The following is a 49,197-nucleotide window of genomic DNA, read 5'->3' as shown; positions in this document are numbered from 1 at the left end:
GTCGTGACGACCGTCCGTCCGGTGGTTTCCGCTCCGGCGGCGACCGCCCGACCGGCGACCGTCCCACCGGCGACCGTCCCACCGGCGGCCGTTCCTTCGAGCGCCGCGACGACCGTCCGTCCACCGGTGGCGGCTTCCGCTCCGGCGGCGCCGACCGTCCGGCCTTCAACCGTGACCGCCGCGAAGAGCGTCCGGCCACCGGCGGCGGCTTCCGCACCGGCGACCGCCCCGTGAACCGCGACCGCCGCGACGAGCGTCCGGCCGGCCGCACCTTCGAGCGCCGTGACAGCCGCCCGGGTCAGACCGGCACCGGCTCGATCGACCGCAAGCCGCGCTGGAAGGCCAACTGACCAGGCCTGAACCTGCCTGACCGAACGGGCCCGCCCGATGCCATTGGCATCGGGCGGGCCCGTTTTTCGCGCATGGTGTGCCCCCAGCAAGGGAATTGCTGGGGGCATGACAACTGTGCAGAAGGATCAGCAGGACCAGCCGGATCCCCCCGAGGGATCCGATGAGGAGCGCCTCGCCCAGCTCGGCTACACGCAGGTGCTGGCGCGGCGGATGTCGGCGTTCTCGAACTTCGCGGTGTCGTTCACGATCATCTCGGTGCTGTCCGGGTGTCTGACGCTGTACATGTTCGGCATGAACACCGGTGGCCCCGCGGTCATCATGTGGGGCTGGGTGGGCGTCGGGCTGATGACGCTCGTGGTCGGGCTGGCCATGGCGGAGGTCTGTTCGGCGTATCCGACCTCGGCCGGGCTGTACTACTGGGCACGGGCGTTGGCGCCCGAGCGCAGTGCCGCCGCCTGGGCGTGGTTCACCGGTTGGTTCAATGTGCTGGGGCAGGTCGCGGTGACCGCGGGCATCGACTTCGGGGCGGCGAGCTTCCTCAACGCCTATCTGACGCTGCAGTTCGACTGGCCGGCCACCCCCGGGCACACGATGCTCCTGTTCGCCGGGATCCTCGTCCTGCACGGCGTCCTCAACACCTTCGGGGTGCGGATAGTCGCCCTGCTGAACGACATCAGCGTGTGGTGGCACGTGATCGGCGTGGTCGTCATCGTCGGGGCGCTCGCGATCGTCCCCGACAGCCACCAGTCGGCGTCCTTCGTCTTCACCGAGTTCGTCAACAACACGGGCTGGAACAGCAGCCTCTACGTGGTGCTGATCGGCCTGCTGATGGCGCAGTACACCTTCACCGGCTACGACGCCTCCGCCCATATGACCGAGGAGACCCATGACGCGTCCGTCGCCGGACCGCGCGGCATCGTCCGGTCCATCTGGACGTCCTGGGTCGCCGGCTTCGTACTGCTGCTCGGCTTCACCTTCTCCATCCACAGCTACAGCGGCGCCCTGGACAGCGACACGGGCGTCCCGCCCGCGCAGATCCTCATCGACGGGCTCGGCGCGGCCGGCGGCAAGGCCCTGCTGCTCGTCGTGATCGTCGCGCAGCTCTTCTGCGGTATGGCGTCCGTCACGGCCAACAGCCGCATGATCTACGCGTTCTCGCGTGACGGCGCCCTGCCGTACTCCCGGGTCTGGCACCGCATCAACGAGCGCACCCGGACGCCCACCAACGCCGTCTGGCTCGCCGCCTTCGGCGCGATGCTGCTCGGCCTGCCGTATCTGATCAACCCCACCGCCTACGCGGCCGTGACGTCGATCGCCGTGATCGGTCTCTACATCGCCTACGTCATCCCGACGTTCCTGCGGTTGCGCAAGGGCGACGCCTTCGAGCGCGGGCCGTGGCACCTGGGGCGCTGGAGCCGGCCGATCGGGATCTTCGCGCTGGGGTGGGTCGCGCTGATCACCGTGCTGTTCATGCTGCCGCAGGTGAGTCCCGTCACGGCGAAGAGCTTCAACTACGCACCGGTGGCGGTCCTCGTCGTCCTCGGTTTCGCCGCCGCCTGGTGGCTGGTCTCCGCCCGTCACTGGTTCCTCAAACCGGCCACCACGGGGGACACGGCCGGGCCCGGCACGGGTGGCGGTCCCGGGGCCGACACGCCGACCGGCTGATCCGGGGCGCGGTCCGGGCGCAGATCATCCGCAGCCGATAAGACTCGGACCTGCGCCCCTCGCCGGGCTATGCTGCGGGTTGCGGGCCATTAGCTCAATTGGCAGAGCAGTGGACTTTTAATCCATTGGTTGTCGGTTCGAGTCCGACATGGCCCACTGTGAGAGCCGCAGGTCGTCCCCGGATGACCTGCGGTTTCTCTGTGTCGGGGTGGCTGGATCCGGTCCTGCGGGCGCCGGCGGCCCGGCCGTGCGGGGCCGCACCTCCGCCGCCGGCCCTTCCTGCGGCTGACCGGCAGCGATGCGGCGCGGACCCCGGTCCGCGCCCGGCTATGCTGGGAGGAACAACGGGCCGTTAGCTCAATGGTTAGAGCAGTGGACTTTTAATCCATTGGTTGTGGGTTCGAGTCCCACATGGCCTACCCGCAGGCGTACCGGTCTCGCCACCGGCGTCCTGCGAGAGCGCCCCGGTCGGGTTTCCCGACCGGGGCGCGCCTCTGTCCCCGTCCGGTAGGGGCTCCGACGGGGGTCCGGTGGGGCCTCGGGTGGGGCCTTTGCCCACTTCGGTAGGGTCTTGTGGCGTGACCTACATAGTGGTGTTGTTCGCGCTCGTCGGCGCCGGCATGTTGTTTTCCGCGATCGAGCGGAAGGTCGACCGGGTCGAGCGGAGGATCCGGCTCATGGAGCGCCGTCAGGAGTTGATCCTGCGTCACCTCGGTATCGAGGAGGTGGACGCCCCCGACCTGCGGGAGATCAACGAGCTGGTGCGGCAGGGGAAGAAGATCCAGGCGATCAAGGCCTACCGCGAGCTCACGGGCGCCGGGCTGAAGGAAGCCAAGGAAGCGGTCGAGCGGCTGCCCGGGAACGTCTGACCTGCGGGGGAGCGCCCCCGCTGCGTCCTGCGGTGGAGATTGTCAGGGATGCCGCTAGGGGGCGGGGTAGGGATAACCCCCAGGTGCAATGGGGCATGAGCCGGATGGGTCGGGGTCCCCCGGTGCGGCAAAGTCAGTGACACCCGCCACTGACAAGGAGTTCGACATGGCCGCCACCTCGGTACCAGCCCCGGTCACCACCGGACCGTTGGCGGCCTTCGTGCGCTTCGTCGTCTGCGGCGGGGGAGTTGGGCTGCTGTCCAGCGGGGCGCTGCTGCTGGTCTCCGGTCATGCGCCGATCGCGCTGGCGAACGCGGTGGTGACCGTCGTGTCCACCCTGCTCGCCACCGAGCTGCACGGCCGCTTCACCTTCCGGGCGGGACACGCGCGGCCGGCCGACCACCTGAAGTCCGGCCTCACCGCCACCATTTGCTACCTGTTCACCACCGGCGCCCTGCTCGCCCTGCACGCGGTCCACCCGAACCCCGGGCCGCTGCTGGAGCAGAGCGTCTATCTGTCGGCGTCCGGCCTGGCGGGCATCGGCCGCTTCGTGGTCCTGAAGGTCATGGTCTTCGCGACCGGCTCCAAGGCCGCGGCCGGCACCCGCCCGGTCGGCAGGAAGGTCCTGCTGACCCGCCGGGCGGTCACCGTCGCCGCGTAGTCGCCTCAGGCCCGGCGGCGCCGGGCCGGGAGGGTCGTCACGGCGAGGACCAGGGCCACCGCGATCAGCCCGGCGCCGACCGTGAAGGCGAGGTGGTAGCCACCGGTCAGCGCCGCGGGGGCGGACCGTCCGGCGCTCAGCAGGTGGGCGGTCCGGGAGGTGGCGAGGGTGTTGAGGAGCGCGAGGCCGAGCGCACCGCCGATCTGCTGGGTGGTGTTGAACAGGCCGGAGGCGACACCGGCGTCCCGTTCGGTGGCACCGGACATGCCGAGCCCGGTCAGGGCCGGGATGGCCAGCCCGAAGCCGGCGAGCGACAGCATCACGGGCAGCAGGTCGACGAGGTAACTTCCGTGCACGGGGACCCGGCTGAGCAGCAGGAGACCCGCGAGCAGCAGCGCCAGACCGGACACGACCATCGTGCGTTCGCCGAACCGGCCGGTCAGCCGGGCCGAGAAGCCGAGCGAGACGATCCCGATCACGACGGCGGACGGGAGCATGGCCAGCCCGCTCTTCGCGGCACCGTAGCCGAGCACGTGCTGCATGTAGAGGACGACGAGCACCTGGAAGCCGAACAGCGCGGCGATCATCAGGACCTGGATCGCGTTGGCCCCGGACACCTGGCGGGAGCGGAACACCCGCAGCGGCAGCAGCGGGGCGGCGGCCTTCGCCTGGCGGAGGACGAACCCGGCGAGCAGCGCGGCGGCCAGGGCGCCGAGACCGAGGGTGCGGGCCGAGGCCCAGCCGTTCTCACCGGCCTGGACGATCGTGTAGACACCGAGCATCAGACCGGCGGTGACGAGGGCGGCGCCCGTCGCGTCGGCCCCGGAGCGCAGGCCGAGGCCGCGGTCGGGGACGAGGGTGCGGGCGGCCAGCACACCGGCGGCGACGCCGATCGGCAGATTGATGAAGAAGATCCAGTGCCAGCTCGCGGACTGGGTGAGAACGCCGCCCAGCACCAGGCCGATCGAGGCCCCGGCGGCACCGACGAAGCTGAACGCGCCGATCGCCTTGGCCCGTTCGCGCGGCTCGGGGAAGAGCGTCACGATCATCCCGAGGCTCACCGCGGACGCCATCGCGCCGCCGACACCCTGGACGAACCGGCCGGCGATCAGCAGCTCGGGCGAGCCGGCCACCCCGCACAGCAGCGAGGCGGCGGTGAAGAGGGTGATGCCCGCCAGGAACATCCGCTTGCGCCCGATCAGGTCGCCGAACCGTCCGGCCAGGAGCAGCAGACCGCCGAACGCGATCAGGTAGGCGTTGACGACCCAGGCGAGGTCCGGCTGCGAGAAGCCGAGGTCGCTCTGGATGGCGGGCAGCGCCACGGTCACGATGCTGCCGTCCAGGATGACCATCAGCATCCCCGCGCAGAGGATCGCGAGGGCCAGCCAGCGGGACCGGTCGTGGGGCGGGGTCCGCGGATCCGGATGCTGCTGGGTCGGGCGCTGGGTCCGGGTCCCGGTCCGGGTCTGCGGTGTGGATCTCGTCAGCGGCATGAGGGCGTCTCCCTGCTCGGGTTGGTCGAGGCATGCGCGGCGTTCGCGGGCGTTCGAAGCCACAAGAGAGACGCTAGCAGATAGTTTTGTAATAGACGATATCTTTCAGAACTAGATCCGGGCCTCCCGGGCCCGCCGGACCGGACGTGGTGATTCCACGGGGGTGGCCAGCCGGCCCTCGGTCAGCCGCTGCAGGGCGGCGGCGAACACCTTCCGCTCGCCCTCCGGAAGCGTGCCGAGCACCTCGCTGTGGATGCGGTCGATGATCGCCAGGCCGTCGGTGATGTGCTGGACGCCGGCTTCGGTGACCGAGATGATCCGCGCCCGGCGGTCCGTGCTCGAAGGGCGGCGCTCCGCGAGCCCGGCCTTCTCCAGCTCGTCCATCGTCACGACCATCGTGGTCTTGTCGAGGTCCGCGAGCTCCGCCACCTGCGCCTGGGTCAGCTCACCCGGCAGCGCGTGGGCCAGTACGCAGTGCAGCCGCGGCGAGCTGTCGATCTCGGCGAGCGCCGCCGTCAGTTCGGTGGTGAGCACATGCGCGATGTGCTTCAGCTGGAACGTGAGGTCCGGGACGCTGCGGACCGGCGGGGTGGGCCGGTGCGCGTCCGGAGTCGCTGTGGGTGCCATGACGCGAGGGTAACAAAACTCGTCCTGTACGGGATCGTCCCGTAGGGGACGACATGGCATGGGTGGGGTCTCGAGGGCCCCGAGCCAACAGGGCCCCGGGCTAGCAGGGCTGCCGCCACGCGTCGAGGTTCAGGTGCTTGAGCATCGAGCTGAGGCGGAGCCGCCGGGCGGTCGGACAGAACTCCGTCGTCGCCAGGGAGTACTCGGTGTGGAACACCGCCTTGCCCGCCGTGATGAACGGGGTCAGCTCGTCGCACTCGTCGTTCTGCGCGCACTCCTCGTTGACGGCGAAGTCGAAGTCGCCGACCAGCTCCGGGATCTGCTCCAGGTCGTTCTTGAGGCCGACCGACATACCGCGCTCATGGGCGAGCCCGGCGAGCATGCGGTTGTACGCGAGCTGGTCGGCGGCGGTCAGCGGGAAGCCGGTCCGGTTGGTGTAGGCGTCCATGAGATCGGGCTCGACCCCGTCGAAGCCCTTGGTGCGGCACATGTCGAAACGTTGCGCCATCAAGGGGCGCAGCAGGTCGAGGCGGCGGATGTCCAGCCACCGCTCGCCGCTCCAGCCGTTGCCGAGGCCGAGGAGGGCGGTGGGGAACGCCACCCGGTCGGGGCGGAAGTTCTCCCAGGCGCCCGCGTTGACGTAGCAGATCACCTTGCGGCCGGCGGCGTGCAGCCGGGCGACGGTGGCGGCGTCGTTCTCGAAACCGTCGATGTCGTAGACGGGTACGTCGACGCTGGTGTCGACCTTGCCGCTGAGCTGCCACTGCCAGGCGGTGCCGGGAGGCGGCCGCCAGCGGTCGGACGGCGGGGCGGGGATGGGTGAGGGGATGGAGGAGGGGATGGGGGAGGGGCGGTGGTGGTCCGGGCCGGGATCCGGGCCCGGATCGGGATCGGAACCGCAGGCGGCGAGCAGCAGAACGAGGAGCGGGAGAAGAAGCGAAGGGAGGAACGAGGGGAGGAACGCCGACGGCCGGGAGCCGGTGCCAGACCTGCGGATCAACGGTTCTCCTCCTGCTGGTGCCGATGCCGCCCCCGGAGCCCGGCGACATCGGTGAGGTCCGGGGGCGTGAGGTCCGAGGACATGACGTCCGGGGACGTGAGGTCCGGAGACACACCCTGCCAGGGGTTGGCGCCGCTTCCCGGGACCGCGCAGTGCACGGCCGCGCCGCGCAGCCGGGCGGTACGGGAGGCGAGGCCGCAGAGCCTGGCCGGGACGTCGTACACGAGATGGCAGAAGCGGTCCGCCGGATAGGTACTCGTCCAGGCCGGTACGGCCGCCGCCGCGCGGTACGTCGCCCAGCTGCCCTCGAACGTCACCAGCAGATCGGCGAACTCGGCGTACCCGGGCGCGGGGTGCACGCCCGGGTTGAGGACGACCGTCCGGGAACCGCCGGCCCGCGCGGTCCGCGCGGTCCGCGCGAGCCAGCGGTAGTAACTCAACAGCCCGGCGTCGGGCGCGGCCTGGTCGAAGAAGACGCCGTCCGTGCCGTACCACTTGCGGTGGTGGCGCAGGTCGGCGACGACCGCGTGGGTGGGGCGGCGGCCGTACGCGGTGTCCACGTATCCGAGGACGCGCACGCCCGCCGCCCGCAACTCCTCGGCCACCGCCACGAAGGCGGGGTCCCGGACCGTGCCCGGCCCGTCGGCGACGTTGAGCACGACGCCGTAGAGCAGGTCGGCGGCCCCCACCAGCGTCCGCCAGGCGCCGGGGTCGACGGCCGGGTGGACGTAGAGCGGGACGAGGAGCTTTCCGTCGCTCATGGCGCGGCCGTGACGCCGGCCGTGACACCGGACGGTGCCCTGGGCGGAACGGCTACCGGTGCGCCCTCGTTCCACAGGTCCGCGAGCGACTGCGCGAAGCTGAACTGGGGCCGCCAGCCCAGGGCCGCGGCCGCCGCGGAGATGTCCGCGCGCTGCCAGGACACCGCAGCCGAACGGTGCGACCCGGCCCCGCTCTCCTCGACCCGGCCCCGGAAACCGGACGCGGCGACCAGCCCGTCCGCGATGGCGCGCACCGGGGTGGCGCCGCCGCCCGCGATGTTCAGGATCCGCGGCAGCGGCCCCGGGGCCATGGCCGCGAGGACGGCGGCCCGCGCCACGTCCCGTACGTCGACGTAGTCGCGGTACGCGGAGAGATCACCGACGCGGATCACGCCCTCCGCACCCTCCGGGAGCACCCGGCGCAGTTCGGCGACGAACCGGCCCGGCAGGCTCGCCCCCGGCGATCCCGGGCCGATCGGGTTGAAGACCCGCAACACCGTGGCGTCCAGGGCGGATTGGGCGACGATGAGCGTGCCGGCCAGTTTCGTGGCCCCGTACGCCCCCGGCGGCCGGGTCGGTGCGGACTCGTCGATGGACCGGCCGGGGGCCGTGGCCCCGTACTCCCCGGCAGAACCGAGGTGGACGAGACGGGCGGTGGGCGCGGCCCGCCGCAGCGCCTCGCAGAGGACGGCGGGTCCACGGGTGTTCACCTCCGCGAGCCGCAGCGGGCTGTTGCCCACCGAGCCCACGCAGTTGACGACGGCGTGTGGACCCAGCGCCCGCAGCGCCTCGGTGAGCGCGTCGACGGAGATGGTGGTGAGGTCGATCGGCAGGCCGTCCACCAGGGCAGGTGGGGAATCGGACGGGAGGGCGGGCGGGGAGACCGGGGTGGACCGGCCGGCGCCGAGCACCCGCACACCCGGGAGGGCGCGCAGCTGCCCGGCGACGTGGGCGCCGAGGAATCCGGTGGAACCCAGACAGAGAATGCGTCGCATGGCGTCGGGTCACGCCCCCTTGAGCAGCAGTCCGCGGTGGGTGGTGAACTCGGCGTTGGCCCGGTCGTAGTCGTCGGGACGTCCGATGTCGAGCCAGTAGCCGTCGAACTCGTAGGCGCTCGGCGGGGTCTTCGCGTTGAGCAGGTCGAGCACCACCTCGTCGAAGCCGAGCGGCAGCCCGGGTGTGTAGTCCAGGAGCGTGGAACGGGACAGGCCGTACACGCCCATCGAGACCCGGTAGTCGATGCTCGGCTTCTCGGTGAAGGCCACGACGTTGCCCGAGTCCGTGGTCAGCACCCCGAAGTCGATCTTCACCTTCCGGGCGTAGGTGGCGATGGTGAGCGGGCTGTCGGCGGTCTCGTGGTGCCGCAGCACGTCCCCGAAGTCCAGGTCGGTGAGGATGTCGCCGTTCATCACGAGGAACTTCTCGGGCAGCCGGTCGAGCATGGTGAGCAGCGGCCCCATCGTGCCGAGCGGGCTGTCCTCGGTGGAGTAGCCGACGCGCATCCCCCACTGCGAACCGTTGCCGACGTAGGCGCGGATGATGTGGCCCAGGTGGCCGATGGCGATGGTGCAGGTGGTGAAGCCGGCGTTCGCCAGCTGCCGCATCACGATCTCCAGGATCGCGTGCTGGTCGCCGATCGGGACGAGCGGTTTCGGCAGGGCGGTCGTGTAGGGCAGCAGCCGGACGCCCTTGCCTCCGGCCAGAATGACTGCGTGCATGTGGTTGGTCCCCCCTCTGGCCTGGCGGCCAGACGTCGCGTCCGGTTCCGGGGTTCGATCCGGGACCGGGAGATCCGGAAGAGTCGGTTCCGGGAAATCCGGAGTCAGATGTTGTAGAGCTCGGTCTTGTAGCGGGCGAGGTTCGCCGGGTCGCGGAAGAACGCGATGGTGTCTTCCAGCCCCTGCTCCAGGCTGTGATCGGCCGCCCAGCCGGTCGCGTCACGCAGCCGCGCGGCGTCGCAGACCAGCCGCATCACCTCGGAGCCGGCGGGCCGGATCCGCTGCTCGTCCTCGATGACGTCCAGATCGGTCTCCATGAGCTTGCCGATCAGCTGCACCAGGTCACCGACGGAGATCTCGCCTCCCGTCCCCGCGTTGAACGTCCGCCCGACCACGCTCCCGGCGGGCGCGGTCCCCACCGCGAGGAACGCCCGCGCGGTGTCCCGTACGTAGGTGAAGTCGCGCGTCGGCCGCAGGTCTCCGAGCGTGATGGTCCGCTCCCCAGCGGCCACCTGCCCGATCACCGTCGGGATCACCGCACGCATGGACTGCCGCGGCCCGAAGGTGTTGAACGGCCGCAGCGTCACCACCGGTGTACCGAAGCTCGCGAAGTAGCTGTCCGCGAGCCGGTCGCCGCCCGCCTTCGAAGCGGCGTACGGGGACTGGGTGTTGATCGGGTGGTCCTCGGAGATCGGTACGGTCTGCGCGGTGCCGTACGTCTCGCTGGTGGAGGTGTGCACCAGCCGCGGGATCTCCAGCTGGCGGACGGCCTCCAGCACGTTCAGCGTGCCGGTGACGTTGGTGTCCACGTAGGAGTGCGGTGCCTGGTACGAGTACGGGATCGCGATCAGCGCGGCCAGGTGGTAGACGGCCTCGGCGCCGTCCATCAGCCCCCGGACGGAGCCGGGGTCGCGGACGTCGCCCAGGACCACGTCCACCTGGCTCATCGTCTCGGCGTCCAGCGTCTCCAGCCAGCCGAAGGACGAGAACGAGTTGTACTGGGCCATCGCGCGCACCCGGTGGCCCGAGGCGACGAGCGCCTCCACCAGGTGTGAGCCGATGAAGCCTTCGGCGCCGGTGACGGCTACCAATGTCATGTCGAATGCTCCGGTTTCTCGAAAGGGGTTGGGGACGTGGGACAGGTTCGGTTCGGGGCACCTCATCGGTGCGATGTGGCGCGGCCCAGCAGGGAGCAGGCGACGGCGATCAGTACGGCCGCCGCGCTCGCGCAGGCGACCAGCTGCACGACCGGATGGTCACCGAACTCCCAGCACAGGAAGGCGATTTCGACCACGGCGGCCGCCATGCAGACCAGCGCGGCCGGCCACGCGGCGCCGAACGCCTGGAGCAGCAGCGAGAGCCACAGCACCGCGCCGAGCGTCAGCAGCGCGCACAGCCGCAGCGCGCCGGGTGCCGGTGCCCCCGGCCACAGCGCGGTGAGGGCCGCCGCGAGCGCCGCGAGGACGATCAGGTACCCCGCCAGGCACCCGAGCAGGACGGAGGCCGACCGGGTCCTGAAGCCTCCGGCGTCGACGCTGCGCCGCAGCGCGGCGACCCCGCGGCCGCGGAAGCGGTACAGCAGCCATTCGGCCGCGCCCATGCTCAGCGTCAGCGCGACCGCCGAGACACCGGCGCCCAGGGCCAGCACCAGGACCAGCACCGCGCTGGCCAGCCCGTACAGCCCGTACGGCAAGGACGCGACGAGCGGCGGGGGCGCGGGCGCGCCCAGCTCGGGCGGGGTGCGCAGCCCGCGTACGACCTGCCGGCCGGCGACCAGCAGCGCCGCCACGGGGGTCGCGATGACCAGACAGGCCCGCACCGTGGGGGGCAGGTCCCACGCCAGGAGCAGCGCGGCACCCACCGTTGTCGGGGCGAGGGCGAGCAGCAGATCCCGTTCCCGGCCCAGCACCAGCAGTGCCGTCGCCGCTGCCAGGTAGCTGGACTGCCCCACCGCGAAGGCGGCTTCACTGCCCCGCGACGCGAACGCGACCGCGAACGCCGACGCGAGCAGCGCCCCCGCCGGCGCGCCGCGGAGCAGACAGCGGGCGGTCGCCCGCCGCCCGTCCGAGCCGAGCCGCAGATAGGCGCGGTGCGCCAGGGCCTGGTTCCAGGCCCAGCCGGCGAGCGCGGCGGCGGACAGCGCCACCGTCCCGGCCGGCAGCCCGAACGCGTCCGGCGGACCGGAGAGCAGCGTCCCGCCCAGGACGTACGCCAGCCCCGGCAGGCCGAAGACGATGCCCCGCAGCAGACACCGCCAGGGGTTGATCCCCCAGGGATCGGGGCCCGGCTCCGGTGCCGGGTAGCAGCGCTTGCCCGCGCCCCGGGCGTGCAACTCCTCGGCCAGCTCGAAGAGATCGGACCGCCCGTACCGGTGCACGATGAGCTCGTGCGTCAGCCCGTCGGACTCCAGGACGGCGGCGATCTCGTCCGCGTGCACCGCGGCCGCGCAGACCTCGTCGAGGCGCTCGGCGAGTTCCTCCAGCGGGTCCTCGGCCCAGGAGGGCCGGCGGCGCTGCCGCTGCCGCGGCACCGTCGGCAGCGCACCCCCGTCGTGCGGCACGAGCCGCAGCGGGCCGCTCACTGGGCGACCTCCGTGACGGTGGTGTCGTCGACGACGGCCGGGCCGTGGTGGCCGTACTGGTCGCGGGACTGCCACTCCACCCCGACGGGGGTGAGGACGAGCCACGGCTTCCGGGCGGACAGTTCGCTGTAGATGCCGCGGAAGGTCTCGATCGTCCGACGCAGCGTGAACTGGTCGATCACCCGGAGCCGCGCGTCCCATCCCATGGACGCCCGGGTCGCCGGGTCGCGCAGCAGCGCGAGCGCGGCCTTCGCCATCGCGGCGGGATCGCGGGGCGGGACCACCAGACCCGCTTCGCCGACCGCCTCCCGCACACCCCCGACATCCGTGGAGACGGTGGCGCGTGCGCAGGACATGGCTTCGATGAGGGTGAACGGGAAGCCCTCGCTGATGCTGGAGAGCATCACGACGTTCCCGGCCGCGTACGCGTCGCGGATGTCCTCGACGCGCCCCTCGAACGTCACCGCGTCGCCGACACCCAACTCGGCCGCCAGCGCGACGCATTGGTCGCGGTATCCCTCGCCGCCCCTCGGCGTTCCGCCGAAGAGCCGGAGCAGCGCCTGCGGGAGTTCGGCCCGTACGAGGGCGAAGGCGCGGATCAGGGTCTCCAGGTCCTTGATCGGGTCGACGCGCCCGGCCCAGCTGAGGGTGGGCACCGCGGGTTCCGGCCCGGCCATCGGGAAGGCGCCGGGGTCGACGCCGTTGTACACGGTGCGGATCCGGTCGGGCGCGGTCCCGCCGCGTTCCTCCCAGCGCCGGTTGTAGCGGCTGCCGGGGGTGACGAGCGCGGCGCGGCGGTACGACTCCTCGGCGAGCAGCCGGTAGAAGCCGAGCATGACGGCCTTGACGGGCCAGCCGTACGGGCCGGTCCGGTAGCCGAGATACCGCTCGCGCAGATAGACGCCGTGCTCGGTGAGCAGGAACGGTGTGCCGTGTTCGTGGTGCGCCAGCAGCCCGGGAAGGGTCGCCAGGCCGCCGCTGACGGCGTGCGTGATGCTTCCCGGCACGGGTTCGGCGGAGAGCGGACGCAGCGCGTGTTCCAGCAGGTCAGTGGCGGTGAGCGCGTCGTGCAGGGTGGGCCGGGCCGCCGCGGCGGCGACATGCGGCCGGTTCCAGACGTCGGTGAGGACGCGCAGGGCGTCCTCGGAGCGGAGCGCCGCGGAGAGCGATCCCGCGCGTGCCAGCGCCGCCAGCGCGTACAGCTGGGGAGCGAACTCCGCTTCCGCCGCCGGGTCGAGCAGGGCCAACAGGAAGCGTTCGTAGCCGGCGCGGAACAGCTGCGCCTGGCGGCCGCGGGGTGCGCGGCCGGTCGGCGGCTTGCCCCACAGCGGTATCTCGGTGAAGTCCCGTACGTTGCCCGGAAGATCCCAGGCGAGGGACTCCCGCCCCGTGCCGGTCACGGCTATCAGACGGAAGTCGAAGTCCGGTATTCCCCGGACGAGTTGGTCGCACCACACGCTCACTCCGCCGTGGCTGTGCGGATATGTGCCCTCGGTCAGCAAGGTCACCTGGGTCTGCATGGCGAATCGGTCCCCCCACGGGTCCGTCGGTGAATGCGCCGCGTACGGTCCTTCGCGGCACTGGAGGGCGCTGGAGCGCCGGCTGTGTGCCGGCGGCTCCAGCGCCTTTCCACGTGATCGTTCGGTCGTGCTCGGTCCTGCTCGGTGGTGCTGCGCGTGGTGCCTGTGCTGCTCAGCTGTGGTGCGAAGCCGTCGCCGAGCAGGCGCCGAGCCGGCGCTAGCGCCGTGCTGCCCTGGTGTTCTTGCGGTGCTGCTTCTGCTTGCCGGTGTCACCGGGGCCGTACGGAACCGGGTCGGTCGCACCCGTCGGCACGGGCAGTGCCTGTGCCGGGGCCTTCGCCTTGGCGACCTGGGCACTCTGCGCGGCCTTGGCCGGCGTCGCGGTGACGACGGCGGGTGTGACGGCGGCGGTGAGTTTGAGCGTCACCGAGCTCTGCAGCGATCCAGGGGCCACCCAGCCGGACAGCTGTCCGGCGTAGGCGCCGCCGAAGGCCGTGGTGCCGATGAGCTGTGCCTGGCGGGTGCCGACGGGCATGCTCGCGGTCGACTGAAGGCCGCTCGGCCCGGTGACGGTGACGGTGTCACCGATCCGGTAGGCGGTGACCTTGTTGGCCTTGACGGCCGTGTCCCAGGCGGCGCGCCTGGCCAGCTCGGCGGAGATGTCGGCCATCCGCAGGTTCACGATGGGCGTGCTGGCGGCGTACAGGTTCTTGTAGTCGCCGAGGATCTTCTCCATGACCGGATAGGCGATCCGGTCCTCGGCGAAGTTCGACTGGTGCACGTAGTGCGGCCGCGGGTTGTTGGACAGCACGTGCCCGAGGTCCGTCCGCGCCTCCAGCGGAACGATGTACGAGGCGTAGCCGGTCGCCGTGTCCAGCGGCGTGTCCAGGCAGGTGGACGTCGCGGAGCCCTCGCAGATGCCGCTGCCGCCGTCGGCCGCCCTGGTGTAGATCCAGTTGTACTCGTCGACCTCTTCGCTCGCCTTGCCCGCGTTGTAGAAGACGTTCATCGGGAAGCGCGGCACCGTCAGTGCCGGTCCGACCTTGCGCTGCTGCGGGTCGCGCGAGTTGTCGCTGCCCAGCACCGTCACCCCGGTCGCGCTCAGCGACGTGGCGAGGTTCGGGTTGTCGAGCGGCTGCTGCGGCAGGATCTTCAGGCCGGAGTGCTCACCGGTGAGCAGCTCCTGCTTGTTGACGGTGAGGCCGTGCTGCGTGGCCCAGATCGTGTTGTCCTTGATCTGCGCGGTGATGTCCGCCTTGGAGGTCCACACCACCGCGCCGGTGGCGGTCGTCGAGCACTTCCACGGCACCACGGAGACGTCCTGGACGCAGCCGAGGTACGGGTGGGTGTAGGTGTGGTTGACCCAGCGGTAGGCGTTCTTGTCGGCGATGAGCTGCGTCGCGAGCGGGTCCGTCCCGCCGTGCTCCGCCTTGTAGCCCTCGCTGCCGCCGCCGTTGTACATCAGGTCCGGCGTGAAGCCGTTCGCCGCCGACCACTGCTTGAGGTACGTGGCGTCCGCGGGCGTCATCCGGATGGGGTCCGGGTCCGACTGGTCGGTGCCGACCGCGCAGTCCACGTCGCCCGGGGTGCAGTTGAGCGTGGGGTTCCAGCGGTCGTCGCCGAGGAGTACGTCGTCCATGTGCAGGGCGAAGTAGTTCCGGTCGGCGCCGAGGTGGATGCCCTGGGTCATCCACTCGACCATGCCGCGGGCGAGCAGCCGGAACTGCTGCTGGTACTGGTTGTAGACGAACGTCACGACCAGTTCGCGCCGGCCGTCGTGGCTGTACTCCCCGACGAGCGAACCGCGGGCGGTGCTTCCCTGGATCGGCGCGTCCACGTAACTGGTGAACGTGGCTCCGGCGGCCTGGGTCGCGAGCGGCGTGGCGAGGAAGGCGTAACTCTCGCCGACGGTGGGTGAGTTGTCCTCGAAGGGAACGTTCCCCTTGAGGTAGCCGAACGGCCCGGCGGTGGCGGTCGCCGCGGCGGTGACGCCGTCCAGCGAGCCGATGTAGCCGGGGTCCTGCGCGTAGTTCAGCCCGACCTCGGGCCGGGCGTAGGTGTACGCGTCGACCTGCGGGATGCCGAAGGCCGTCTCGTACGCGGCCAGTGCCGCCATCTCGGCGGATCCGGCGCCGAACGGGTTGTCGTTCGGCAGGACGACGGCCTGGAACTTGGCGCGCGGCCGTCCGCTGACCGTGTCGCTCAGATAGGCCGCGGTGATCTGCGGCCGTGCGGCGCTGTTCAGGTCGAGCGTGGTGTACGGCGTGCCCGCGCTGTCGAGTTCGGCGGTGATGGCCTGGGTGGCCGGCCCGCCGTCGTCGACGACGAGCACCCGCAGATCGATCCTGGGTGTGACGGCCGCGGCGGTCGCATCCGCGGAACTCGGGCCGGCTGCGGGCCAAGTGAGGGTGAGCATCGCCGCGGCAGTACACGCGGTGGCAAGGCGGGTCGTTCGACCCATGGATTCCTCCCCCGGGAGGGCACGCCAAGGCAGCCCTCTCAGGCGCCCCCGGCCCTCCCTATTCCAATGAACTGGGTTGCAGTGGGATAGGTGCGACCGTCAGATCTCCCCGTCTTGAGGTCGCCCGTGTCACATCGTGGAGCAAAGGGCAGGGTTTGTGGAGGGGAATCGTGAAGGCGGTGAAAAAGGCACAGCATTGTTCATTTCCGAAAGCGGGTTCTTGGCTCTCGGGGCAGCTGGTGGGGCGGGAGCGAACCGGATGGGGGATGGGTTTCCGCTGGTTGACGTACGTGTGAGCGAATAGTAATCAGCGGAAATGTTAAAGCAATATCCCGAGGTCGGGGGTATCGGGATGCATAAATGTGCGCGCCGGGAGGCGGCGGGAATTCAGGGATAAGTTACTGTCCAGGATTTGTCTCCGCTGTGTTCTGATTTCGTAACAGCGGGGGGCGGCGGAGTTCTGGACGGAGTTTAGGGCGCGGCGCCGAATCGCGATTGCGGGTGCGGGGTGCGGGGTGCGGGGTGCGGGGTTCGGGTACGGGTTCGCTGCGCTGCGCTTCGGGGCGTCAGACCCCGTTGACGAGCCGGATGTACCGCACCCAGTCCCAGTTGGGCCCGGGGTCGGTGTGGTCGGTGCCCGGGACCTGGACGTGGCCGATGATGTGGTTGCGGTCCTTGGGGATGCCGTACTTGTCGCAGATCGCGGCGGTGAGCGCGGCGGAGGAGTGGTACATCGCGGCCGTGAAGTACGCCGGCTGGTCCACCCACCCCTCGTGCTCGATGCCGATGCTGCGCGTGTTGTAGTCCCAGTTGCCCGCGTGCCAGGCGATGTCGTGCTCGCGCACGCACTGCCCGATCGATCCGTCCGACGACTTGACGACGTAATGCGCGCTCGCCGCGTGCGCCGGGTCCTGGAAGACCCGGATGGTGTCGGCGTAGGTCTCCTGCGTGACGTGGATGACCACCAGGTTGACCGGGTAGCTCGTGATCCGGTTCGACGCCGTGTAGTTGCTCGTGCTCGCGGGGGACCAGACGGCCGACGGGTAATCGACGGTCGCGGCGTCGGCATGCTTCGAGCCGACGAGGCCTGCTGCCGCCACGGCGCCGAGGGCGAGGCCGCCGCGCAGCAGGGCGCGCCGGGAGGTCGCGGGGCTGCCGGGCGTGCCGGCGCTGCCGGGCGTGCTGGAGGTGCCGGGCCTGCGGTCCATGGAGGCTCCCTGGGACGTCATGGTGAGGTCGGGTGCATGACCATCGGGTGGGGCGTGACCATCGGGTGGGGCGTGACCATCGTGGGCCCCGCGCGCGAACGCTGCCAAGGGGCAGGGGAATTGGCAGTGGTCCAGACCGGTGAAGAGTACGCCGACGTGCCCTTCCGAGGCCGTTCCGCCATCGTTCCCGGCACGTCCTGGACCACTGCTTTCCGCTGTTACACGGAGGTGACGCTTCCCGCATGATCCAGGGATCGGTCGCGTGTGACGATCTCCCTACCGCAAGCCGCAGGGACCGAGCAGGAACGCTGAACGGAACGCCGCGCGGGGCGCAGAATCCAGCTCCACCATCCACGTTCACGTTCCCTGGGGGGATCACCATGTCTGCTCGCACCTTGTCGCGCCGTCCACGCCTCGCCGCCGCCGCTGCTGTCGCCGTGGCCGCCGTCTGCGGTACCGCGCTCATGCCGGCCGCCGCGTACGCCGACGCCCCGGCCACCAAGCCGCTGCACATCGAGTTCGGCACCCCTTCGCCGGCCGGCCCGCTCGCCCGGGGAGGGGCGACCGAGTCCTACACGGTCAGTGCGACGAACAACAACGACAAGGCTGTCGAGTTCAACGCGAACGTCTTCGGCATCCCCAGCGGCGCGAGCCCGCTCGACGGCTCCGAGGTGAAGCTCGCGGTCGTGCCGGTCTCGGCGCCGGCCACGGACATCGAGGTGGGGCGCCAGGACATGGCGATGGTGGTGCACCTCCACCCGCACGGCACGAAGTCCGCCCCCTTCTCGATCCCGGCCAACACCACCTACACCTGGAAGATCACTGTCGGGCTCAATGCCGACTTCCCCGCCAACGACGGAAATCTCACCCTGACCTTCGACACCGGCAACTACGAGGACAATCCCTCGCACTCGATCCCGTCGATCTCCTTCCAGGCCAGCCCCTCGATCAGGATCGGCACGATCAAGGATCACTTCGGCGGCGCCACCAAGGTGTCGGCCGCGAAGTCGGCGGTGTTCTCGCTCGATGTCGTCAACGAGGCGGGCGGTCACTTCAGCAAGCCTCTGCGCACCCAGCTCACCGCGTTCGGCGCCGGCGGCGACCCGGCGCTGGACCTGTTCGTGTGGCTCGAAGGCCGCTGGGTCGAGGTCGCGGCTCCGGACCACGTCAACACGTGGCTGCTGCCCGACATCCCCACCGGCTTCGCCGAGGGGACGTACCACTACAAGCTCATGTTCACGCTGCCCGCGGGCAAAGCCCCCAAGACGGCCAAGGTCCTCGAGCTGAACGCCCAGACCGGGCTGAGCAGCGGCAACACCAGCATCATCGCCGAGACCGACGAGAAGATCACCGTTCTCCCCACGGCCCCGGTCACCACTCCGACCGGCACCCCGTCGGCCACCCCGACCCCGTCGCCGTCCTCGACCACGAACAGCCCCGCCCCGTCGGCCCCGGCCGCCACGGACGCGCCCGTCGTCAACACCAAGGCCTCCCTCGCGCACACCGGTGCCAACGGCAGCAACGGCACCCTCGTCGCCGGCGCGGGCGCCCTGGTCGCCCTGGGCGCGGCCATGGCCTTCATCGGCCTCCGCCGTCGGCGCCAGCAGGGCTGACGCTCCGGTGTGACGCCCCCGTATGACGAGACCCCGGCCGGAATCCTCCGGCCGGGGTCTCGTCGTTCATCACGTTCCGTAGTGGGTCCACCCCACTCCGCATAACAACTGACACACGCTCACATCACCGTCGTATCACTCCGATCACCCCTCTTCGTCCGATAGCATCCCGTCCGCCCGATTAGTCGCCACTGCCAACTCCTCCTTTCGGCTTGGAAAAGACCCCCGGCTCAATTACCGTTCGATAACGCAGCGCGGTCGTCACTGCCGCCGTTGAGGCGGCACCGTGCGCTTGCCGAATCCCGTCCGCGGGAACCGGGGACCCACTCATTGGGGTGAATCGGGCTGCACTTTGGCCCGTAGGAGACCTTCCTGCTCCGAACCCGTCAGCTAACCCGGTAGGCGAGAAGGAAGGAAAGGAGAGCGCCACCCGTGGCGTCGAACCAGTCTGCCTACGCCCCATCACCCGAGGCTCCGGAAGCCGGGGAATGGGACGAATGGAACCCCACCGCGGAGTCCGTCGCCCCGGATAGGGGCAACAAGCACCGGCTCCCCAAGCCGCGTTCCATAGCCCGTGGTTCGACCGTATTGAGCGTCGCGGCCGTGGCCGCGATGGGCGCGGGCGGAATGGCGGCGGCCGCCGACAAGTCGCCGGTGCCGATCTCGCTCCCGGACCTTTCCGGGCTGCCGGACGCGCCGGACCTTCCGAAGCTCTCCGAGATGCCGGGGATCAGCACCCTCGTGGGCGCGGACGACGCCCCGGTGGCCACGGCATCCACCGCCGCGCCCGGAGCGGCCACGACCTCATGGGCGACGGACGCCGGCGAGGCGCTCCGCACCCGCATCCTCGAACACGTCGCCCAGCAGCGCGACGCGGCGGACCAGGCGGTGCGCGACGCGGCCGCCGGACAGGCGGCGGCAACGGCCGCCAAGGAGGCCGCCGCGCAGAAGGTGCGGGACACGGCCGCCGCGGCGAAGGCGGAGGTCGCCGCCAAGAAGAAGGCCGCGGAGGTCGCCGCCGCGAAGGCCGAGGCTGCCCGCCTCGCCGCACTCGCGGCCTCGTACACCAAGCCGGTCGCCTCGTACTCGCTCACCGCGAGCTTCGGGGAGTCCAGCTCCCTCTGGGCCAACACCCACACCGGCCAGGACTTCGCGGCGCCCACCGGTACGCCGGTGTCCGCGATCCACAGCGGCACCATCACCTCGGCCGCCTGGGCGGGCTCGTACGGCTACCGCATCATCCTGACCCTCGATGACGGCACCGAGATCTGGTACTGCCACCTCTCCTCCATGGTGCAGACCTCGGGCAAGGTCACCACGGGCGAGACCATCGGCCGGGTCGGCGCCACCGGCAACGTCACCGGGCCGCACCTCCACATCGAGGTCCGCCCGGGAGCGGGCGACCCGATCGACCCGATGCCGTGGCTGCGCGCCCGCGGCATCGACGTCTGACCGAAGGCGCCGGCAGCGCGGACTGGCCCAACCGCCCAACGGTCCAGCCGCCCAACAGTCCAACCGCCCAACAGTCCAACCGCCCAACGGTCCAACGGTCCAACGGTCCAACGGTCCAACAGTCCAACAGTCCAACAGTCCAACAGTCCAACCGCAAACCCTGACGGCCGTGGTGACCCCCCGCTCCAGGGCCGTCGGCATGTCCGACCGTCCGACCGTCCGACGAACTCTCGGGCCTATGACAGGTCGACGATGTCCTCCGCGTAGAGCGTCTCCAGGGGCCGCGGACCGATGTACTGCTGGCAGTTGCACGGCCGGGCCTCGTACGAGACGGGCTTCTTCTCGGCATCCCACGCGGTCGGCGTCTGGACCACTTCGTGGCACTTGCCCTGCTTGTCGTGCTTGGCCAGATGGTGCGTGCAGCCGCAGATCGCCTCCGGCGGCCGGTTCGCCGCCTGCAGCGCGCGCTGCTTCTCGCCCTCCGCGGAGATCAGCTCGACCTTCCGCTCATGCCGGGTGCGCATGGCGTGCCGGAACCGATTGCCCCACCAGCCACCGCCCGACAGGACGACCCACGCAATGGCCCACACGTACCAGCCCACGACCGACCGCCCCCATCCTCCGCTTGCACGCTCGCACCTCGTGTGACGTGAAGTTGCATCGTAGTTGTCATCCCTGGCGCCGCCGTAGGGGGCCGTGGAGCAAAAAGGTCCGTGACGGACCGGGAAACTCCGCGAAGTTGTCACCATTGCGCTGCAGGCGGAGCGCTGGCCGCAGGAGAAACGTAGGCTCGGGGTACGCCGCCCGCATGCCGAATCCCAGCTCCTGCGACGCAGCCGCCCTCCGCGCCCTCGCCCGCCGTCAGCGAAACCTCGCCACCCTGTGCCAACTGGCTACGGTGGGCGTATCCGGGACCACCGCGTCCAAGCGCAGCCGCGCCGACGGCCCGTGGCAGCGGATCCTTCCACACGTCCACCTTCTCCAGACCGGAGCAGCCGACCCGCACCAGCGACTGCTGGCCGCGGTTCTGTATGCGTCGGCGCGGGGTGACGAGAACCGCCGCCCGCCAACGGCCCTGCTCACCGGCCGCGCGGCCCTCGCCCTCCACGGGATCCCCGCCGCTGTGCCGGAGACGGCGGGGCGGCACGCCGCCGTCTCCGTCCTGGTCGAGAACACCCGCCGGATCGCGGGCGCCTCGTACGTACGGATCGTCCGCACCCGGCGCTGGCCGGGTGGTACGTACCTTGACGGCATCCCCTCTGTACGCGCTCCGCGTGCCGCCGCTGACGCTGCCGCGTACTGGACCGGCACGGCCACCGGGCTGCGCGCCGTACTGGCTTCGGTCGTCCAGGCCGACTGGCAGCGGACCGTAGAGCGGCGGCTGCGGTCCGCTGACCGACCGGTTCGCCCGCGACTCGCCACCGGCGGGTTGAGCCCGGGTCAAGCCATCGCCGCGGACAGCGCGGCCCGTACCCGCGCCCGTCCGTCCCGCGCGACGGACGGCGCCGGGCCCTCCAGCGTACGTTTCCGCTCCTGCCGCGTACACGACGAGCACCCGTTCGCGCCGACCGCCAACGGCCGTCCGCACTCATCGCACTCGCGACGCCCAGGCCCGGGCTCGGCCGCCCTCACATCCGGCAGTAGCTTCCGGACCAGCCGCGCCGCCAGGAAGGCGGCGGGCGCGAACACCTGCTTCGGCAGCCCTGTCGTCAGCATCTGCGCCAGTGCCCGATCCGGCACGCCCCGCGCCCGCCACTGCGCGAACAACGGCAGCAAGGGCCCCGCCTCCGCCACTCCGACCGTCAGCCTCGGCTCGATCCGCGCGATACGCCGAAGCAGCGCACCGTCCGCGTCCGCGACCTCCGCCGGGGCTGCCTGGCCCGCCGGGGTCTCCGGGGTCTCCGGGGAGGGAGGTACTTCATCCCCCGTACTTTCCCCCGTAGGGGTATTTCCCGGATCCCCGGAGTCCGGCTTCCTGGCTGCCGGAACGACCTGCGGCTTCTGCCGGTTCTCCGGGTTCTCGTGGATGGACGTCCGCGTCGTGACGCGCCCCGTCTCCGGGTCCTGTACGCGCTCGACGACGTAATACCCGCACGTCTTCAGCTCGTCGAGCGCGTTGGCGACCTGCTGTCGGCCTGTCTTGCACAGCGTGGCCAGCTTGCGTACATCGATCCGCTCGCCGTCGAAGCGGGAGAGCAGGTACCCGAGGACGCCCCGCGCGGCGAACGACAGCCGGTTGTCCTGAAGCGCCGCATTGTCGATGACCGTGTAAGCGCGACGGTGCGCGCTACGATGAATGTGCATGGGGAGGGCTTTCTCCTGGTGCCGGACCCCGGGGCGTTGGCGCGCCGCCGGGGTCACATGTTTGTTTATGTGATGTGACGCACTGTAGCGCCAACTCCCAGCATTCAAACTCCCGTTCACCCCTACGGGTGATCGATGCGGCCCGCCGCCTCGGCCACGCGCCGCCGCCGCACCCAGAACGCCAGCGGCGCGGTGGCGACCGCCGCGAGAGCTCCCGGCCCCTTGAACGTGGCCGGCACCGGCAGCGTCGCCCAACGGTTCATCGGCCAGGCGACCACGAACGCCCGCCCCACCACATTCTTGACCGGAACAAAACCGTCACCAGCGCGCTGCTGCTGGTGGTACCGCGAGTCCTGCGAACCGTTGCGGTGGTCCCCCATGACCCACAACATCCCCTGCGGCACCTTCACCGTTCCCACCGGATCGTCCCCGCACGGCGTCGCCCCGGGGAAGATGTACGGCTCGTCCAACGCCACCCCGTTCACCTTCACCGGCCCGCCGGCGTTGCACTCCACGGTGTCGCCTCCCACCGCGATCACCCGCTTGATCAGATCCTTCTCATCGGCCGACGGCATCAGCCCGATGAAGCTCAACACCCGCTGCGTCTGCCGCTCCACGGCATTCTGATGCTTCACCGGCTGGTCCTTCAGCCAGTCCCCCGGGTCGTGGAACACCACGACCTCTCCCCGCTCGGGCTCGGCCCCGAACCACGGCGTCAGCTTGTCGACGAGCACCCGGTCACCAATCTGCAGGGTGTCTTCCATCGACCCCGAGGGAATCGAGAACGCCTGAACGAAGAACGTCTTGATCCCCAGCGCCAGCACCAGCGCCACCCCAACCAACAGAGGCCACTCCACCCAGGCAGGCCGCTTCCGCCGCACGCTCCGCACTCGCGCCCCCGCCACGCCTGTCCTGGCCACCATCGAGCCCCGTCCTCCCGCAGTGCCCACCCGTCGCCTGCCTAACGAAGGGGAGTTCCCCTACGGGCTGTTCACCCCCTACACCACGATGCCCTCGCGCACCGACCGTATGAACTCCGTCCAGGCACCGGCGGAGAAGCGAAGCACGGGCCCGCCGGGATCCTTGGAGTCCCTTACGGCGGCGCCGCCGTCATCCAGGAAGGCGGCCTCGACGCATTCTGTACCGCTGCCACCGCTGTAAGAGGACTTGAACCAGGTCGTGCCGGCCAAGCCGTGGACCTGAGAGGCCATCAAAGCTCCTTGCGAATCCGCTTGAGCTCCGCAGCCGTGGCTGAGATGTCCAGCGCCTGGGCGCGGAGGTAGTCAATCGCCAACCTATACCGCTCCAACTCCGCTGGCTTCTCCTGGAAGAGGGCACCGGTCAGGACGTCGATGTAGACGACATCGAGCGTTGGATCCGCCCCGCGGATCAGGGCGAAGCTGCCAAGCGCGGCAGCATGGGCCCCGGAGGAGAAGGGCAGGAGCTGCAAGGTGATGTGCGGAGATCCGGCGCAAAGAACAAGCCGGTCCAGTTGCTCCCTCATGACCTCGGGGCTCCCGACGACCCGCCTCACTACGGCCTCATCGAGCACGGCCCAGATGTGCGGCGGAGCCGGCCTGGCCAAAATCTCCTGACGCTTCATGCGGATGTCCACCATGCGCTCGACGGACTCTGGGGACTCCCTCATCTCGGAAGCGTGGTGCACGGCAGTGGCGTAGCGGCGGGTCTGGAGAAGCCCGGGTACGTAAACCCCGGCGTAGTGATCCTCCCCGAGCGCCTCTTCTTCCAGTGTCAGGAGGAGGTTCATGCCTTCGGGAACGGCATCCGAGATCGAGTGCCACCAGCCCTGCAGCTTGGCATCCTTGGCGAGGCTGACCATGGCCTTCCGCTCAGCATCGGAGGCTCCGTACTCGCGGCATAGCGCGTCAACGACAAGCCATTTGACCGGTCCTTCCTTGGTCTCGTAGCGGCTCACCGTTGCTTTGGACACCCCGACGAGCCTCCCAGCCTCCTCCAAGGTCAGGCCCTTGCGGTTCCGCATGCTGAGGAGAGTCGCCCCGAGTTGGCGCCGCCGCGTGGTCGGCCCGGTGTTCATTCCTGCTGCCCGCCTTCCTGGTGCTGATGTGCAGCTCATCATGGCCTGGTGTAGTCAATTCGTGGGGTTTCTCCATGAGAAGTTTCACAGTGCGCCCATGGGCGCCATACTCAGCGTGACGTGCCACGGGCCACAACCGCACGTGCCCGTCGACTCAACTCGCCGAACAGCAGCGGAGGGGCGGCTCTCATGTACCAATTCCGTGACCCCCGGGGTGTGGCTCCCCGGCAACGATGCGTGGTTCCGTTTGAGGCTGAGCCCAGAGAGGTCGCGGGCTTGCGCCTGGTCATGCAGAACCAGCTGCGTCTGTGGGGAACCTCGGAGCTCACTGAGCAGGCGGAAGTCGTCGTCACTGAACTTGCCACTAACGTCATCAAACACGTTGGCGAAGGCAGCCCGGCCGCCCTATGCCTGGAGACTCGCGATGGGGTGCTCCAGATCGAGATGCACGACACGAGCGCGGAACTCCCCGCCTGCCGGCTAGCAGGCCCGGATGACGAAGGGGGCCGCGGTCTCGCCCTGATCGCGGCCCTCACGGACAGTTGGTTCGCGAGGGCCACCGCAGGCGGCAAGGTCGTGCACTGCCAACTGGCGCTTTCCGAGGCAGGTTCTGCACGTCAGCTCAGGCGCAGCATTTCGGACATTTCCTCCTGTGCTGACGGCGAGGAGGCCAGGCCAGCGCTCGCGGATACCGCATCGGCCGCGAAGGAAGCGGTATCCGTCCTCATTGCCAACCTCCTCTGGTGGCTGGCGCCCTTCGGTGCTGACACCGACGACATCCTCGACCGTGCCAGGTCACACTTCGAGGCTGAGAGAGCGTGAACGAAAAACCGCCGTGACCCAGGTACCGGGCCGTCAGCCGACTGCTGCCCGAAGCAGAGCGCCGGCATCGGCTGCCAAGCCCGTCTCATGGAGCGCCGACGCGAAGCGCAGCACCTCATCTAGTGATCTATCTCGGCCGTAGATCGAGACCAGGGCATCTGCGAGTGCGTGCTGCTCGCGGTCATGCAGGAGTGCGAGCGCTGCCGCGCTTTCTGTGGGTGTGAGCACCCCGGGGGCGTCTCTCAGAAGTTCCGCTACTTCCGTAGCCTCTCCCCGGGTTTGGAGCCTGATGACCAGGGCGGCCAGCTGCTGTGCCGCAACGGCCTCCAACGCACTCCGCTGCCGGTCCCCCTGTTGCCGGGGGACCGGCAGCGGTGCGGGTCGCGAGAGGGACGCGCTCGCGATGCCCGCCTGCAAGCCGGCCTGCAGGTCGCGCAGCTGCTTGTCTTTGGTGTCGATCGTGCGACGTAGCGTGGCGCAGGTGGGGCAGCGAGAACGTTCTGCCTCGTGGTGGAGTTTGCGCAGATTTTCCAGGGAGATCGCGACGCGATCGGCCCCGGCGTCCTCGCTCGCCCTGTTATGGAGCAGGTCAATGAAGGTCTGTGGCGGTCGGCGCCGACCATTGAGGTACCGCGAGATGGTGCTCTCGTCCGCAGGGAGGCCGACAGCCACCTCCTTGAGCGTCGTGGGCCGCGCGAGCTGCTGGTAGAGGGTGACGAGCGCTTCCGCTAGTGCCCGCCGCCCCGGCGGAAGGCTGCTGTCGATCCTTCTGCCCACTTGTCCCCGTGGCGGCATGCCCTGATCTCCTCCAAGTTCCGGTCACTCAGGCCAATTGTGCGCGCAGAGGGTCTTGCCAACGCCGGCGCAAGATGATTTTTCTGCCATCTTCCGGTGCGGACCGGGCCACTATTACGAAGAGACAGCCGCTGAGCTGCATGGGGCCGGTGGGACACGCGCTGAATCTGACGAAGTGTGAGGGACGCGCAATGGAGGCATCGAATCTGCCGTCGTGGCAGGACCAGAAGGCCGGGGGCAAGGCACGGGCTGCTCTCTGGCTGGCTACGGAGGTGGGGGAGGGGCATGTCTTCACCAAGGCCCAGCTGCGCAAGGCCTTTCCGGACGTTGCGCAGATTGACCGGCGGGTACGAGAACTCCGGGACTACGGCTGGCGGATTGATACCAGCAGGGATGACCCCGCGCTGAAGCAGATGGAACAGCGGTATGTCAGCGAGGGCGCAAAGGTATGGCTTCCCGGCCAGGCGAAGGTCGCCAAGAGTAAGGGCAGCCTTACATCCGCTCAGCGGCACAAGGTCTGGCAGGCCGACAACTATCTCTGCCGGACCTGCGGCATCGGCGTGGGCGAATCCTACGGTGATGATATTGAACTGTCCAAGCTGAATGTTGCCCGCCGGAAGGTACTGCAGCCCGACGGGACGGTTGAGGTGCAGTTCGTCACCGAGTGCAAGCGGTGCGGGGCTGGCAGCGGTGACCGGAACGTCGACCTCGGTGCGCTGCTCGGCAGGGTAGAGGCGCTCGCACCGATAGAGCGGAAGATTCTGGCGAGCTGGATCGAAGCCGATCTCCGGACGACGAGTGCGTTGGAGAAACTGTGGGGGATCTTCCGCACGCTTCCTGAGGAGTCCCGGGCCTCCGTAGCCCGGGCCGTGACCGGTATGGATGTATAGGAGAGGAATGACATGGAGATGTTGAGGGAGTTTCCGCCGCCACCGCGCGCAGCTGAGTTCAGCGAGCTGATCAGCAAGAGGCTGGAAGAGGTGAAGACATCGGGCGGCACGCGGGAGACGGTGACGGTTGACTGGAGTGAACAGCGGGTGACCGTAGAGGTGATCGACCTTCCCCTTGAGGGCCTCTACTTCAATCCCGGCACACATCGAGTCCGTGCGCAGCGCAGCCACGACCCCGTGCGTGAGGCGGCCCTCGACAGGGATTCGTGGAGTGTTGAGAGCCAGAGATACCTGAAGTATCTGCTGCAGGCTGAGCCGGCGAACCCAGACCGCAGAGATCCAGATTTCGACAAACTCAAGGAGAGCCTGGCCCAGTTCGGGCAGAACGACCCGGGGCTGGTCACCCACTACGGCGTGCTCGTCAACGGCAACACACGAGCCGCCGCGCTGCGGGAGATCGGCGCTCAGTCGATGCGGGTGGGAGTGCTGCCGGAGTCCTTCACCTGGGCAGACATCAACGCGGTCGAGCTGTCGCTGCAGCTAAGGAAGGACCATCGGAGGGACTACTCCTACATCAACCGGCTGTTGGCCATGGAGGAGCAGGCATCGCTGGGCAGGACGCCTGAGGCTATCGCCAAGGATTTCAGGATTCGCACATCCACGTATCACCAGGAACGATGGATTCTCGGCACGATCCGGGATCTGATCGACCGCAGCAAGAGCGGGGGGTCCGTTGCGCTGCGGCTGGTCGATTTCGAAGACGACCAGGAGAAATTCAAGGAATTGCATCGCCTGTACGTGAAAATTGCGGCGACTGACCGTGACCAGGCAGAGGTACTCAAGGAGATGCGGCTGTCCGCGATTCTCCTGGGGTTCGCAAAGACAGACGTCCGGCACATTGATGAGAGTTTCCTGGCGAAAAACTACCTGGAAGGGACGCTGCCGGCGAGTCTGAAGGCCGGCGGCGCCGGCACAGACCTAGAGGCTGTAGCTGTGCCGGGACTCGGCGCGTCGATGCCGGGTCCGTCCTCTGCTGTTGCGGCCGCCCGTGCGCTCAGTGATCAGATCCTGCGAGCCAAGGCCGCTGTGGGTAGTAAAGAGCCAGACCTGCTCGACGGCGGGCAGCACCCCGCGCAGGAGCTCCTCAGTGACGCACGAACGTCGTTCGACAGGGCGATCGACGATGCCGGCCGGGACGCACGCGTGCGCAAGCGCCAGCAACTGGCCCCGGCGCGGCTCGCAGACGCTTGCGCAGACATCGATCAGTGCCTGGTCGATCTCGTCCAGGCACGCTCGACGAGAAGCCTGGACGAGGAGGCTTTCGACGAGGCACTGCTGAAGCTGCGGCAAAGCCTGCGGAAGCTCGCCCAGCAGGCCGGACGCGGTATGCCGCATCCGGGCGATGGTGTGTCCTGGTTGCTGACTACCGTGGAAGGCTCTTGATGACGGCGATCGCTGCCGAAACCTCTCTGCACCTCGATTTCGATGAGACGCGTACCAAGGTCGTTCTCACGACCGTCGAGAAACACCGGGAGGATCTTGTCCGCCTGGCTGCCCGCTTCCGCACGGGCGGCCAGCTTGCCCCGCTGGCGGTATCGGTAGAACTTGACGATCTGCTTGCCAGTCTGGACGCGATAGGAACCTGGCCGCACCACGTTGGCGTGGAATGGGCAACGGAACTCAGGGAGCTGGTCCTCGGGGTTCTACAGGACGCCGAGGTGGTCAGGAAGCGGCTTGACGCTCCCGATCAGCCAGGAGAGATCACCCCTGACGAGGTCCTCGGTCTGCTGGGGGAACGCTGGGAGGCAGACCTTGGCGGATTCCAACGACGCGATATCGCGAAACTGTTGTCTCTGCAGCATGGAGCCAACTTCAGCGTCCCTGGTGCCGGTAAAACACGTGCGGCACTCGCGGTGTACGCCGCAGAGAAAGTTCAGGGGAAAGTCGGCAGGCTACTGGTTGTCTGTCCCAAATCGGCTTACGAATCATGGCAGTTTGAAACCGCCGTGTGCTTCAGCTATCCGCTGCGCACGGGCTTCCTCGACCGGCGGCTGGATCCGTGGGCGGAGGTTCTGATTGTCAACTATGAGCGACTGGACCGTTCGCTCGCCGTGCTCGCGGGCTGGCTGAAGGCGGGCCCCTCAATGATCATCCTGGACGAGGCGCACCGGATGAAGCTCGGGGCGCGAGGGACCTACGGGGCCGCCTGCATGGCGCTCGGTCCTCTTGCCCGGCGGAGGCTGATCCTCACGGGGACACCAGCCCCCAACGGAACCAAGGACCTGGAGAACCTGCTGGGCTTCGTATGGCCAGGTCAGGGCCAGAGATCCGTCGTGCAGGCAGTGGCCGGCGGGGACCTGGCACATGCCAGTACTGTTCTGCGCCCGCTGTTCACCCGGACGACGAAACAAGAGCTGGGTCTGCCGCCGATGTATTTGCGTATGCGCTATGTCGAAATGCCCGATCTGCACCGGGAGATCTACGATTCACTGGTCGGCGGCCTGAGTAACGGAGCCGCGCGCGACGATCTGAGTTCACTGGGCAAGAGCGCGCTGCGATTGCTGATGGCAGCGACGAGCCCGGCTCTGCTGCTGGCGGGGGCCGACCGCTACGAGCCTCTGGCCTACCAGCTGCCGCCGCTTGAGGTTCCCGAGTCTGGCTCGCTGTATGCGCTGATGCAGAAACTTCCCGACTACGAACTGTCGCCGAAGTACAAGGAAACCGCGGTAATCGTCGCCGCTAATGCGGAAAAGGGACGCAAGACTCTCGTCTGGACTACATTTGTCCGCAGTCTGACCACGCTTGCCAGCTTGCTGGACAAGTATCAGCCCGCAGTTGTGTACGGCGGAACCCCTGACCGGGACGAACAGCTCAGACGCTTCCGCGAGGATCCGAACTGCATGGTGCTGATTTCCAACCCGGCGACGCTGGGTGAGGGCATCAGCCTCCACCAGGTATGCCATGACGCCGTGTACGTGGACCGGGACTTCATGGCGGGCCGCTTCCTGCAGAGCCTCGATCGCATCCACCGCCTCGGGCTCGATCCCGGCACAGACACCAGGGTCACCGTGCTCGCTGTCCGCGGCACAATCGATGAAGTGGTGCAGGTCCGGCTGGACAAGAAGGTCGATTTCATGGGCAAGATCCTTGACGACCCCGCTGTACAGCAGCTCGCCGATCTTCAGGAGGAACCTGCCGTGGCGGCTGGCCTGGACTCCACTGACATCGCGGCACTGCTTCGTCACCTACAGAACTAGGTTCCTCACGGGCGGACACTGGCTCCGGCACCCCGGCCTGGCCAGCGTCTGGCACGGCTGCGAGACTCCTGAGGCAAGAGACAGCAACGCACTGCTCTCTCTGGGACACTTGAGCAAAATGTCTCGCGTCAAACCAAGAGGAGTGCCGATGGGTGCCAGCAGCCGAGATGGCCGGCAGCTGACTTCGGTCGAGATCTGCGCAGGGGCAGGAGGCCAGGCCGTTGGGCTGCACAAGGCCGGTTACAGGCATCTGGCGCTCGTCGAGTACGACACTCATGCGGTCGCGACGCTGCGCGAGAATGTGAAGAATTGGCCTGAATGGGGCAGAGCCAAAGCAGACAGACTTGTTCCTGCTGATGTCAGAGAGTTCCGGAATTCCGATACATTTACCGAACTGGCACTGCCTCCCGGGGAACTCGACTTGCTTGCTGGTGGCGTTCCGTGCCCGCCTTTCTCGCTGGCGGGACGGCAGCTTGGCGAAAATGATGAGCGCGATCTATTTCCTGAAATGCTCAAGCTTGTTGATGCACTGCGCCCGAAGGCCGTGCTTATCGAGAATGTCAGAGGAATTCTTGCGCCACGGGAAACATTTGCTTCTTATCGCAAGAAGATTCTTGATGAACTATGGCATCTCGGCTATGACGTAGCCGAGGAAGGCCCAGGCCTTTCCAGGACATGGCGAATTCTCGAGGCCCGAGATTATGGTGTTCCACAATTGCGGCCGAGGGCTATCCTGGTAGCTATTCGCAGGGACGTTCTGGGCGGCAGGAAATTCGTGTGGCCGACACGGAAAAAGGGTGCGATCGTCAGCGTCGCTGATGCGTTGCGTGAAACGATGTGGCAGAGATGCGAACCGCACGGCGACAGGGGCAGGAAAGTCTTCCTCGACTGGCTGAACCAGGCGGAAGCTGCCAAGCGGAGCGACAGTGGCGGTGTGGCTCCGACGCTAGTGGGTGGATCAAGAAAACACGGCGGAGCTGACCTGGGGCCGACGCGGGCCAAGAAGGCCTGGGGTCTGCTCGGCGTGGATGGTATGGGGATTGCCAATGACCCCGATCGGTGCGACAAGGACCGTGACCTATTCCGGCCGCGCGGACCAATGCTGACTGTTGAGCAGGCGGCAATTATTCAGGGTTTTCCTGCATCCTGGAATTTCCAAGGCGGTAAAACCGCGCAGTACCGACAGGTAGGGAACGCCTTTCCTCCGCCCGTCGCCGAGGCTATCGGTCGGGCAATTGCCTCAATCTTGATCCCAGAGCGGAGCTCTGATCTGCTCAAGGGCCTCGTGATGGAGGATGCAGGGCTCGGTGCTGGAGATTCGGGATTCATCCAGTCGCAGATTCCAGAGTCAGCCTTTGCCGAGGTCAATTCGTCGCGCAATGACCGTCGCGATAATCTTGTCGGCGCAGACCGCTGAGGATTCGTGCTCCCAGAAGCGGAGCACGGTCCATTTGGCGTCGGCGAGCTGCCGGTCCGTGTCGCGGTCGCGAGCTATGTTGCCTGCCACTTTGCCGGACCAGTACCCGGAATTTGTCCTCGGTGGTACGTAATGTTCAGGACATCCGTGCCAGTAGCAGCCGTCGACAAAGACGGCTACGCGTGCGGGACGAAAGACCAAGTCCGCGGTCCTGCGGAGGTTGGTCAATGGCCTTGCGTCTACGCGGTAGCGGAGTCCATGTGCGTGCACCAGGCGCCGAATGGCTCTCTCAGGTTTTGTGTCGCGGCTCCGGATCGCCTGCATGTTCCGACGTCGCGCCTCCGAGGAAGCCCATGAGCCCTCGGGAGGAGTCCAGTTCTGGGACATGGCACCTTGTCTTCTGCCTGGTTTGCTGGTAGTTCGGCCGGAGAGAACGTTACTGGGAGGGTAGGGAGACAGTTCCGATCCGTCAATCGGCGTGGTCCGCGACAATGGGATCTCTTGGGCCAGCGGATCCTTCGGTACGGCGGAGACAGAACACTCTCCCTCTAGGGCCGGTTGGCACGCAATACGGTCTTTGTGCCAAAGCCGCGCTGGCCCGTGTGGTGCAGGCCGACTCATTTTCCGCCGCTGTCCGTCCGCCTTCTTGCGGCGTTGTCGATCATTCCTTGGGGGCGTGCTCGGGGGAGCCGTGCCAAAAGCAACCGTCGAGGAAGACAGCGACCCCTGGCTCTGCTGAAGACGATGTCGACGGTTCGGCACGGCATCCCCGGAACTGGAGCGTTCACGCAGTACCGATGCCCGGAAGCGTGCAGGAGACGGCGTACCAGTTCGGGGGCGGTGTCACGCCGCCCTTGCCTGCTCATAAGGGCCGAGACGCCTGGGGAGGAAGGAGTGGCGGGCACCAGGGCATTGTGCCGGAGCGGCAAGCATGTCGGGGTCGGGTGCCAGAAGTGGGTTGATCAAGCGGGGCTCGGGTACGGGCGCAGTTCGCTGGTGTCGATGAGCCAGGGGCCGAGGGTGACCGGCTCGCCGAAGGCGTAGTCGTGTCGGGCTCGGTAGCGGGGGCCTTCGGGGCTGGGGCCGGGGTCGGAGAAGACGGCGATGGTGCCCTTGCGGGGGTCTACGAGCAGGTAGAGCTCGATGCCCATGGCCGAATAGTCCGCGACTTTCTCGACGTAATCGTTGGAGTGGTTCGAGGGTGAGAAAACTTCGGTGACCAGGGCGACGTCGCGGGGATGGAAGGGATCCATCGTGTCTTCGGCGAAGGTGGCGAGCGGGACGACGATCACGTCCGGGCGTCGCAGTTTGCCGAGGGAAGCATCCTCGACCTCGCCGCCGGTGTGCGCGACGAGGGCGGCATCGAGTTGCTGGTCGAGCTGCTGGCGGATCCGCAGCGCGATGAATTCGTGGGGCCTGGACCGGGAAACCGCGATGACGATCTGGTCGCCGCTGATCTCAAAGCCGCGCACTGTGTCGGGAGTGTGCTTGGCGAGGTCCTCGGCGACGGCACGGATCCGGGTGTAATCCATGCCTTCATTCTCCTACGCGGTGCCCGGCCTGCCGCAGTGTTCGCTGTACGGGGCGGGGGCGCCGCACCAGCAAGGAGTGTTGCGGGGTGGGGGCCAGGGGGTGGCGTGGCCGCGGGCGGCCAGGGAGGTGGCGTAGGCCGCGGGGAGGGACGGGGTGGCCGGCGGGAGGGTCTGGGTGCGGGCGTAGGCCTCGTACGTGGGGAGGGTGGCGGTGACGACGCCGAGGAACGGGGCGCCCGTCGCCGAGAGCGCGTGGAGGGCCTGTTCGACGCTGCGCAGGTGCTCGGGGTAGCTGCCGTAGTCGGCGGCGAAGACGGGGTACCGGGTGAGCAGCGCGATGAGTTCGGCCTCGGGCCAGTACAGGACCGCCAGCGGGTAGGGGCGGGACAGGGCGGCCCGGTGGTCGGCGAGTTCGGTGCGGAGGCGTTCGATCTCGCGGCGGACCTCGGCGGGGTCGTCGGAGCCCAGGGACCAGAGGCGTTTGGGGTCGTGCAGCTCGTCGAGGGGGACCGGGGCGCTGTGGACGTAGTCGGCGAGGTGGTCGCGGTCGTCGTGGGACTCACCGAGGAGCCGGCGGACGCGGTGCCGGGTGATGAGGATCCTGCGGGCCTCGTAGGTGACCTCGTCGGGGGTGAGGAAGTGGTCGGTGGCGTCCTCGAACCAGGCGGCGGCGGCCGGCAGGTCGTCGTGGACCTCGAAGGTCTCGCCGATGATCTGCCACGGCGGCAGGCTCGCCGGGGCCTGCGCGCGGACGGTGACGGCGAGCTCGCGGGCCTGCTGCTCGGCGCCGGTGTCCCACAGGGCGGCGGCCTTGAGCGCCTGGACGAGCGCGGGGTCCGAGACGGGGTCCGAGGCGGGGTCGAGAAGTGCATCGTAGAGGGGCAGGGCCTCGGCCGGGCGCTCGGCGAGGATCCACTGCGCGGCGGCGGCGAGAAGCAGCTCCTCGCGGTCGTCGGGTTGCTCGGGGACTTTCCGCAGGAGCCGCTCGGCTTCGGCGGCATATTCGCGCTGCTCGGACATGGTTGGACGCTACTGCGATGTGCCGTCGCAGGCCAGGGTGCGGGTGGGGCGCGGGCCGGGCGCAGGGAAGCGTCGGGTGGGTCAGATGTTCTGACCGCCGTACGGGGGCGGTTGCTGGCCGTAGGGCTGGGGGCGGAGGGGCTGCGGCCCGGGGGACGAGGGTCCGAAGGGCTGGGGCCCGGGTTGCTGCGGGCCGTAGGGCTGCTGTCCGTAGTGCTGGCCGTACTGGCGTTGCGGATACGGCCCGTACGGCGGTTGCTGCCGCTGGCCCCACGCCGGCGGCACCGCCGGGCGGGTCGCCCAGGCGGCGTGGGTGAGGGCGGGCTGGGCGACGTCCTTGCGCTGCCAGAGGTGGTGGAGGAGCTCCTGCTCGCGGGCCACGAAGTGCGGCCCGGCGGTGCCGCGGGCGGCGGCGGCGCGGAGGAAGGCGAGATGGGTCGCGAAGGCGATGTACTCGCGGACGGTGCGGGCCGCCGCGTCGCCGTGCGCGCGGCGGGCGGCGGCACGGGCCACGCTGCGGGCCTTCATCGAGGCGAGCGCGACGGGTTCCGGCGGGGTCAGCCAGCCGGCCATCGCGTAGACCGGCAGCTGGGCGCGGATCAGCCCCAGCTCCTTCGACCTCGACCAGATGGCGAGCCACACCACGAGCGCGAACACCGGGATCATGATCGCGCCGTACATCGCCAGGAAGCCGAGCGGGGCGAGTGACGCCGAGCTGTTCCAGACGCCGTGCAGGAGCATCGCGAGCAGCCAGCCGCCGATCGGGGCGAGCCAGCGCCAGGGGCGGCCGGGCCGGGTCATGGCGGCGATGGCGAAGCCGGTGCCGGTCATCGCGGTGAAGAGCGGATGCGCGAACGGCGTCATCACGACCCGGACGAAGAAGGTCGCCGCGGTGGAGGACTGCAGGCCGGAGGAGCCGTAGGCCTGGTCCTCACCGAAGGCCGAGCCCAGGTACAGGATGTTCTCGGTGAAGGCGAAGCCGGTCGCGGTGAGGCCGGCCACCACGATGCCGTCGACGATGCTCTCGAAATGCCGGCGCCGGAAGAGGAACAGCAGCAGGATCGCGGCGCCCTTGGCCGTCTCCTCGACGAGCGGGGCGACGAAGGTCGCGCCCCAGGTGTCGGTCTGGGACGGGCTCGCGGTGAAGGTCGTCGCGAGGAGCTCGGTGGCGTACTCGTTCGCCAGTATCGCCACCAGGGTCGCGGCGCACGCGCCCCAGGCGAAGGCGAAGACCAGGTTCTTCCACGGACTCGGCTCGACCCGGTCGAGCCAGATGAACGCCCAGATCAGCACCGGCACCGGCAGGATCGACAGGGCGAGGCCGACGAAGAACCCCTCCGTCCCTATCTGCTGCCGCACCAGCGCGAGGATGATCACACCGCACAGCGCGAGCAGGGTGAAGAGGGCTCCGGCGCGTACCGCCTTGCTCTCCCAGAAGGCGCGGCGCGGCTTGTAGTGCCACTGTTCCGGAGCGGTCGGGACGGTGGTGAACTCGGGCGCCTTCTGAGCGTGCTCTGGGTACTCGGGGACCGGGTGGTTCGAGGAGTCGGGCGAATGCGAGTACGAGGACACCAGTCGACAGTACGGGGGGATGGAGGGTGTGCGCGATGCCCTTCCCCATACGTCTTCGGCTGCGGCCGGAATCGACCGTTCCGGATTCCGCTTAGGCCGGGGGCGCCTCCCAGCGGCAGCAGGGGGCAAGGCTTAGCGGCGAGTGAACAGCAGGTCGTGGACGATGTGGTCCTTGGCCAGTCCCTGGCGCTCGAACTTGGTCATGGGACGGAAATCGGGGCGCGGGGCGTAGCCGTCGCCGTACTGGTTGGTGAAGTCCGGGCTGCCGGAAAGCACCTCCAGCATCTGTTCCGCATACGGCTCCCAGTCGGTCGCGCAGTGCAGCGTCGCGCCGGGGCGGAGGAGCGGCGCCACCAGGGCCAGGAACTCGGGCTGGATCATCCGGCGCTTGTGGTGCTTGGCCTTGGGCCACGGGTCCGGGAAGTAGATCCGCAGACCCGAGAGGGACTCGGGAGGGAGCATGTCGCGGAGCAGCACGATCGCGTCGCCGTTGGCGACCCGGACGTTCGTCAGGCCGTACTGGTCGGCCAGATTGAGCAGATTACCCTGGCCGGGGGTGTGCACGTCGACGGCCAGAATGCCGGTGGCCGGGTCGTCGGCGGCCATCCGCGCGGTGGCGTCACCCATCCCGAAACCGATCTCCAGGACGATGGGCAGGCCCGGGTCCCCGAAGAGCTTGGCCAGGTCGAGGGGGGAGCCGTCGAGCTCCACGCCCCACTCCGCCCAGTGCCGCTCCAGCGCGCCGGCCTGCGCGTCGGTCACCCGGCCGCGGCGGGCGTGGAACGTCCGGATGCGGTGCTCCTCACGCGAGCCCGCCGGGTCCGGAGCCGGACCGTCGGGGAACTTCGCGGGCCGGGCGGCGGGGCGGCCGGCGGAACGCTCGGAGGCCGGTGCTGCGGCCGGGGCCGGGGCCGCGGGCTCAGCGGCCGTTGCCGGTATGGCCACGACGACGGGCTCGGCGTGCGCGGCAGGAACCAGGGACTCGGCCGCGGGGGTGCTGGGGGGCGTGGGTGAACTAGACACGATGGGCCCAATTCTACGGGCGGGTGGAAGCACCCCCGCCCGGCCGGCGGCGGGGCCGGTCGTCAGCCCCCGGCCCGGCCCCTCCGCCCGCGAGCCCGGACCCGGCTACGCCGTCTGCAGGGTGGCCAGTGCCGACAGGGCCCGGCGGGCCACTTCGCGCCCGATCGGGAGGGACGCCGTCGCGGCCGGCGAGGGCGCGTTGAGGACGTGGACGAAGGGGCCGGAGCCGCCGAACAGGAAGTCGTCGACGAGGGTGCCGTCACGGAGCACCGCCTGGGCGCGGACGCCGGCGGGCGCCGGTATCAGGTCGGACGTGCGGAGCGCGGGCAGCAGGCGCTGCGCGGCGGCGGTGAAGGCGCGTTTGGACAGCGAGCGGTGGATCTCGCCGATCTCGTACCGCCAGTGGCGGCGGGCGATCCGCCACGTGCCGGGGTAGCCGGCGACCTCCGCCATGTCCCGGGCGCGGAACGTGCGGCGGTGGTAGCCCTCGCGGGCCATCGCCGGGACCGCGTTGGGGCCGAGGTGCACCCCGCCGTGCACGTCCCGGGTGAGGTGGACGCCGAGGAAGGGGAAGGCCGGGTCGGGGACCGGGTAGACCAGGCCGCGGACCAGGCCGGTACGGGACGGCTTCAGCTCGTAGTACTCGCCGCGGAAGGGGACGATGCGCATCCCGGGCTCGTCGCCCGCGAGGCGGGCCACACGGTCGCAGTGCAGGCCCGCGCAGTTCACGAGGGTCTTCGTACGGATCTCACCGGTGGTGGACTCGACGACGATCCCGGCGCCGTCCGGCCCGGAGCCGCGGGTGCGGGTGATCGAGCGGACCTCGGCGCCGTACTGGATCCTGGCGCCCGCGTCGGTGGCGAGCCGGGCCATGGTCGCGGCCACCGCGCCGTAGTCGCAGATGCCGGTGGAGCCGACGTGGATGGCGGCCAGGCCGGCCGCCTGCGGTTCGTACTCCTGGATCTGGGCGGGGCCCAGCTCGCGCACCGAGATGCCGTGCTCCCGGCCGCGCTGGACCAGAGCATGCAGCCGGGGCAGCTCGTCCCGCTCCGTCGCGACGATGAGCTTGCCGGTGATCTCGTGCGCGATGTCGTGCTCCGCGCAGAACTTCGCCATCTCGGCGGAGCCCTGGAGGGCGTAGCGCGCCTTGAGCGACCCCGGGGGGTAGTAGATCCCGCTGTGGATCACTCCGCTGTTGCGGCCGGTCTGGTGCCGGGCCGGGCCGGGCTCCTTCTCCAGGACCGTCACCCGCGTGCCCGGTGCCGCACGGGTCAGCGCGTAGGCCGTGGACAGGCCGACGATGCCCGCCCCGATGACGACGACATCGTTCACATCATCGGCGTACGGTCCCATGCCACCTCCCCGGCTCCGCGCTTCTGACCGGACGGCCAGTCGCCCCCATCATGGGCCCCCATCATGAGTCCCCTTCATGAAGCCCCCGCCATGACGCCATGAAGTCCTCGACCTGAAGACATCCCCATCATGAACTGGCCCACTGACAATCGTCGCAAACCCTTGCGGGGCAAGGTGTGCGACCCGTGGACGCAGTCCGTGGACCGCACAGGCGGTCCACGGGCGGCTCACGGGTTCGTGAGTTCCCGAACTCACGACGTCTACTGCTACAGCTACAGCTACGGCTACAGCTACGACCAGGGCGACAACATCGGTTACGGCTTCGGTTGTGCCTAGGGCGGCATCACGCTGGCGCCGCCAGCAGCGGCCTGGCCCGTTCCCGCAGCTCGACGACCCGCGGTTCGTTGCCGTACGGCTCCAGCCGGTGCAGCAGATCACGGACGTACTCCGTGGTGCGCGCGGACGAGATGCGGCCGGCGACCTCGACCGCCTTGGTCCCCGCGGCGCAGGCGGCGTCCAGGTTCCCCGACTCGAGTTCGGCGACGGCGGACACGACGAGGCGCAGTCCGTGCGAGCGGACGTACTCCTCCGTGGGCCGGGCCAGCGCCTGTTCGGTGAACCGCTGCACCTGGCGGGGTACCCGCAGGTCGCGGTAGCACTCGGCGGCGTCGGCGGCGAGCCGGTCGTAGGAGTAGAAGCCGAGCCAGGCGGGATCGGCGTCGCCGTCCCGGGAGCGCTCCAGCCAGGACTCGGCCGCCGCGAGGGACGTGGCGCACGCGGCGGCTTCGCCGGCCTTGGCGTGGGCGCGGGCCTCGACGAGCTGGAAGAAGCTCATCGTGCGGGCGGTGGCCAGACCGCGGTTGCGTTCCAGGGCGGCCTGCGCGAGGTCGACGCCCTCGTCGGCGAAGTTCCGGTACGTGGCCTGCAGGGACATCGACGCCAGGACGTAGCCGCCCAGGGGGACGTCGGCCGCCGCGCGGGCCAGCCGCAGGGCCTGGATGTAGTAGCGCTGCGCGGCCTCCTGCTGGCCGGTGTCGAAGGCCATCCAGCCGGCGAGCCGGGTGAGTTCCGCGGTGGCACCGAAGAGCGAGCGGCCGACCTCGTCGCTGTACGAGCCGAGCAGCAGCGGTGCCGCCTCGACCCGCAGGCATTCGGGGACCATGCCGGAGCGCCAGTCGCCGCCGCCGTACTTCGAGTCCCAGCGGCGGGCGTCGTCCGCGGCCTCGCGCAGCTTCGCCACGTCCGAGTGCCCGACGTGGGCGGTGCCGGGCGCGGCGGCGTCGCGCGCGACCAGGGCGTCGGCGGGGGTGATCAGCCAGCGCGAGGCGGGGGTCACGTACGCGCTGACCGCGAAGGAGCCCGCCAGGCTCTGCCAGATGCCGGCACCGCCGGGGCCGCGGCGGCCGGCCAGGTCGAGCCGCCACAGGTCGGTGGCGGACTTCACCGCCTCGCCGACGTCGCGCGGGAAGGCGAGCCCGACCTCGGGCGCCGGATCGGCGTCCGCGAGCCCGATCTCGTGCAGCGGGACGGGACGGCCGAGCTTGCTGCCTATGGCCGCGGCGATGAGGTGCGGTGCGGCGCCCTGCGGCACCATGCCCTTGCTGACCCAGCGGGCCACCGAGGTCTTGTCGTAGCGGAGGGTCAGGCCCCGTTGCGCGCCCAGGTCGTTGACCCGGCGGGCGAGGCCCGCGTTACTGATGGCGGCCAGGGCGAGAAGGGTGCCGAGCTTTTCGTTCGGCCCGCGATGTTCCTTGTTCACTGCGGTTCACCTCGCGATGCCGCTGGGGGCAGGCCGGACGGCCTGGTTGTCTCTCGGGGGGTCGGTGCAGACGGGAGCCCGGGTGAGAACCCGGTTCGGTACTCGGTCCGGTCCCGGGTTCGGTACTCGGTCCGGTCCCCGGTTGGGTACTCGTTTCGGTCCCCGGTTCGGCACCCAGATAGGGGACCGAGGGGGGATGCGGGCGAGAACTCGGGCGAGAACGGGGGGCGGCGGAAGCTGCCTCCCGGGAGAGCACAGCATGGCCACTCCTCGTCGGACGCACCGGCCGTACCGGGCGCACCGGGCGCGACGGCCGTTCCCGGCGAGCCGGTCGGGCCGGACGGGCGGGTCGCTCTGATCGGGCCGGATGAGCCTGGGGCATCGGATGAGCCGGAAATGCCAGGTGCACCGGATGAGCCGGGTGGGCGAAGTGCACCGGGTGGGCCGGGCGAGCCGGAAGGGCCCGGTGGTCCTGAGGCATCGGGTAAGCCGGGGGTATCGGCGGGGCCGGGGACGCCGGCCGGGCCGGGGATGCCGGTGGGGCCGGGAACAGCAGCCGGGCCGGGAGTGTCGGACGCGCCGGGGATGCCGGACGCGCCGGTCCGTCCGGACACACGAGGGCCGCGCACGTGGACCACGCTCTTGCCACCCCCTCGACACAAAGAACGGCCGCCCCAGCCCCCTTGTAGAGGCTGTGATGTCTGTGGAGCCCGATTCGGCCAATGTCGAGGACAAACCGGGCCCCGAGATGCCGGGGCGTTCGCTACTCGGGTACACCCAGCGTAGTTCGCCGCATCCCGACCGTTAAGAGGCCTGTCCCGGATGGCGAGATTGCAGCCCCCAAAAAGTGCCCGTGCTCCCGGTATATGTGGCTGTGCGCCCGCCCGTGCGCTCTTTGCCGTCCTGATCAGGAGCGCTTCCATGGACGGGTGGGTCGGCCCGTGGCCTCGACAAGCGGCAATGGCAAGAGACGGCGGGCCAGGGGGCTCCGCCGCCACAATCCCCGCGGGCGGCGGACCGGTCCGGGAGGCGTGCGGACGCCTCCCGGACTGTTGTTTTTATGCGGCGTATGTCCCGTATATGAGCCCGTTCGACCACGCATCCGGCGACCGGCATATCAACTCCGGCATGTGCCAGCCACTTTGGCGTGAAACCGACGTTTGGCTTCACGCGGACGACCCGGCGCTCCTCCCTGCGCCCATGCGCCTCCTTGTGCGCCGTGCCATGGCAGCATGTTCCTCAGGCGGAGCGGCAGTTCGCATGCCGCACAGCCAGTGGTCCACAGCCTGTGGAGGCGGCGATGCGGTGGTTGGTGGGGTGGAGCAGTGCCGCCGCGGGGTCACTCCCGGGCACTAAGGCCCGTACGGTCCTCCCGGTTGGCGCGCAACTTCTGTGGGGCGACCCGGATCCGCTGTGGGCGGTCGGTGACTGGCGTGCTGACGAAGTCCGCGTGATCCACGCCGACCCGGCCGGCGCCTCCTACCAGGGCGGCAGCAGCTATTCCGGTTCGGGATCCAGCTCGGGTTCCGGGTCCGGGTCCGGTTCCGGCGCGGCCTACGGGAGCGGGTACGGCAGCGGCTCCGGAAGCTACGGGGACGGGAACAACGGGTACGGGAACAACGGCTACAGCGGCAACAGCAGCCGCGGAGCCTCCAGTTACCAGAGCGCCAACGGCTACGGCGACAGCAACGGCAGTACCTACGGCGGCGGTCACGGCAGCGGCTACGGCAGCAGCCACCCCGCCATCGCCCGGATCGCCATCCTCGGCCGCTGCCACGCGAGCGACGCCCAGCTGCGCGTCGGCCTCTTCGCCGCCCGCGGGGGCGCCCTGCGCCACCTCACCGCATGGCCCGGCAGCTACACCGCCGTACTCCAACTCGGGCGCCGCATCACGATCCTGGGCGATCTCGCCGGCGCCCGGCCGGTCTTCCACACCCGCTGGGCGGGCGGTACGGCCTTCGCGACGGCCGCTCTCCCGCTCGCGGACCTCACCGAGGCGGGGCTGGACGTCACCCACCTCGCCGCCACCCTCGCCTGCCCGGACTCGCCCGAGGCACTCGGCGACGGGACGCCGTACATCGGCGTCCGGCGGGTGCCGCCGGGCCACGCCCTCATCCTGCGCGACGGCGTCCCCGAGATCAGCGGCTACGAGGCGACCGCGTCGCTCGCCGTCGGCAACCAGACCTCCGCCTCCGACACCGAGGCGGCGATCACCGGGGTCCGCGACGCCCTCGTCGACGCCGTACGGGCCCGGCTCGCCCAGCCGCGCTTCATCCCCGAGGCCGGCGAGGCACCGTCCCCCGGCATCGGCGCGGACCTGTCCGGAGGCAGCGCCTCCGCCACTCTCGCGCTGCTCGCCGCCGGACTGCCCGGCATGCCCGGCACCCCGCTCGGCCACGGGTCCTCGGCCGGGCAGCGGCTGCTGGCCGTCACCTTCAACGATCTGGCGGGCGGCGGACTGCAGTCCCGCGACGCCGAACTCGAACGGGCCAGGGCCATGGCCGCCGACCCCCGGCTGCACCACGTAGTGGTGCCGGGCGGCACCGAGGCGCTCCCGTACGCCGACCTCGGCTCGGGCCCGCTCACCGACGAGCCAGGACCGTCCCTCATCACCGCGGAACGGCACCGCCGCCGGCTCGCCGCGGGCGGCGCCGACCACCTCGTGGGGCACGGCGCCCGCCAGGTCCTCGACGCGCACCCGGCACGCCTCGCCGACCTGCTCCTGGACCGGCACCGCCGGCACATGCTGCGTCCGGTGGCCGCGCTCGCCACGGCGGACGGCCCGACCAGCCGCTCCGTCCTCGTCCCCTTCACCGTCTACCGCGCCGCCCGGCGGCTGGCCCGTACGCCTTACCAGCAGGGCGTGCAGGACGCCGCGGCCCGGCTGTTGCGGCGCGACTTCGGCTACGGCTCCGGCTCGTCCGCGGCCTCCGGCAACGGCTTCGGTCCCGGCTCGAGCTCCGGTGACACAGGTCCTGGCGCCGCGCTCAACGCTTCCCTCGCCGCGCTGGCCTGGGTGCGGCCGGGCCCGGCCGCCCGCTGGCTCACCGGCGAGGCCCTCGCCGAAGTATCGGTTCGCCTCCAGGAGGCGGCCGCCCGGCCGGGACCGGTGGAACGTCCGGGCGACCGGCGCGCGCGGGCCGCGCTGGCCCGGCACGCCGCCGACCACCGCGTCTTCGAGCAGGCCGTCGAGGTGCGCAGCCAGCGGCTGCACGCCCCGTTCCTCGACAACCAGGTCGTCCGCGCCTGCCGGGCGCTGCCCGAGGCGCTGCGCGTGCAGCCCGGGGCGCGGGTCTCGGTGCTGCGGGCGGTCCTGGCCGGCTCCGGGATCCGGGAGCTGCCGCCGGGCTGGGGCGCCAACTCCCATGTCTCGACCGCCGCCGCGTTCCGCACCGGGCTGCGGTCCTCCGTCGACGACCTCATCGAGCTGTTCGACACACCGCTGCTCGCCGACGCCGGGCTCGTCGAGGCCCGCGTCGTCCGCCAGGCCCTGCGGGCCGCCGCCGACGGGGAGGCGCTCCCGCTGGACGGGCTCGGCGAGCTCGTCGCGACGGAGGTCTGGCTCCGCCGGCTGCTGGCCCGCCGCGGATCCTGCTGGACCGGGGCGGACGCTCCGGAGCAGCGCGCTGTGGCGGGCGGGGTGCGCCGGCTCACGATGTGAGCGGTAGGGCGGTTACACGATGTGAGCGGTAGGGCGGTCAGGGGTCGGCCGATGGGAGGCGATCCGTTGTCAGTGCGATGCCCGACAATGGTGTGCAGGTCCGATGGCATGCGATGGCAACGGGCGATGGAGCGAACGGCGACCGCAGAGGACTCGTAATGGCGGTGTGGGACGACCTGGTCGGCCAGGACGCGGTGACGGCGCAGCTGTCCGCGGCCGCGCGGGATGCCGATGCCCTGGTGACGGCCACGTCGGCGGGCGCGAAGGGCGCGGCGCTGCCGACCGCGTCCAAGATGACGCACGCCTGGCTGTTCACCGGCCCGCCCGGCTCCGGCCGCTCCACCGCGGCCCGCGCCTTCGCGGCGGCCCTGCAGTGCACGAGCCCGGACCGGGCGCTGGGCGGGGTACCGGGCTGCGGGTTCTGCGACGGCTGCCACACGACGCTGATCGGGACGCACGCGGACGTCGAGATCGTCCGGACGGATCTGCTGTCGATCGGCGTGAAGGACACCCGTGACCTGGTGCGGCGGGCCGCCATGTCGCCGGCGGGCGGCCGGTGGCAGGTGATCGTCCTGGAGGACGCCGACCGCCTCACCGAAGGTGCGGGGAACGTGCTGCTGAAGGCGGTCGAGGAGCCCGCGCCCCGGACCGTCTGGCTGCTGTGCGCGCCCTCGGTCGAGGACGCGCTGCCGACCATCCGCTCCCGGTGCCGGCTGCTGAGCCTGCGGACCCCGTCCGTGGAAGCGGTCGCCGACGTCCTGGTGCGGCGGGACGGGATCGACCCCGAGCTGGCCGCGACGGTCGCCAGGGCGACGCAGGGCCACATCGGCCGGGCCCGCCGGCTCGCCACCGACGAGCAGGCGCGGGCGCGGCGGGCGACCGTGCTGCGGGTACCGCTGCGGGTGGACGACGTGGGCGGGTGTCTGAAGGCCGCGCAGGAACTGGTGGACGCGGCCTCGGACGACGCCAAGCAGGTCGCCGTGGACGTGGACGGCAAGGAGACCGAGGAGCTGCGGGCCGCGCTCGGGGCGTCGGCGGGCGCCGGCAGCCGGATGCCGCGCGGCACGGCGGGCGCCATGAAGGACCTGGCTGACCGCCAGAAGCGCCGATCGACCCGTACCCAGCGGGACACGCTCGACCTGGCCCTCATCGACCTGGCCGGCTTCTACCGGGACGTGCTCGCGGTGCAGGTCGGCTCGAAGGTCGGCATCGCGAACGTCGAGGCGCGCGACGCGATCGAGCGCATCGCGGCGTCCTCCCGTCCGGAGAACTCGCTGCGCCGGATCGAGTCGATCCTGGCCTGCAGGCAGGCACTGGAACGGAACGTCGCGCCGCTGCTGGCGGTGGAGGCGATGACGCTGTCGCTGCGGGCGGGCTGACGGGGGCGGGCCGACGGGGCTTTCGCCCTCCTCGGCCCGCTGTCGTCACCTCGGCGTCTTTGGTGCCTTTGGGTGATCAACGGCAGGGACCCGTAACGCCGACCGCCCACCCGGCGTGCCGCGTTGCAGGCTGCTGACAGTGCCGCCGGAGCCCACCCGGGGGCCGTAGTCGTCCCTGAGGTGGTCCGTACCGTGGCTGATGCCGTCCTGTTCACTCTGCTCTTCCTCACCACTGCCGCCGCCGTGGCACTCGTGCGCTCCGCGCTGCGCTACTGGTGGTCGGAACGGTCCGGCCGCGTCTACGAGTTGGCGCAGGACCGCACTGGTACGGCGCTGCGCGCCGCCGCCGCGGGCGTGGCCGTCCTGGCGGTGGTCGCTGTCGCCGTGCCGCTGCTGTCACCGGGAGGCGGCGGGGGCACGGTGACGGCCGCCGCCCGTACGGCGGTGGACCTCCGCCCGCCCGCGCCTCCCCGGCCGCCCGCCCGCGCGGCCGCACCGCCCGCGTCCGGGTCCGGGTCCGCGGCGCCCCGTACGATCTCCCGCCCGGCGGGCGGCGTCCTGCAGGAGCTCGCCGACGGCACACGCGTCTGGACGCCACAGCAGTACGCGTACCCCCGCGCCGCGAAGGTCTCCTTCCCCGTGGTGGTCGCGGAGGTCGGCGCCGGGGACCAGGAGCTCTACGCGGGCTTCGCCGCCCAGGTCCAGCGGCGCCTGGCGGACCCGTTCCTGCTCGTGATCCCGCGCACCTGCGGCGGCGCGGGACCCGATCTCGACGCGGTCGCCCGGCACTACCGCACCCTGACGACCCGGTCGGCGCGCGCGATCCTGGGCGTCGGCGACCGTGCGGCGTGCGCGGTCCGCGAGGCGTTCGCCCACCCCGACCGCTACCGCGCGGTCGCCGGGATCTCCGGCCGGTACGAGGGCGTCGCCGTCCCGCCCCCGTCCCCGGCGGGCCGGCGCCCCGCGCTCCTCATCGCCTCCGGCTCCGGCGAGAGCGCCTCCCGCGACTCGGCCCTCAGGTTCCGCACGGCGCTGCGCCCCCGCGCCGACGAGGTACGCGTCATCGACGGCGTGAGCGGCCGCCGCGAACTCTTCGCCCGCGTCGCCGGCTACCTGACGGAAAAGGTCGACGGCCCGAAGCACCCGTAGCGGGAGCGCACCACCCGGCGCAGGCACCCCGCGAGACCCCTGGCCCCGGACACCCGCCCCCGGACACCCGCCGGGACACTCACCCGGACCCAGCCGCTCACCCGGACCCAGCCACTCGATCAACCCTCAAACGGCCCACAAAAAGCCTACAAATAGCCCATGAGCGGGCGGCGGAGCCCGCCTCCACCCCAGCAGGACGGATACGCTCCCCCTCACCCGACGGGAGGACCCGAGCCGCCGATGTACTCCAAGAGCCCGCTCCGTATCCCCGCCAGCGCCCTCGCGGTGGCAGGCCTGCTCCTCTCCGGATGCAGCAGCGGGGGCCCGGGCCACAGCGCCGCCGCCTCCACCACCGCCAGCTCGCTCGGCCCGCTCCCGTCGGCCGGCGACGCGAGCCTGGCGCCGTACTACACGCAGAAGCTGAACTGGCACTCGTGCGGCGTCCCCGGCTTCGAGTGCGCCACGATGAAGGCCCCGCTGGACTACGCGCACCCCGTCGCGGCCGACGATCTGAAGCTCGCCGTCGCCCGCAAGAAGGCGGCGGGCCCCGGCGCGCGCCTCGGCTCGCTCCTGGTCAACCCCGGCGGTCCCGGCGGCTCGGCCATCGACTACCTGCAGTACGCGGCGCTCGGCTACCCCGCACCGGTCACCGCCCGCTACGACATGGCCGCCATCGACCCGCGCGGCGTCGCCCGCAGCGAGCCCGTCGAGTGCCTCACCGACGCGCAGATGGACGCCTTCACCGCCGTCGACACGACCCCCGACGACGCCGCCGAGACCGGCAAGCTCGTCACCGCCGACACGGGGTTCGCGGCCGGCTGCGCGAAGCGCTCCGCCAAGCTCCTCGGCCATGTCTCCACGGTCGAATCGGCCCGTGACATGGACGTCCTGCGGGCCCTGCTCGGCGACGACAAGCTCACCTACGTCGGCAAGTCCTACGGCACCTTCCTCGGTGCCACCTACGCCGGACTGTTCCCGCAGCGCGTCGGCCGGCTGGTCCTCGACGGCGCGATGGACCCCTCGGTCTCCGCCCTCGACAGCAGCCGCACCCAGGCCGGCGGCTTCGAGACCGCCTTCACCGCCTTCGCGAACGACTGCATCAAGCACACCGACTGCGCCCTGGGCACCAAGAGTGCCGACGACGCCGGGCACCGCCTCGACGAACTCTTCCGCTCCCTCGACGCCAAGCCCCTCCCCACCGGCCAGGCCCGCCCGCTCACCGAGGCGCTCGGCACCACCGGCGTGATCTCCGCCATGTACGACGAGGGCTCCTGGCCGACGCTCCGCGCCGCCCTGGCCAAGGCCCAGCAGGGCGACGGCGCCGGCCTCCTCAAGCTCTCCGACGAGTACTACGAGCGCGACAGCAGCGGCAAGTACTCGAACCTCATGTTCGCCAACGCCGCCGTCAACTGCCTCGACCTCCCCCCGGCGCTCTCCTCCCCGGCCGACGTCGAGCGCGCCCTCCCGTCCTTCCGCTCCACCTCCCCGCACTTCGGCACGGGCCTGGCCTGGGCCAGCCTGATCTGCGGCTACTGGACGGTCCCGGCCACCGGCAAGCCCCAGCGCATCGAAGCCAAGGGCGCGGCCCCGATCCTCGTCGTCGGCACCATCCGCGACCCCGCCACCCCGTACTCCTGGGCCGAGTCCCTCGCCTCCCAGCTCTCCTCCGGCCACCTCCTCACCTACAACGGCGACGGCCACACCGCCTACGGCCGCGGTTCCGACTGCATCGACACCGCCGTGAACCTCTACCTCCTCGAAGGCACCACCCCGCCCAAGAACAAAAAGTGCGACTGACCCGCTGACCTGCATTTCCGCCCGATCCACCCCTGCACGGAGCACCCCCAACAACCCTGTAGACTTGGCGCCGCTGCTCCCGCCACACTGGCCGAGCGCAGTATGCCGCCTTAGCTCAGTTGGCCAGAGCAACGCACTCGTAATGCGTAGGTCTCGGGTTCGAATCCCGAAGGCGGCCCCAGCAAGGCCCAGGTCACCTAGCCCGTGACCTGGGCCTTTTGCTTGTCCGTACCCTTTTGCTGCCGTGGGCTGGAGGTTAGTCGAGTCCCCTGGGGGCGATGTGCGGCCGAGGTGCGGCCATTTCTGCAGAGCCGCTGCACGGGTGCGGCCAGGAGTGGCCGCCGGGCCGGGCGGCTGGCGGTGGAGCGACTGTCGAAACCCGACAAGAGGCGCTCGGCGGCCAGGTGAGCTGGCGGTTGGCTTGGCAGTATTCTTGGCCGACTGTTTGGCTCTTGTCCACGGACAGTGGGACATGGCTCTGTCGCGAGTTCCGTGAAATCCAAGATCTTGATCTTCAGTGGGCGAGCAGGATGCGCTTGCGCAACAGGTCGGGCTTGGCGCGACCGAACATCTGACGCTTGATCATTTTGATGCGGTTGACGTGGCCCTCGACCATGCCGGAGTTCCAGTGAAGGGTGAGGCCGGCTTGGACCGCAGCCCAGTCGCGACGCAACCCGCTGGCGAATCCCCGCAGCTCAGGCAGTGGGCTGTTCTCGGCGTTGCGGACCCATCCCTCGAGATCCTCCTGGCCGCGACGGTTCACGAGCGTCTCGGCAAAGGTGGCGACGAGGCGACAGGCGGCATCGAGGTCCTCGCAGCGGTCTCGAAGCTCCTTCAGGATGAGCCGGTCGGCCTCTGGAAGATTGTCGGGGTGCGTGAGGATAGCGGTGGTGACCTCACGGTTCTTCGGGACGACGGGGCGTGCGGTGGGCGCGGTGTTCTCGCGTAGGTGGAGAAGCAATCGCCGGACAGTACGTTCGCTCACCCGGGCCCCGCGCTCGTAGAGTTCCTGGTGCAGCATGCCCGTGCTGGTGCAGCCCTCGGCCAAGCGGGCCGCGAGGTAGGCGGCGTGACCGTCCAGACTGCTTCGGCGGCCGTTGGGCTTGTCGCTGATCAGTGCTTCCGGGGTGGGCGCGTTCATGAACTTTCGGGCTGTCTTGGGGTCCAGCCGTAGCTCGGCGCAGATGCCGCCGATCCCGACGCCCCTGGCCATCAGTGCGTGGACCAGGGCGTGACGCTCACGTCTGCGCTGGATGCTCGGGCTCTCCTTCTTGACCGGCACCACCGGTTCCCTCTTCTCGGGCGGCTCGGGGATCCACTGTGCCCGCAGCCGTGCGACCAGGCGTTCGGTGGCGGCGCCGAGGTTGTTCCACAGAGTACTGGTGGGCCGTCGGCGAGGTGCCTGCTCAGCAGGTCCTTTTCCAACGGCCC

At 70.1% G+C, this 49,197-nt stretch carries 39 protein-coding genes, 3 tRNA genes, 2 pseudogenes and 1 riboswitch; of the genes and pseudogenes, 18 read left to right on the top strand and 26 right to left on the bottom strand.

Features of this window, described 5'->3' with window-relative positions; translation table 11 throughout:
• The 6 genes and pseudogenes from C6N31_RS37455 to C6N31_RS37430 form a co-directional block, all read left to right on the top strand.
• Window positions 1–350: pseudogene (locus C6N31_RS37455) on the top strand (DEAD/DEAH box helicase); the annotation flags it as partial.
• 106 nt (window positions 351–456) lie between these two features.
• Window positions 457–2,016, top strand: a complete 1,560-nt coding sequence (locus C6N31_RS37450) for an amino acid permease (RefSeq protein ID WP_138355808.1) — start codon at window positions 457–459, stop codon at window positions 2,014–2,016.
• 83 nt (window positions 2,017–2,099) lie between these two features.
• Window positions 2,100–2,172 (top strand) — tRNA-Lys (locus tag C6N31_RS37445).
• A gap of 190 nt (window positions 2,173–2,362) precedes the next feature.
• Window positions 2,363–2,435 (top strand) — tRNA-Lys (locus tag C6N31_RS37440).
• Between the two features lie 159 nt (window positions 2,436–2,594).
• A complete protein-coding gene (locus C6N31_RS37435; RefSeq protein WP_244809254.1) occupies window positions 2,595–2,885 on the top strand; it encodes a ribosomal protein L7/L12 in 291 nt (96 codons plus the stop codon).
• A gap of 166 nt (window positions 2,886–3,051) precedes the next feature.
• Window positions 3,052–3,546 carry a GtrA domain-containing protein gene (locus C6N31_RS37430; RefSeq protein ID WP_187144931.1) on the top strand — a complete coding sequence of 165 codons (495 nt, stop codon included), beginning with the start codon at window positions 3,052–3,054 and terminating at the stop codon, window positions 3,544–3,546.
• Window positions 3,547–3,551: 5 nt separating this feature from the next.
• On the opposite strand, the gene C6N31_RS37425 is transcribed toward C6N31_RS37430, so the two are convergent.
• From C6N31_RS37425 to C6N31_RS37375, 11 genes are all read right to left on the bottom strand, one after another.
• Window positions 3,552–4,904 (bottom strand): MFS transporter, encoded by a 1,353-nt coding sequence (locus C6N31_RS37425; RefSeq protein WP_232486137.1) that lies wholly within the window; start codon window positions 4,902–4,904, stop codon window positions 3,552–3,554.
• Between the two features lie 246 nt (window positions 4,905–5,150).
• Entirely contained in the window at window positions 5,151–5,666 is a 516-nt protein-coding gene (locus C6N31_RS37420) for a MarR family winged helix-turn-helix transcriptional regulator (RefSeq protein WP_164295145.1), read from the bottom strand.
• Between the two features lie 100 nt (window positions 5,667–5,766).
• Window positions 5,767–6,666, bottom strand: a complete 900-nt coding sequence (locus C6N31_RS37415) for an endo alpha-1,4 polygalactosaminidase (protein WP_138355805.1) — start codon at window positions 6,664–6,666, stop codon at window positions 5,767–5,769.
• Window positions 6,663–7,427, bottom strand: coding sequence for a spherulation-specific family 4 protein (locus C6N31_RS37410; protein WP_138355804.1), 765 nt, complete (start codon window positions 7,425–7,427; stop codon window positions 6,663–6,665). Before C6N31_RS37410 ends, C6N31_RS37415 begins: the two co-directional genes overlap by 4 nt.
• The gene (locus tag C6N31_RS37405) at window positions 7,424–8,422 is read right to left on the bottom strand and encodes an NAD-dependent epimerase/dehydratase family protein (RefSeq protein WP_198359249.1); all 999 of its coding nucleotides are present in this window, start codon (window positions 8,420–8,422) and stop codon (window positions 7,424–7,426) included. Before C6N31_RS37405 ends, C6N31_RS37410 begins: the two co-directional genes overlap by 4 nt.
• Before the next feature lie 9 nt (window positions 8,423–8,431).
• Window positions 8,432–9,145: a nucleotidyltransferase family protein gene (locus C6N31_RS37400; RefSeq protein ID WP_138355802.1), complete on the bottom strand. Its 714-nt coding sequence runs from the start codon at window positions 9,143–9,145 to the stop codon at window positions 8,432–8,434.
• A 104-nt stretch (window positions 9,146–9,249) separates the two neighbouring features.
• Complete coding sequence (locus C6N31_RS37395; protein WP_138355801.1) at window positions 9,250–10,242, bottom strand: SDR family NAD(P)-dependent oxidoreductase; 993 nt, start codon at window positions 10,240–10,242, stop codon at window positions 9,250–9,252.
• A 62-nt stretch (window positions 10,243–10,304) separates the two neighbouring features.
• Window positions 10,305–11,726 carry a hypothetical protein gene (locus C6N31_RS37390; RefSeq protein WP_198359248.1) on the bottom strand — a complete coding sequence of 474 codons (1,422 nt, stop codon included), beginning with the start codon at window positions 11,724–11,726 and terminating at the stop codon, window positions 10,305–10,307.
• Window positions 11,723–13,246, bottom strand: a complete 1,524-nt coding sequence (locus C6N31_RS37385) for a DUF3492 domain-containing protein (RefSeq protein ID WP_138355799.1) — start codon at window positions 13,244–13,246, stop codon at window positions 11,723–11,725. Before C6N31_RS37385 ends, C6N31_RS37390 begins: the two co-directional genes overlap by 4 nt.
• A gap of 217 nt (window positions 13,247–13,463) precedes the next feature.
• Entirely contained in the window at window positions 13,464–15,707 is a 2,244-nt protein-coding gene (locus C6N31_RS37380; RefSeq protein ID WP_198359247.1) for a hypothetical protein, read from the bottom strand.
• Between the two features lie 566 nt (window positions 15,708–16,273).
• Window positions 16,274–16,915, bottom strand: coding sequence for an N-acetylmuramoyl-L-alanine amidase (locus C6N31_RS37375; RefSeq protein ID WP_138355797.1), 642 nt, complete (start codon window positions 16,913–16,915; stop codon window positions 16,274–16,276).
• Window positions 16,916–17,295: 380 nt separating this feature from the next.
• On the opposite strand from C6N31_RS37375, the gene C6N31_RS37370 reads away from it, so the two are divergent.
• Window positions 17,296–18,528, top strand: a complete 1,233-nt coding sequence (locus C6N31_RS37370; RefSeq protein ID WP_187144930.1) for an LPXTG cell wall anchor domain-containing protein — start codon at window positions 17,296–17,298, stop codon at window positions 18,526–18,528.
• 283 nt (window positions 18,529–18,811) lie between these two features.
• Window positions 18,812–18,948: riboswitch (cyclic di-AMP (ydaO/yuaA leader) on the top strand.
• Window positions 18,949–18,960: 12 nt separating this feature from the next.
• A complete protein-coding gene (locus C6N31_RS37365) occupies window positions 18,961–19,980 on the top strand; it encodes a M23 family metallopeptidase (RefSeq protein WP_198359246.1) in 1,020 nt (339 codons plus the stop codon).
• Window positions 19,981–20,216: 236 nt separating this feature from the next.
• On the opposite strand, the gene C6N31_RS37360 is transcribed toward C6N31_RS37365, so the two are convergent.
• The 5 genes from C6N31_RS37360 to C6N31_RS37340 all read right to left on the bottom strand — a co-directional run bounded on the left by C6N31_RS37360 (window position 20,217) and on the right by C6N31_RS37340 (window position 24,340).
• Complete coding sequence (locus C6N31_RS37360) at window positions 20,217–20,582, bottom strand: hypothetical protein (protein WP_164295135.1); 366 nt, start codon at window positions 20,580–20,582, stop codon at window positions 20,217–20,219.
• 838 nt (window positions 20,583–21,420) lie between these two features.
• Window positions 21,421–22,284: a helix-turn-helix domain-containing protein gene (locus C6N31_RS37355; RefSeq protein ID WP_138355793.1), complete on the bottom strand. Its 864-nt coding sequence runs from the start codon at window positions 22,282–22,284 to the stop codon at window positions 21,421–21,423.
• A gap of 122 nt (window positions 22,285–22,406) precedes the next feature.
• Entirely contained in the window at window positions 22,407–23,117 is a 711-nt protein-coding gene (gene lepB / locus C6N31_RS37350) for a signal peptidase I (RefSeq protein ID WP_381588186.1), read from the bottom strand.
• Window positions 23,118–23,282: 165 nt separating this feature from the next.
• Window positions 23,283–23,495: a DUF397 domain-containing protein gene (locus tag C6N31_RS37345; protein WP_138355791.1), complete on the bottom strand. Its 213-nt coding sequence runs from the start codon at window positions 23,493–23,495 to the stop codon at window positions 23,283–23,285.
• Entirely contained in the window at window positions 23,495–24,340 is an 846-nt protein-coding gene (locus C6N31_RS37340) for a helix-turn-helix domain-containing protein (RefSeq protein WP_138355790.1), read from the bottom strand. The genes C6N31_RS37345 and C6N31_RS37340 overlap by 1 nt, the downstream gene beginning before the upstream one ends.
• 189 nt (window positions 24,341–24,529) lie before the next feature.
• Here C6N31_RS37340 and C6N31_RS37335 point away from each other — a divergent pair, with 189 nt between their 5' ends.
• Complete coding sequence (locus tag C6N31_RS37335) at window positions 24,530–25,162, top strand: ATP-binding protein (RefSeq protein WP_138355789.1); 633 nt, start codon at window positions 24,530–24,532, stop codon at window positions 25,160–25,162.
• A gap of 33 nt (window positions 25,163–25,195) precedes the next feature.
• Here C6N31_RS37335 and C6N31_RS37330 read toward each other — a convergent pair whose 3' ends face one another.
• Entirely contained in the window at window positions 25,196–25,957 is a 762-nt protein-coding gene (locus C6N31_RS37330) for a hypothetical protein (RefSeq protein ID WP_198359245.1), read from the bottom strand.
• A 191-nt stretch (window positions 25,958–26,148) separates the two neighbouring features.
• Here C6N31_RS37330 and C6N31_RS37325 point away from each other — a divergent pair, with 191 nt between their 5' ends.
• The 4 genes from C6N31_RS37325 to C6N31_RS37310 all read left to right on the top strand — a co-directional run bounded on the left by C6N31_RS37325 (window position 26,149) and on the right by C6N31_RS37310 (window position 31,521).
• Window positions 26,149–26,847 carry a KpnI family restriction enzyme N-terminal domain-containing protein gene (locus C6N31_RS37325; protein WP_138355787.1) on the top strand — a complete coding sequence of 233 codons (699 nt, stop codon included), beginning with the start codon at window positions 26,149–26,151 and terminating at the stop codon, window positions 26,845–26,847.
• Between the two features lie 12 nt (window positions 26,848–26,859).
• A complete protein-coding gene (locus C6N31_RS37320) occupies window positions 26,860–28,290 on the top strand; it encodes a ParB N-terminal domain-containing protein (RefSeq protein ID WP_306665060.1) in 1,431 nt (476 codons plus the stop codon).
• Window positions 28,290–30,104, top strand: a complete 1,815-nt coding sequence (locus tag C6N31_RS37315; RefSeq protein WP_138355786.1) for a DEAD/DEAH box helicase — start codon at window positions 28,290–28,292, stop codon at window positions 30,102–30,104. The genes C6N31_RS37320 and C6N31_RS37315 overlap by 1 nt, the downstream gene beginning before the upstream one ends.
• 148 nt (window positions 30,105–30,252) lie before the next feature.
• Window positions 30,253–31,521, top strand: coding sequence for a DNA cytosine methyltransferase (locus tag C6N31_RS37310; RefSeq protein WP_232486130.1), 1,269 nt, complete (start codon window positions 30,253–30,255; stop codon window positions 31,519–31,521).
• Here the strand turns inward: C6N31_RS37310 and C6N31_RS37305 are convergent.
• The 8 genes and pseudogenes from C6N31_RS37305 to C6N31_RS37275 form a co-directional block, all read right to left on the bottom strand.
• Window positions 31,453–31,908 carry a very short patch repair endonuclease gene (locus C6N31_RS37305; protein ID WP_138355784.1) on the bottom strand — a complete coding sequence of 152 codons (456 nt, stop codon included), beginning with the start codon at window positions 31,906–31,908 and terminating at the stop codon, window positions 31,453–31,455. The genes C6N31_RS37310 and C6N31_RS37305 overlap by 69 nt on opposite strands.
• Before the next feature lie 286 nt (window positions 31,909–32,194).
• A pseudogene (locus C6N31_RS44595) lies at window positions 32,195–32,387 on the bottom strand (very short patch repair endonuclease); the annotation flags it as partial.
• A gap of 96 nt (window positions 32,388–32,483) precedes the next feature.
• Complete coding sequence (locus C6N31_RS37300; protein ID WP_138355783.1) at window positions 32,484–33,053, bottom strand: Uma2 family endonuclease; 570 nt, start codon at window positions 33,051–33,053, stop codon at window positions 32,484–32,486.
• A gap of 12 nt (window positions 33,054–33,065) precedes the next feature.
• Window positions 33,066–34,073 carry a tetratricopeptide repeat protein gene (locus C6N31_RS37295; RefSeq protein ID WP_138355782.1) on the bottom strand — a complete coding sequence of 336 codons (1,008 nt, stop codon included), beginning with the start codon at window positions 34,071–34,073 and terminating at the stop codon, window positions 33,066–33,068.
• 81 nt (window positions 34,074–34,154) lie between these two features.
• Entirely contained in the window at window positions 34,155–35,645 is a 1,491-nt protein-coding gene (locus C6N31_RS37290; protein WP_138355781.1) for a PrsW family intramembrane metalloprotease, read from the bottom strand.
• Window positions 35,646–35,777: 132 nt separating this feature from the next.
• On the bottom strand, window positions 35,778–36,668 hold the full coding sequence (trmB, locus tag C6N31_RS37285) for a tRNA (guanosine(46)-N7)-methyltransferase TrmB (protein ID WP_244809250.1): 891 nt from the start codon (window positions 36,666–36,668) through the stop codon (window positions 35,778–35,780).
• Between the two features lie 105 nt (window positions 36,669–36,773).
• The gene (gene lhgD / locus C6N31_RS37280) at window positions 36,774–38,021 is read right to left on the bottom strand and encodes an L-2-hydroxyglutarate dehydrogenase (protein WP_198359243.1); all 1,248 of its coding nucleotides are present in this window, start codon (window positions 38,019–38,021) and stop codon (window positions 36,774–36,776) included.
• A gap of 343 nt (window positions 38,022–38,364) precedes the next feature.
• The gene (locus C6N31_RS37275) at window positions 38,365–39,780 is read right to left on the bottom strand and encodes an NsdA family TPR-like regulatory protein (RefSeq protein WP_138355779.1); all 1,416 of its coding nucleotides are present in this window, start codon (window positions 39,778–39,780) and stop codon (window positions 38,365–38,367) included.
• 1,300 nt (window positions 39,781–41,080) lie between these two features.
• Here C6N31_RS37275 and C6N31_RS37270 point away from each other — a divergent pair.
• From C6N31_RS37270 to C6N31_RS37250, 5 genes are all read left to right on the top strand, one after another.
• Window positions 41,081–43,441, top strand: coding sequence for an asparagine synthase-related protein (locus C6N31_RS37270; RefSeq protein ID WP_232486129.1), 2,361 nt, complete (start codon window positions 41,081–41,083; stop codon window positions 43,439–43,441).
• Window positions 43,442–43,599: 158 nt separating this feature from the next.
• Window positions 43,600–44,820 carry a DNA polymerase III subunit delta' gene (locus tag C6N31_RS37265; protein WP_138355778.1) on the top strand — a complete coding sequence of 407 codons (1,221 nt, stop codon included), beginning with the start codon at window positions 43,600–43,602 and terminating at the stop codon, window positions 44,818–44,820.
• Window positions 44,821–45,012: 192 nt separating this feature from the next.
• On the top strand, window positions 45,013–45,969 hold the full coding sequence (locus tag C6N31_RS37260) for an alpha/beta hydrolase (protein WP_198359242.1): 957 nt from the start codon (window positions 45,013–45,015) through the stop codon (window positions 45,967–45,969).
• Window positions 45,970–46,209: 240 nt separating this feature from the next.
• Window positions 46,210–47,766: an alpha/beta hydrolase gene (locus C6N31_RS37255; RefSeq protein ID WP_198359241.1), complete on the top strand. Its 1,557-nt coding sequence runs from the start codon at window positions 46,210–46,212 to the stop codon at window positions 47,764–47,766.
• A 104-nt stretch (window positions 47,767–47,870) separates the two neighbouring features.
• Window positions 47,871–47,947: transfer RNA gene (locus C6N31_RS37250), tRNA-Thr, on the top strand.
• Window positions 47,948–48,280: 333 nt separating this feature from the next.
• On the opposite strand, the gene C6N31_RS37245 is transcribed toward C6N31_RS37250, so the two are convergent.
• On the bottom strand, window positions 48,281–49,197 hold a 917-nt coding region (locus C6N31_RS37245; RefSeq protein WP_232486128.1), incomplete at its 5' end, for a transposase.

Origin of the sequence: Streptomyces fildesensis (assembly GCF_016107395.1) — a bacterium.
Taxonomy (GTDB): Bacteria; Actinomycetota; Actinomycetes; order Streptomycetales; family Streptomycetaceae; genus Actinacidiphila; species Actinacidiphila fildesensis.
The sequence above is the reverse complement of the archived record's forward strand: the minus strand, read 5'-3'. Positions and strand labels throughout refer to the sequence as shown.

Excerpts from the sequence above, each read along its gene's own strand:
- C6N31_RS37450 (WP_138355808.1), top strand. The coding sequence starts at position 457 with ATGACAACTGTGCAGAAGGATCAGCAGGACCAGCCGGATCCCCCCGAG.
- C6N31_RS37430 (WP_187144931.1), top strand. The coding sequence starts at position 3,052 with ATGGCCGCCACCTCGGTACCAGCCCCGGTCACCACCGGACCGTTGGCG.
- C6N31_RS37425 (WP_232486137.1), bottom strand. The coding sequence starts at position 4,904 with ATGCTGATGGTCATCCTGGACGGCAGCATCGTGACCGTGGCGCTGCCC.
- C6N31_RS37420 (WP_164295145.1), bottom strand. The coding sequence starts at position 5,666 with ATGGCACCCACAGCGACTCCGGACGCGCACCGGCCCACCCCGCCGGTC.
- C6N31_RS37410 (WP_138355804.1), bottom strand. The coding sequence starts at position 7,427 with ATGAGCGACGGAAAGCTCCTCGTCCCGCTCTACGTCCACCCGGCCGTC.
- C6N31_RS37405 (WP_198359249.1), bottom strand. The coding sequence starts at position 8,422 with ATGCGACGCATTCTCTGTCTGGGTTCCACCGGATTCCTCGGCGCCCAC.
- C6N31_RS37400 (WP_138355802.1), bottom strand. The coding sequence starts at position 9,145 with ATGCACGCAGTCATTCTGGCCGGAGGCAAGGGCGTCCGGCTGCTGCCC.
- C6N31_RS37395 (WP_138355801.1), bottom strand. The coding sequence starts at position 10,242 with ATGACATTGGTAGCCGTCACCGGCGCCGAAGGCTTCATCGGCTCACAC.
- C6N31_RS37385 (WP_138355799.1), bottom strand. The coding sequence starts at position 13,246 with ATGCAGACCCAGGTGACCTTGCTGACCGAGGGCACATATCCGCACAGC.
- C6N31_RS37380 (WP_198359247.1), bottom strand. The coding sequence starts at position 15,707 with ATGGGTCGAACGACCCGCCTTGCCACCGCGTGTACTGCCGCGGCGATG.
- C6N31_RS37375 (WP_138355797.1), bottom strand. The coding sequence starts at position 16,915 with ATGGACCGCAGGCCCGGCACCTCCAGCACGCCCGGCAGCGCCGGCACG.
- C6N31_RS37370 (WP_187144930.1), top strand. The coding sequence starts at position 17,296 with ATGTCTGCTCGCACCTTGTCGCGCCGTCCACGCCTCGCCGCCGCCGCT.
- C6N31_RS37355 (WP_138355793.1), bottom strand. The coding sequence starts at position 22,284 with ATGCACATTCATCGTAGCGCGCACCGTCGCGCTTACACGGTCATCGAC.
- C6N31_RS37345 (WP_138355791.1), bottom strand. The coding sequence starts at position 23,495 with ATGGCCTCTCAGGTCCACGGCTTGGCCGGCACGACCTGGTTCAAGTCC.
- C6N31_RS37340 (WP_138355790.1), bottom strand. The coding sequence starts at position 24,340 with ATGAACACCGGGCCGACCACGCGGCGGCGCCAACTCGGGGCGACTCTC.
- C6N31_RS37335 (WP_138355789.1), top strand. The coding sequence starts at position 24,530 with ATGTACCAATTCCGTGACCCCCGGGGTGTGGCTCCCCGGCAACGATGC.
- C6N31_RS37330 (WP_198359245.1), bottom strand. The coding sequence starts at position 25,957 with ATGCCGCCACGGGGACAAGTGGGCAGAAGGATCGACAGCAGCCTTCCG.
- C6N31_RS37325 (WP_138355787.1), top strand. The coding sequence starts at position 26,149 with ATGGAGGCATCGAATCTGCCGTCGTGGCAGGACCAGAAGGCCGGGGGC.
- C6N31_RS37320 (WP_306665060.1), top strand. The coding sequence starts at position 26,860 with ATGGAGATGTTGAGGGAGTTTCCGCCGCCACCGCGCGCAGCTGAGTTC.
- C6N31_RS37315 (WP_138355786.1), top strand. The coding sequence starts at position 28,290 with ATGACGGCGATCGCTGCCGAAACCTCTCTGCACCTCGATTTCGATGAG.
- C6N31_RS37310 (WP_232486130.1), top strand. The coding sequence starts at position 30,253 with ATGGGTGCCAGCAGCCGAGATGGCCGGCAGCTGACTTCGGTCGAGATC.
- C6N31_RS37305 (WP_138355784.1), bottom strand. The coding sequence starts at position 31,908 with ATGTCCCAGAACTGGACTCCTCCCGAGGGCTCATGGGCTTCCTCGGAG.
- C6N31_RS37300 (WP_138355783.1), bottom strand. The coding sequence starts at position 33,053 with ATGGATTACACCCGGATCCGTGCCGTCGCCGAGGACCTCGCCAAGCAC.
- C6N31_RS37295 (WP_138355782.1), bottom strand. The coding sequence starts at position 34,073 with ATGTCCGAGCAGCGCGAATATGCCGCCGAAGCCGAGCGGCTCCTGCGG.
- lhgD (WP_198359243.1), bottom strand. The coding sequence starts at position 38,021 with ATGGGACCGTACGCCGATGATGTGAACGATGTCGTCGTCATCGGGGCG.
- C6N31_RS37270 (WP_232486129.1), top strand. The coding sequence starts at position 41,081 with ATGCGGTGGTTGGTGGGGTGGAGCAGTGCCGCCGCGGGGTCACTCCCG.
- C6N31_RS37265 (WP_138355778.1), top strand. The coding sequence starts at position 43,600 with ATGGCGGTGTGGGACGACCTGGTCGGCCAGGACGCGGTGACGGCGCAG.
- C6N31_RS37255 (WP_198359241.1), top strand. The coding sequence starts at position 46,210 with ATGTACTCCAAGAGCCCGCTCCGTATCCCCGCCAGCGCCCTCGCGGTG.